Raw genomic sequence first — 54,514 nt, forward strand, 5'->3', positions numbered from 1 at the left:
GCCGGCCACGCGGGCGCGGCCCGCGGTGGGGCGGGACAGCGTGGTGAGGATCTTGGTGGTGGTGGACTTGCCGGCGCCGTTCGGGCCGAGCAGCCCGAAGACACGACCGGCCGGGACGGCGAAGCTCAGGCCGTCCAGGGCGCGGACAGCGGGGCGGCGGCCGCGGCCGCGGTACTCCTTGACGAGGTCTTCGGCGATGATGGCATCGCCGTCGTTGCGCTGGTGTGCGGGCATGACGAACATCCCTTCCGTTCTGAGGGCTTTTCTGCGTGGAGATGGAGGGCGGATCCGGTCTGCCGAGGGGTGCCGGATCCGCCGGTCGGTCAGCGGCGGTCGCCGCTGCGCGGTGCGAAGAGCATGCGTGCGAGGAGGAGCATCATGGCGGCGAGGCCGCCGACGAACGCCACGGGCGCCCACCACCAGCCGACCGTGAAGACCAGCACGACGATCGCCGCCAGGGTGAGGAACCAGATCACCGCCGTATAGATGCCGAAGCGGGCGGCGGACTCCGGATCCGTCTCGAAGCGGTTCGGAGGCATCTGCGTGATCGCGCCGCGGGTCCAGGCCTTGTGGCGATTGGTCTGCGTCGCGCCGAGGTAGGAGAACAGCGCGAGGGATCCGGCCAGGAGCACGGCCGCGAGGATCACGAGCCAGAGCTGGTCCAGGGCGAGTGCGAAGCCTCCTCCGAGGCCGAGCGCGAGCAGGGTCCCGCCCGTGGCAAGGCCGAAGCCGATGGCGCGGGCGGCCGGCAGCGGGTGGTTCGTCGTGGTCTCCTGCAGCAGTGCGTCCGCCGTGACGATGCCGAGCGCGATCGCGACGACCGCACCGAGACCGGCGACGGCGAGCGGGGCGGCCGGGTGCACGAGCAGGACGACGAGGAGGATCCCGACGAGGGCGGCGGTGGCGAGGAGGCTCAGCAGCACGGTCCGCACCACGAATCCGGGCTTCGGTCGCACCCTGTTCCGGGCGGTGAGCGCCTCCCAGCCGAGGGAGCGCACGGCTTCGGCCGGCTCGTCGTCGAGGAGGGTGCGGACATCGCCGAGCTCGACGATCGCCCGCTGCGCGGCTTCGGCGGGGGAAGCGCCCGCGGCGACCAGCTCGTCGACCTGCGCCGCGATGTTCGCGCGGATCTCCTCCTTCAGGTCCTGTGCGGCCGGTGTCATCTCGACCCCGGCGAAGGCGTCGTCCAGCAGGCGGTGGATGTCGGTGTTCATGTGCTCAGTCCTTCGCGTCCAGAAGCGTGTCGATCACGCGGCGGGTGGCGACCCAGGCCGCGACGTTGCGCCGGTACACCGCGCGGCCGGCGTCGGTGATCCGGTAGTACTTGCGGCGTCCGCCCTGCGTCTCGTCGCCCCAGTAGGACTCGACCAGTCCGTCCTTCTCCAGACGGCGGTAGGTCGCGTAGAGGGTGGCCTCCTTGATCTCGTGGTCTCCTCCGGTGGCGTCCCGGATGGTCTTGTAGATCTCGAAGCCGTAGCGGTCGCCGCCGCGGAGCATCCCGAGCACGATCGTGTCGGTGTGCCCGCGCAGGAGGTCCGCGGAGAAGGCGTCATCGTTCATGTCAAGTACTGTATCAGATCAAGTACTGGTTCAGGCAAGAGTTTGCGCCGTTCTGCAGGGAGGCTCGGCCGTTGTGCAGGGCGAAGAGGGTCGGCGCGCGGTGCGTCCGGCACCGTTCCGCGATGTGATGCGCCCGGCGAGGAGGGTGGATCCTGCAGAATGGCGGCGGCTCCCTGCAGAACGTCGCGAGTCGGCGCGCGCTAACGTGAGAGCGTGACCGACCTCCCCGCGCCGCTCGTGCGCACCGCCGTCATCGTCGTGGCCGCCGGCTCCGGCACCCGGCTCGCCGCGGGGGCGCCCAAGGCGTTCGTGCCGCTCGACGGCCGCACGATCCTGGAGCACGCGCTCGACGGCGTCTTCGCGGCCACGCCGGCCCAGGTGATCCTCGTCGTCCCCGCCGGGCTCGAGGCCGAGGCGACGGACCTGGCGGCGGATCGTCCCGTCCGGGTCGTCGCCGGCGGCGACACCCGGCAGCGCTCCGTGGCGGCCGGACTCGCGGCGCTCGCCGAGGGCGTCGACACGGTGCTCGTGCACGACGCGGCGCGGGCGCTGACCCCGCCGGCGCAGTTCGCGGCGGTGGCCACCGCCGTCGGCCCCGGGGTCGGTGTCATCCCGGCGCTGCCCGTCGTCGACACGCTCAAGCGCGTGAACGGCGAGGACGTCATCGCTCCGGTCGACCGCGCCGAGCTCGCCGCCGCGCAGACCCCGCAGGGCTTCCCGCGCGCCGAGCTCCTCGCCGCCTACGCGCAGGCCGCGGAGCAGGGCGTGGAGTACACCGACGACGCGGCGCTCTTCGCCGCGGCCGGGGGAGCGGTGCGTCACGTCCTCGGATCCGAGGAGGCCTTCAAGATCACCATCCCGCACGACCTGGAGCGCGCCCGCATGATCCTCTCGTCCTCGTCCCAGCACGCGGCCGAGGGGCCGGTCGTCCCTCGCGTCGGCATCGGCACGGACGTGCACGCCTTCGCCGCGGGCGGCACGCTGCGTCTGGGCGGCCTGGACTGGCCGGGGGAGCCCGCCCTCGAGGGCCACTCGGACGGCGACGCCGTCGCGCACGCGATCGTGGACGCGCTGCTGGGCGCCGCGGGGCTCGGCGACATCGGGCTGCACTTCGGCACCGCGCACCCCGAGTACGCGGGCGCGCACGGGGAGGTCTTCCTCGCCCGCACCGCCGAGATCCTCGCGGAGGCCGGATTCGCGATCGGCAACGTCTCCGTGCAGTTCCAGGGCAATCGCCCCCGGTTCAGCGCCCGTCGCACCGAGGCCGAGCGGAGCCTGTCGGCGGCGCTCGGCGGAGCACCCGTCGCCGTCTCCGCGACGACGACCGACGGGCTCGGCTTCCCCGGACGCGGCGAGGGCATCGCGGTCACGGCTGTGGCTCTCGTGCATCCGATCGCCCTGAGCTGAATCCCTAACCGTAGGGATCCTCCGGATTCGGATCCGACACCGGGCGCGCGTGCTTACGCTGGGGGGCGCGGCCACCTGCCGCGTTCAGCAGACGTCGTAGAGAGGTCATCGTCATGCGCGCACTCGTCCACTCCTCCTTCGGGGATCCCGCCGAAGTCCTGACCGTCCAGGATGTGCCGACGCCCGAGCCCGGACCGGGGCAGGTGCGGCTGCGCGTGCTGCTGGCCACCGTGCACAACCACGACCTGCTGACCGTGCGCGGCCTCTACGGATACAAGCCCGAGCTGCCGGCGCGCTCCGGCACCGAGGCCGTCGGCGTCGTCGACGCGGTCGGAGAGGGCGTCGACGCGGGTCTCGTCGGGCGCCGGTTCACCGTCGGCGGTGCGTTCGGGGCCTGGGCCGAGTTCGTGCTCGCCCCCGCGGCGGGGCTCATCCCCGTGCCCGACGACATCCCGGACGAGCAGGCCGCGCAGCTCGGATCCATGCCGTTCAGCGCGATCAGCGTGCTGGACTCGCTGGGGCTCGCGGCCGGAGACTGGATGATCCAGAACGCCGCGAACGGCGCCGTCGGGCGCATGGTCGCCCAGCTCGGCGCCGCGCGCGGTGTGCACGTGGTCAGTCTCGTCCGGCGTGCCGAGGGGATCGCCGAGCTCGAGGCGCAGGGCGTGCGCAACGTGGTCGCGACGGATGCCGAGGACTGGCAGGATCAGGTGCGCGCTCTCACCGGGGGATCCCCGATCCGTGCCGGCATCGACTCGGTCGGCGGCGACGCCAGCGGCCAGGTCGCGGCGATGCTCGGTGAGGGCGGGCTGCTGGTCGTCTTCGGCGCGATGGCCTCTCCGACCATGCGGATCTCCTCGGGCGATGTGATCTTCAAGCAGCTGACCGTGCGCGGATTCTGGGGCTCCAAGGTCGCCGCGGCCATGCCCGCCGAGCAGCGCGGAGCCCTGTTCGGCGAGCTGCTGCAGCGGATCCGCGAGGGCGTGCTCACGCTGCCCGTCTCCGCGGTCCTGCCGTTCGAGGGGATCGCGGAGGCGTCCGAGGGCAACCTCCGCGCCGGACGCGAGGGCAAGATCCTGCTGCAGCCCTGACCGCACCCGTTCCGGGGAGCGATGTCGGCGCATTCCGACCCGGAATCGCGGCGCGCACCGCTCCCCGGAACTGTCAGGGGCGCCCCGGTAGGCTTGAGCGGTGACGATCCGCCTCCATGACACGCGCGCGCAGGAACTGCGCGACTTCGTTCCGCTCGATTCCTCGAACGTGACGATGTACGTGTGCGGACCCACCGTGCAGTCCGGCCCGCACATCGGGCACGTGCGCGCGGCACTGAGCTTCGACCTGCTGCGGCGCTGGCTGCAGCGGCGCTACGGACGCGTCACGTTCGTCCGCAACGTCACGGACATCGACGACAAGGTGCTCGCGAACGCGACGGATGCCGAGTCGTGGTGGGGCCTGGCCTACCGGATGGAGCAGGAGTTCTCGGCCGCCTACGCCGCGGTCGGGATCCAGCCGCCCACCTACGAGCCCCGGGCGACGGCGTCGATCCCGCAGATGCAGGAGCTCATCGCGCGCCTCATCGAACGCGGTCATGCGTACCCCGCGGCCGACGGCTCGGGCGACGTGTACTTCGATGTGCGCAGCTGGGCCGGCTACGGCGAGCTCACACGTCAGTCCGTCGACGCGATGGAGGCCGCAGAGGACGCGGATCCCCGCGGCAAGCGCGCCCCGCAGGACTTCGCGCTGTGGAAGGGGGCGAAGCCGGGGGAGCCGGCCGACGCGACCTGGGCGTCTCCGTGGGGCGCCGGGCGTCCGGGCTGGCACATCGAGTGCTCGGCCATGGCGCGGCGCTACCTCGGCGCCGAGTTCGACATCCACGGCGGCGGTCTCGACCTGCGCTTCCCGCACCACGAGAACGAGCTGGCGCAGTCCACCGCGGCCGGCGACGCGTTCGCCCGCTACTGGGTGCACAACGGCCTCGTGACGGTCGACGGGCAGAAGATGTCGAAGTCGCTCGGCAACTTCACCCTCGCCGCCGACGTGCTCGCGCAGCACGACCCGCTCGTCGTCCGTTACGCGCTCGCCGCGGCGCACTACCGCTCGAGCCTCGACCTGTCCGATTCGTCCTGGACCGAGGCCGAGGCGGCGCTGGGCCGGATCCGCACCTTCCTGGAGCGCGCGCAGCGCACGGCCGGTGGGGACGAAGGGCCGGCAGCGGAGTCCCTCCCCGCCGCGTTCGCCTCTGCGATGGACGACGACCTCGGCGTGCCGCAGGCCCTCGCGGTCGTGCACGAGACCGTGCGCGCGGGCAACGCCGCCCTGGACCGCGGCGACGTCGACGAGGTCCGCATCGCGCTGGGCGCGGTGCGGGCGATGACCGGCGTGCTCGGGATCGACCCGTTCTCGCCGGAGTGGCGCGGGACCGGATCCGACACGAAGACCACCACGGCGCTGGATGCGCTCGTGCAGGCGATGATCGCCCAGCGCGCGCAGGCCCGCGCCGACAAGGACTGGCCCGCCGCCGACCGCATCCGCGATGCGATCGGTGCGGCGGGCATCACCCTGGAGGACACTCCAGACGGAACTCATTGGAGCATCGATGGCTAAGCCGAGCCGCCCCGGAGCGGGCAACAGCAAGAAGAAGGGCGCCACCAAGGGCACCGGCGGCAACGGTCGCAAGGCGCTCGAGGGCCGCGGCAACACCCCGAAGGCCGAGGACCGCGCCTGGCACGTCGCGGGCAAGCGCAAGGCGGCGCAGGAGCGCTACGCCGCGGCCGGGGGCAAGGGCCGTCCCGGATCGCGGGCGGGACAGAAGCCGCAGTCGGGATCCAACCCGAACCGCCGCGTGTCGTCGTCGGCGGCCTCGAACGACACCGAGACCGTCACCGGGCGCAACTCGGTGCTCGAGGCTCTGCGCACCAAGATCCCCGCGACCACGATGTACATCGCGCAGCGCGTGGAGATGGACGACCGCGTCAAGGAGATGCTCGCCATCGCCCGGCACCGCGAGATCCCCGTGCTCGAGGTCACCCGTCAGGAGCTGGACCGCATGGCCGGCTTCGACGGCGTCCACCAGGGCGTCGCGCTCAAGGTGCCGCCCTACGAGTACGCGCACCCGCAGGACCTCCTCGAAGAGGTCATCGACCGCGGCCAGACCCCGCTGTTCGTGGCGCTGGACGGGATCACCGACCCGCGCAACCTCGGCGCGATCATCCGCTCGACGGCCGCGTTCGGCGGCCACGGCGTGATCCTGCCGCAGCGCCGCTCGGCGAGCGTGAACTCGGCGGCCTGGAAGACCAGCGCGGGAGCGGCGGCCCGCATCCCCGTCGCGCTCGCGGCGAACCTCACCAGCATGCTCAAGGAGTTCAAGAAGCAGGGCGTGTTCGTGCTCGGCCTGGACGGCGGCGGCGACGTCTCGCTGCCCGCGATCGAGCTCGCGGACCGTCCGGTCGTGATCGTGGTCGGCTCGGAGGGCAAGGGGCTGTCGCGCCTGGTCACCGAGACCTGCGATCAGATCGTCTCGATCCCGATCTCCGCGGCGACCGAGTCGCTCAACGCGGGCATCGCGGCCTCAGTCGCGCTGTACCAGGTCTCGACCGTCCGGGGCGCGAAGGGCTGACCGCGGGGCCCGAGGCGCGATGCCGCCGGAGCCGGTGCGCCGTCCCGGCGTACCGCGCCCGGGCATGACCGCCCGCGCACGGCGTTGATCCGGAGTGCACATCCGTGCAGGGATCGCGCCGGCGCGGAATAGCGGGCGGGCGCGGATCCTTCCACTCTCCGTACCCAGTGCAGCAACGGAAGGAAACGCGCATGGCCCGCATCATCGTCATCGGAGGCACCGGCTTCGCCGGACGTCACATCGTCCAGGAGGCCGCGGCTCGCGGGCATGAGGTCGTCTCGATCTCGCGCTCTGTGCCGTCCGCCCCGGTCGCGGGCGTGACGGACGTGCAGGGCAACGTGCGCGACCTCGCCTCGCTCGGCGACGTCTTCGACGGCGTCGACGCGGTCGTCTCGGCCCTGAGCCCGCGCGGCGACATGGAGGACGCGGTCCTCGGCGTGCTGGCCGAGCTCGTCGCGAAGCTCAGCGGCACGGACACGCGCCTGGGCGTCGTGGGCGGCGCCGGCGGCAGCCTCACCGCGCCCGGCGGCCCGCGCCTGATCGACGTCGACTTCCCCGAGGAGTACAAGCACGAGGCCCAGGTCGGGGTAGACTCGCTCGCCCTGCTCGAGGCCACGGACGGATCCCTGGACTGGTTCCTCGTCCACCCCGCCGAGGTCTTCGGCCCCTGGGCCGAGGGCGAGCGCACCGGCGTCTACCGCGACGGCGGGGACGTCGTGGTGCGCGATGCCGACGGCAACTCGACGATCTCCGGTGCCGACTTCGCGCTCGCCGTCGTCGACGAGATCGAGCAGGGCAACCACCACCGGGAGCGCTTCACCGTCGGCTACTGATGGATCCCGCTCCGGGTCGTCGAGCGAGAGCGTCCTTGGCGTCCTCGCTCGACGACCCGGAAACCGCCGCCCGGTCTCCGGCAGTGCCGCGGGCTAGACCAGATCCCGCCAGTCGACGTCCGGATCCTCGTCGTCCAGAGGCACGGATCCGGTGATCACCGGCAGGGACATGGTCTCGGTGGGCGGGCCCATGATGGTGGCCTCGTCGCGGCGATGCCGCAGCACGTCGTTGATGTACGAGGTGAGCACCTCCGCGAGCGGCACTGAGCGGCCCTCGCGCTGCGACATGTACCAGCGGTGCTCCAGCACCTGGTGGAAGACCTCGGCGGGCTCGAGCTTGGCGCGCAGGTCGTACGGGATCGCGCGCACCACGGGCTCGAACACCCGGGTGAGCCACTCGTGCGCGTACATCTCCTCGTCGGCCCACTGCTTGGTCGAGCGGGCGCGGAACTCGTCCAGGTCGTTCAGCAGCCGCCGTGCCTGGTTCTCCTCGACATCGAGGCCGGTGAGGCGGATGAGCCGGCGCTGATGATGCCCGGCGTCGACGACCTTGGGTTCGATCTCCACGCGCGTGCCGTCGGAGGTGGTCTGGATCGACATCTCGCCGATGTCGAAACCGAGCGCGTTCAGCCGCTCCACCCGCTCCGTGATCCGCCACGCCTCGCCCGCCGCGAACGACTCGTGCGCCGTGAGCGCGGCCCACAGCGACCGGTAGGACGAAACGATCCCATCGGCGATGGCGACCGCGTCCACGCCGCGCTCCAGGCGTCCTCCGGCGGCGAGGTCGAGGATCTCCCCGGCGATGTTGGTGCGAGCGAGGTCCAGATCATAGGCGCGCTGGCCGTCGGTGAGGCCCTCCTCGTGCAGTTCGCCGGTCTCGGCGTCGACGAGGTAGGCGGCGAACGCCCCGGCATCCCGGCGGAACAGGGCGTTCGACAGCGACACGTCGCCCCAGTAGAAGCCCACGTTGTGCAGGCGCACCAGCAGCAGCGCGAGGGCGTCCACGAGGCGGGTCGCGGTGTCGGGTCGCAGCACGCGCGTGAACAGTGCGCGGTACGGCATGGAGAACCGCAGGTGCGAGGTGACCAGCACGGCGGGCAGGGGAGCGCCCTTGGCGTCGGTGCGGCCGGCGATCACGGCGACGCGCGACACGCACGGCACGTCGAGACGGGCGAGGTTGCCGAGCATCTCGTACTCGCGCCGGGCCATCTCCTCGGTCGTCTCCTTCACGGCGACGACGGATCCGGAGAGATCGGCGAAGCGCACGAGGTGACGAGACAGCCCCTTCGGCAGGGACACGATCACCTCGGAGGGCCATTTCGCCAGCGGCAGGGACCAGGGCAGCGACAGCAGCCCGGGATCCACGGCGCTCGCGGTGATGCTCAGTGCATCCTTCATGTCTGCTCCTCGGCCCTCGTGGTCCCGGGCTCGGCGTGGACGGGCCCGGGAACGACGACGCGGCGCGGGGGAGGACCCCCGCGCCGCGTCGCGCGATCAGTGGATCAGGAAGCCGCGATCGGCTTCTTGTTGAGGCGCTCGCCCGACTCGAGGTCGAACGCGTGCACGTGACCCGGGTTCGCCGCCAGGGTGACGGTGTCGCCCGCGTTCGGGTGGTTGCGGCCGTCGACGCGCGCGACCAGGTCGGTGCGCTTGCCGTTGATCTCGGTGTGGCCGTAGAGGTAGCCGTCGGCGCCGAGCTCCTCGACGAGGTCGACCGTGACCGAGAGGCCCTTGCCGTCGGCGGGGCCCACGGTGATGTCCTCGGGGCGCACGCCGACGGTGATCTGGGAGCCGCTCGTGCCGGCGACGGTCTCGCGCTCGAGCGGGACGACCTCGGTGCCGAACTGCACGCCGCCGTCAGCGAGGTCGGCGCTGAACAGGTTCATCGCGGGCGAGCCGATGAAGCCGGCCACGAAGACGTTCTGCGGGTTCTCGTACAGGTCGCGCGGCGAGCCGACCTGCTGCAGCAGGCCGTCCTTCAGCACGGCGATGCGGTCGCCCATGGTGAGCGCCTCGGTCTGGTCGTGGGTGACGTAGACGGTCGTGACGCCGAGACGGCGCTGCAGCGACGCGATCTGGGTGCGGGTCTGCACGCGCAGCTTGGCGTCGAGGTTCGACAGCGGCTCGTCCATGAGGAACACCTGGGGCTGGCGGACGATCGCGCGGCCCATCGCGACGCGCTGACGCTGACCACCGGAGAGCGCCTTCGGCTTGCGGGTCAGGTACTGCTCGAGGTCGAGGAGCTTGGCGGCCTCGAGGACGCGCTGCGCACGCTCCTCCTTGCCGACGCCGGCGATCTTGAGCGCGAAGCCCATGTTCTCGGCGACCGTCATGTGCGGGTACAGCGCGTAGTTCTGGAAGACCATCGCGATGTCGCGGTCCTTCGGCGGGACGTCGGTCACGTCGCGGTCGCCGATGAGGATGCGGCCCGCGTTGACCTCTTCGAGGCCGGCGAGCATGCGCAGGGAGGTGGACTTTCCACAGCCGGAGGGGCCGACCAGAACCAGGAACTCGCCGTCGGCGATGTCGATGTTCAGCTTGTCGACCGCGGGGCGGGTGCCGCCGGGGTAGAGCCGGGTGGCCTCGTCGAAGGTCACAGTTGCCATTGTCTTCTCCTTCACCGGCAGGTACGTGCCGGACGATCCGTAGTGAAAAAGCGACGAGGGTGAACCCGCCGTGGCCCGCCATCGGGCCGGGTTCAGTATGACACGAGAGCTTCGGCACGGTCCAGTGCCGCTGAAGCGCTTACCGGCGGGACCTCGCAGGGATCGGCCAGTGCTCGTCTGGGCATTTCTCAGCCTGCCTGGCTAGCATCGAACCCGTGCCGCGCCGCGCCCGTTGGCGGCCGGACATCGGGATGGCCCATCCCCAACGAACCAAGAGGAACGATGTCGAGCGACGAAACGCCGAACGTCCCCACGCCTTCGCACTCGCGTGCGGCCGTGCGGGAGAAGGCCCAGCAGGTGAACGCCCAGCAGTCCCGCGCCCGGATCATGCGACGCGTGATCCTCGGGCTCGTCGCCGTCGTGATCGTCGGCGCCGCCGGCGGTGCCGTGGCCTGGGCGGTGGGATCGGCCGTGTCGAAGCCCTCGCTCAGCCCGTCGAACCTGAAGGACGACGGCGTCCTCGTGACGAAGGGCGACCTCGCCGCCGCGCGCGCCGCGTCGGCCCCCACCCCGACGCCGACCGTCGCGGGTTCGGCTGACCCGTCCGCCTCGTCGACGCCGACCCCCGACCCGACCTCCTCCTCCGGCCCGGTCGACATCCACGTGTACGTGGACTACCTCTCCCCGGGCGCCGGCGACTTCGAGCGCGCCAACGCCAAGCAGCTCGCCACCTGGGTCGACCAGGACGCGGCGACCGTGACCTATCACCCGGTCGCGCTGCTCACCGCCAACTCGAACGGCACCAAGTACTCGCTGCGCGCCGCGTCGGCGGCGGCCTGCGTCGCGGCACGGCAGCCCGACGTGTTCTACGCCTTCAACCACGCGCTGCTCATCGACCAGCCCAAGCAGGACACCGACGGCAAGAGCGACAAGGACCTGATCCAGCTCGCGGTCGACAGCGGCGTCAAGGACACCTCGGGCATGCAGGGCTGCATCGAGGACAGCACCTACGACTCCTGGGTGAAGGATGTCACGCAGCGTGCCGTCGACGGCCCGCTGCCCGGCTCGAAGAAGGCCGCCCTGACCGGCGCGCCGACGATCGTCGTGAACGGCCAGGTCTACGCCGGCTCGCTCACCGACGCCGCCGAGTTCAGCCAGTTCGTGCTCTCCGTGGCGAGCGACTCGTACTACGGGACGCCCGGGCCCACCGTCACGCCGACGCCGAGCCCGACCGCGACGCCCTGACGCCACCGGGGCCGGCCGCGGAGCTTGCTACGCTGTGGAGCGGTCGCGCCGCACGGCGACGACCGTGACGCCTCCTTAGCTCATCTGGTAGAGCAGCGGCCTTGTAAACCGCAGGTGGCCGGTTCGAGTCCGGCAGGAGGCTCCGATCCTCAGGACGGTGCGCTCAGGGCGCCGTCGTCATCGTCGCGGACTGCACCCACCGGGTCGCATCGGCGGACGCGAGCAGTGCGTCGTCCATGAGGGCGCGGGTGGGCTCGCCCTCCAGCCAGTCGTCCGCGAAGGCGGCGGGGATCAGCACCGGCATCCGATCGTGGATCCCGGCCAGCCGATCGGGTGCGGGCTGCATCACGATCGAGTAGCAGGTGAACCAGGATCCGTCCTCGGTACGACCCCGCTGGGTGACCGCGGCCATGCCGAACAGGGCGCCGTCCAAGCCGAACTCGTGCCAGGTCTTCGCCGGCTTCTGCATCTCGAACCACCGGGTCGCGGGAACGATCGCGCGGCCGCGCAGACCACCGGGGCGCTCCTGCAGACGCTCGGAGCGGGTGTTGATCGACGGGAACCGCGACGGCTTGCCGTCGATCAGGAATCCCCACCACGCCTCCTCGAGCGCTGCTCCGGATGCGGCCGGCACGAGGATCGGATTGAGGTTGCGCAGCAGCCGCCCGGTCGGACGGACCGCTTCGTCGGCATTGCGCCGCGCCCAGGCGCGGATGCCCTCCATGAGTTCCTCATCGGCCTCCTCGATCAGCTGCTGATCGCTGAAGCGGGGATCCAGACCGTAGCTCGCGCACATGTCTGGAGCGTAACGCGGGGCGCCGACACGGGGCGGTCTTTGGCGGATCCGGCCGCGGGTAGGCTCGGAACGGTGACCGCTCCTCCGCCGCTCCCGACCCGCGGTCGCACCGCCCTGGCGCTCGGCGGCGCGGTCGCGATCGGCGCGATGACCGCGATCCAGGCGCGGGTCAACGGCCAGCTCGGGGTGCGGCTCGACAACGGCATCCTCGCGGGCTGGGTCTCGTTCGCCGTCGGCCTGGTGCTGCTGAGCGTCCCCGTGCTGCTCGGCCGGGCGGGGCGTGCGGCGCTCGCCCGGGTCTGGCGCGGGGTGCGCACCGGGCACGTTCCGTGGTGGATGCTGCTCGGCGGCGCCTGCGGTGCGCTGACGGTCTCGACCCAGGGGCTCGTCGCGGGGATCCTCGGCGTCGCACTGTTCACGGTGGGCGTGGTGGCCGGTCAGGCCCTGCACGGCCTGCTGCTCGACCGGGTCGGATTCGGGCCGGCGGGTGTGGTCGCGATCACCCCGGAACGCCTGATCGGAGGGCTGTTCGCCCTCGTCGCCGTCGGGTTCTCCCTCGGAGGGGACGTGCTCTCCCGTGCGCCGCTGTGGATGCTGGTGCTGCCCTTCCTCACCGGCGCGGGCATCGCCTTCCAGTCCGCGGTGAACGGACGGCTGGGGCAGCGGATCGCCTCCCCGCTCGGCGCCACCTACATCAGCTTCCTCGGCGGCGTGCTCGTGCTCTCCGTCTCCGTCGGCGTGAGCCTGCTCGTCACCGGCGTGCCCGAGCCGCTGCCCGCGGCGTTCCCGGGCGACCTGTGGCTGTATCTGGGCGGGCTGCTCGGCGCCGCCTACATCCTGCTCGGGGTCGTCATCGTGGCGCGCACCGGCGTGCTCCTGATGGGCCTCGGAGCCGTGCTCGGACAGCTCGTGGTCTCGGTGCTGATCGATGCGATCTGGCCGCCCGCCGCGGGGCCGGCGCTGTGGCAGATCGTCGCCATGGTGCTCGCCGCAGGGCTCTCGGTGCTGATCGCGCTGCCGTGGCGGCGCCGCCCGGTCAGCTCCGCTTCGCGGCCTTCCTGAGCCGTCGTTCGGCCTTCTTCGCCTTCTTGGCGGCCTTCTGCGCCTTCTCGGCCGCTTTCTTCCGCTTCTTCCCGGCGTTCTTCTTCGGCTTCGTGCCGTGGGGATCGACCCTGCCGGGATCCGGCGAGGCGTCGTCCGCGTCCGTGCGCTCGGCGGGCATGCGGGAGAGCAGGGACTCGGCGTCGACGGGCTTGCGCCGGCCGGGCTCCTTGCCGGGCTTCCCGCCGACGTACAGCCATCCGAGCAGTTCCTCCTCCGGACCGAGTCCGTGCGCGCGTGCCACGGCGGCGCTGCGGGTGTATCCGCCGGTGCGCCAGATGACGCCCCAGCCCGCCTCGTCGAGCAGCAGGCTGAGCACATGCGCGACGCCGGAGGCGACGGCCTCCTGCTCCCAGCGGGGCACCTTGTGGCTGCCGCGGTAGCTCGCGACGACGGCGATGAGCAGCGATGCGCGCAGCGGCTTGGACGACGGGGACGAGTCGCCCTCGGCCTCGGCGATCGCGGCCGCCAGCCGGTCCCGGTCCCGGCCGCGCAGCTCGATCAGGCGCCAGGGGCGCAGCGAGGAGTGGTCGGCGACGCGCCCGGCGGCGGCGACGAGCGGGAGCAGCTGCTCACGGGTCGGCGCGTCGGGCGTCACCTTCGACCACGACTGCCTGCGGGTGACGGCTTCGAGTGCGCTCATGCGTCCGCGGCGCCCTCGTCCGGCTGGAAGGACAGCGCGATCGAGTTCATGCAGTAGCGGTCGCCGGTGGGGGTGCCGAAGCCGTCAGGGAAGACATGGCCCAGGTGCGAACCGCAGGCGGCGCAGCGCACCTCCGTGCGGACCATCCCGAGGCTGCTGTCCTCGATCAGCTCGACGGCCTCCGGACGCACCGACTCGTAGAAGCTCGGCCAGCCGCAGCCGGAGTCGAACTTGGTGCCGCTGCGGAACAGCTCCGCGCCGCAGGCGCCGCAGGTGTAGAGGCCGGCGCGCTGCTCGTCGAGCAGCTCACCCGTCCACGGGCGCTCCGTCGCCGCCTCGCGCAGCACGGCGTACTGCTGCGGTGCGAGCTCGGCGCGCCATTCGGCGTCGGTCTTGGTCACGCGGTGCGACATGGATCCTCCCGGGGTCGGATCCATTCTCCCGCTTTCTCGGGCGTCGAGGGGCGCAGACCGGGGCGCGCCTCCCGGTGCCAGGAGGGTGCGGACGTAGCCTGAGGGGGTGACCGAGCTGCTCAGCGACCGCGAGCGCGCGATCCTCGAGTTCGAGGCGCGCCGCCCCGGGCACTCCAGCGCGAAGGAGGAGGCGATCCGCGGCGAGCTGGAGCTGGCCCCGGCGCGCTACTACCAGCTCCTGGACCGCGTGATCGATTCGGAGCAGGCCCTCGTCGCCGACCCGATGCTCGTTCGCCGGCTGCGCCGGATCCGCGACGACGCCGCGGCGCGCCGGGCCGACCGCACCGCCCTGTCCGCGGGCTGACGGCGCGCCGGGCGGATCCGCCTGTCGTTCATGGAATCCACCGGAACGGGCCGGATAACATCGGGGAATGCCTGAATCCGCCCGCGACCGATTCGACGAGATCCCGCACGCGCAGGGCCGCGTCGGCGCCCATCGCGCCGAGAACCCCGGGATGCGCGGCTGGTTCGTGCTGCTGTGGGCGGCCGTCGCCACGGTCGTGCTCATCGCCGTGGGCATCTTCGCCGCGATGCTGGCCATGGGCAAGATCAGCTTCGACCAGGGCACGCCGATGCCCAGCGTGTCGCGGACGGCGACCGCGAGCGCCCCGCCGCTCGACAAGACCTACGCGGTGTTCGTCCTCAACGCGACCGGCGCGAACGGCCTGGCCGCGGCCACGCGCGACACGATCGTGAACGCGGGCTTCGCCGCGGATGCCGTGGTCGCAGGGGACGCCGACTCGCAGGACTTCCCGACCTCCACCGTCTACTACAAGACGGCCGCGGACGAGAACGCCGCACGGGCGCTCGCCGACCTCGTCGGGGCGAAGGAGATCGCGCAGAGCGACCGCTACGGCGACGATGTGGTGCCCGGCCAGGAGCAGCTGACCGTCGTGCTCGGGATGGACCTCGCGAAGAACGCGCCGACCACCGAGCCGACGCCCGCCGACACCTCGGGCGACGGCTCCGCGGGCTGAACGCCGCCGCGTGCGCCGCGGCTTGCACTCTCAGGGGGCGAGTGCCAGACTGGGTTTAGCACTCTACTGATCTGAGTGCTAAACCCAATGTCTACGTCCAGGAGGGACGACAGAACTCATGGCAAAGATCATCGCTTTCGATGAGGAGGCCCGTCGCGGCCTCGAGCGCGGCCTGAACATCCTGGCCGACGCGGTCAAGGTGACCCTCGGCCCGCGTGGCCGCAACGTCGTGCTCGAGAAGAAGTGGGGCGCCCCCACCATCACGAACGACGGCGTGTCCATCGCCAAGGAGATCGAGCTCGACGACCCGTACGAGAAGATCGGCGCGGAGCTCGTCAAGGAGGTCGCGAAGAAGACCGACGACGTCGCCGGAGACGGCACCACGACCGCCACCGTGCTCGCCCAGGCGCTCGTCCGCGAGGGCCTGCGCAACGTGGCCGCCGGAGCCGACCCGATCAGCCTGAAGAAGGGCATCGAGAAGGCCGTCGCCGCCATCACCGCCGAGCTGCTCGCCTCCGCCAAGGAGATCGAGTCCAAGGAGGAGATCGCCGCCACCGCGTCGATCTCGGCCGCTGACCCGGAGATCGGCGAGCTCATCGCCGAGGCCATCGACAAGGTCGGCAAGGAGGGCGTGGTCACCGTCGAGGAGTCCCAGACCTTCGGCACCGAGCTCGAGCTCACCGAGGGCATGCGCTTCGACAAGGGCTACCTGAACCCGTACTTCGTCACGGACCCGGAGCGCCAGGAGGCCGTCTTCGAGGACCCGTACATCCTCATCGCGAACCAGAAGATCTCGAACATCAAGGACCTTCTCCCCGTCGTCGACAAGGTGATCCAGGACGGCAAGGAGCTCGTCATCATCGCCGAGGACGTCGAGGGCGAGGCTCTCGCGACGCTCGTGCTGAACAAGCTCAAGGGCATCTTCAAGTCCGTGGCCGTCAAGGCCCCGGGCTTCGGCGACCGCCGCAAGGCGCAGCTGCAGGACATCGCGATCCTCACCGGCGGCACCGTGATCACCGAAGAGGTGGGTCTCAAGCTCGAGAACACCACGCTCGCCGAGCTCGGCCGTGCGCGCAAGGTCATCGTCACCAAGGACGAGACCACCATCGTCGAGGGTGCGGGCGAGCAGTCCCAGATCGAGGGTCGCGTCACGCAGATCCGTCGCGAGATCGAGAACACCGACAGCGACTACGACCGCGAGAAGCTGCAGGAGCGCCTCGCCAAGCTCGCCGGCGGCGTGGCCGTCATCAAGGCGGGCGCGGCCACCGAGGTCGAGCTCAAGGAGCGCAAGCACCGCATCGAGGACGCCGTGCGCAACGCGAAGGCGGCTGTCGAGGAGGGCATCGTCCCCGGCGGCGGCGTCGCGCTCATCCAGTCCGGCAACAAGGCGCTCGACGCGCTGGCGCTGCAGGGCGACGAGGCGACCGGCGCGAACATCGTGCGCGTCGCGATCGAGGCTCCGCTGAAGCAGATCGCGCTCAACGCCGGTCTGGAGCCGGGCGTCGTGGCGCACAAGGTCTCCGAGCTCCCCGCCGGTCAGGGCCTGAACGCGGCCTCGGGCGAGTACGTGGACATGTTCTCGGCGGGCATCATCGACCCGGCCAAGGTCACCCGCTCGGCGCTGCAGAACGCCGCGTCGATCGCCGGCCTGTTCCTCACCACCGAGGCGGTCGTGGCCGACAAGCCGGAGAAGGCGTCGGCTCTGCCGGCCGACCCGTCCGGCGGCATGGACTTCTGAGTCCAGACCTCCATCCAGAAGGCCCCCGGGATCCGTCCCGGGGGCCTTCTGCGTCCACGGACGGCTCAGCGGAAGAGGCCCATGGAGTCGGTCTCGGCCTGGGCGTAGAACTGTGCCGCAGCGCCGAGCGCCTGCCCGATCGCCGCGAGCGCCTGCTCCACGTGCGCCTGGGCGCCGCGCCACTGCTCGGCCGCGTCCTGGCAGGCGACCGAGGCCGCGCCGGTCCACGAGGACTGCAGCTGCGTGAGCTGCGCCATCATGGCCGCGGCGTCGCTCTGCAGCCGTTCGGCGGTGGCGCTCACCGAGAGCCTCGTGGTGGCGACGGCGTCGGTGTCGACGGTGAAGACGGACATGGGAACCCTTTCGTCGGGGGCATCGGACGCCTCCGACGCTAGGCATCCGCGTGGGCGCCGGGAGCGGGGCTCCCGGAACCGGTGGGGAGCCCGAGACCCGGGCCGGCTGTGCGGACCGGTCGGGTCCGCATCCGATCAGTGCGACAGGTCGAGCGGCTCGATGGGCTGAGTGTCCTGCAGCAGATGCTCGGGGGTCGCGCGCGACGGTGCGAGCGGCAGCGAGACCGTGAACGTCGCGCCTCCGCCCTCGGTCTCCGTGACCTGCACCGAGCCGTTCAGGGCGCGCACGATCGAGGCCACGATGGCGAGCCCGAGCCCGGCTCCGCCGGTGTCGCGCGTGCGGGACGAGTCGGCCCGCCAGAACCGCTGGAAGATCTGGTCCCGGATCTGCTCCGGTACGCCCTCGCCGTGGTCGACGATCGAGAACCAGCCCACACCGCGACGACGGTCCGCCCCGACCACGACCTCGATCGGGGAGTCGCCGGGGGAGAAGCGGCGGGCGTTGCCCAGCAGGTTGGCGATCACCTGGCGCACCTTGTTCTCCTCGCCGAGCACGATCGGCGGAGTGGAGACGGGCGCGACGATCGCCTCGGAGAAGTCGATCTCCGGCACCGTGCCGCCCTCGCGCGGTCGGCGGCGCAGGATGGCGGGGATGCGGCCGCGGGTGCTCACGGTGCGCGTCGGGGGAGCGGGGCGGGTGATCGCGGTGGCCGACGGCTCCGGTTCCGGCTTCTCCGCGGTCATGTCCACCACGGTCACGGTGCGGTCGGGCGCCGCCGCCCGCAGGTCGAGGGCGGCGTCCTGCGCGAGCGGGCGCAGATCGAGCGGCTCGATCGTGAGCTCCCGCTGCTCGTCCAGACGCGCGAGGGCGAGCAGATCCTCGACGAGCACGCCCATCCGCAGCGCCTCCTTCTCGATCCGGTCCATCGCCCGCGCGGTGTCCTCGTCGCCCTTGATCGCCCCCATCCGGTACAGCTCCGCATAGCCCCGCACGCTGACCAGCGGGGTGCGCAGCTCATGGCTGGCATCGCCGACGAAGCGGCGCATCTGCTGCACGGAGCGGTCCCGCTGCGCGATCGACGCGTCCAGGCGGTCGAGCATCGTGTTGATGGCGCCGTTGAGACGGCCGACCTCCGTGGTCGGCTCGAGGTCGGTGAGGCGCTGGCTGAAGTCACCGGCGGCGATCGCCATCGCCGTGGACTCGACGCGACCGAGCCGGCGGAAGGTCAGCGTGACCAGGCCGCGCGTGGCGAGGGCGGCGATGATGATCGTGACCAGCGCGACCGTCGTGAACACCCCGAAGAACGTCGCGATGATGCGATCGGGCTCGTCCAGCGACAGCGCGACGACCTGGATGAAGGTGATGTTGGAGGTGGGATCCTCGCGCACGGCGACCGCGGCGCGGAACTCGGATCCGTCTGTGCCGCGCAGCACGATCGGGTCGGTGCGGCCGGCGTCGAGCGTGGCCTGGGCGAGCGTGTAGGTCGGGGGGAACTCGGGCTTCGAGGCCTTCGGCGCCCCGCCGCCGGAGAACACGAGGGCGCCCTGGGCGTCGTAGACGGCCACGAAGTACTCGGACAGTCCGAGGCGTTCGTCCTTCAGTGCGGCGCTGAAGCCCGTGCCGTCCGTGCTCGGCGTGATCGTCGCCAGGTCGCTCGTCACGAGCGCGGGGAGCTGGGATTCGACGTTGTCGATGAGGAGGTTGCGCAGGATCGGCATGGTCCCGATCCCGGTCACCACCAGCCCGAGGGCGAGCACGCCGACGGTGACGCCGGTCACCTTCGCGCGAAGGCTGATCCGGCGCCACCATCGCGTGATCGCGTCGGTCTCGCCCATCCGCTACGCGGTCTTCCCCACCTTGAGCATGTAGCCGAACCCGCGCTTGGTCTGGATCACGGGCTCTTCGGTGTGCGGGTCGATCTTGCGGCGCAGGTAGGAGATGTAGCTCTCCACGATGCCCGCGTCGCCGTTGAAGTCGTACTCCCAGACGTGGTCGAGGATCTGCGCTTTCGACAACACGCGGTTGGGGTTGAGCATGAGGTAGCGCAGCAGCTTGAACTCCGTCGGGCTGAGCTCGATCGGGCTGGATCCGACGAACACGTCGTGCGTGTCCTGGTCCATCGACAGCTCGCCGGCGCGGATGATCGACTCCTCGTCGGCCTGCATGGTGCGGCGGAGGATCGCCTGTGCGCGGGCGACGATCTCGTCGAGGGCGAAGGGCTTGGTGACGTAGTCGTCGCCGCCCGCGTTGAGTCCCTCGATCTTGTCCTCGGTGTCGTCCTTCGCCGTGAGGAAGAGGATCGGCGCCGTGAAGCCGGCGCCGCGCAGGCGCTTGGTCACGCTGAACCCGTTCATGTCGGGCAGCATCACGTCGAGGATGATGAGGTCTGGCTCCTCCTCGAGCACGGCCGAGATGGTGGCCGCGCCGTTGGCCACCGTCTTCACCGAGAAACCGGCGAAGCTCAGGCCCGTGGAGAGGACATCGCGGATGTTGGGTTCGTCGTCGACGACCAGGATGCGCGCTTCAGTCATGCCCCCATTATGGTGACCGGATCCGTGTTCGCGCTGATTGCGACCTTTTCCCTGGCGAAGCACCGGCTCCGGGTGCAGAGTGAAGCCATGAAGATCGACATCATCGAGCACGAGGGCCCCTACCGGGTGGGCGTCATCGTCGGCAGCCTCTCCAAGGAGTCCATCAACCGCCGTCTCGCGCACGCGCTGACCCTTCTCGCGCCCGAGGGGTTCGAGTTCTTCGACATCTCCTATGCCGACCTTCCGTTGTACAACCGCGACTTCGACGTCGACTATCCGCAGGTCGCACTCGACTTCAAGGCCCAGGTCGCGAGCGCGGATGCGCTGCTGTTCGTCACGCCCGAGTACAACCGGTCGCTGCCCGGACCGCTGAAGAACGCGATCGACTGGGGCAGCCGGCCCTGGGGGCAGAACGTGTGGGCGCACAAGCCGACGGGCGTCGTCGGCGCCTCGATGGGGGCGATCGGCACCGCGGTGGGGCAGCAGTCGCTGCGCGGAACCCTGGGCTTCCTCAACGCCCGTCAGATGACCGCACCCGAGGCCTACATCCACTACTCGCCCGGCCTCATCGACGACGACGGACGGGTCACGACGCCGGGGACCGCGGAGTTCCTGCGTCAGTTCATGACGGCGTTCGCCGAGTTCACGGCGCGGGTGCTGACGGTCATCCCGCAGACCTGAGCGTCGGTCTCGCGGTCATCGCGACGGAGCATCCGGATATGACTGACGATGAGCGGGGAGGCGAAGCCGCCTGCTGGCTGTCCCGGGTGTGCCCGGAATGCGGGGCGCTGATCGACGACCTCTCCGCGCCGTGCTGGCGGTGCGGCCTGAGACCGGGGGAGGAGCCCCGCGACTGAGGCCGCACGTCGCCTCGGGGTCAGGCGGCCTCGAGCTCGTGCGCGTCCATGATCGTGTAGCTGTAGCCCTGCTCGGCGAGGAAGCGCTGGCGGTTCTGCGCGTAGTCCTGGTCGACCGTGTCGCGGGCGATGAGCGTGTAGAAGCTCGCCGTGTGGCCGGACTGCTTCGGGCGCAGCAGGCGCCCGAGCCGCTGCGCCTCCTCCTGCCGGGAGCCGAAGGATCCGGACACCTGGATCGCGACCGACGCCTCGGGCAGGTCGATCGAGAAGTTCGCGACCTTCGACACCACGAGCAGTTCGATCTCGCCCTCGCGGAACTGACGGTACAGCTGCTCGCGCTCGTCGACCGGCGTCGCCCCCGTGATCGACGGGGCGTTCAGCGCCTCGGACAGCTCCTCGAGCTGATCGAGGTACTGCCCGATCACGAGGATGCGCTCGCCGGGGTGCTTCGCGATGAGCTCCCGCACGGCGGTGATCTTCGCGGGCGCCGAGGCGGCGAGGCGGTAGCGCTCGTCGTCGGTCGCGGCGGCGTACTCGAGCCGGTCGTCCGGCGGCAGGTCGACCCGCACCTCGTAGCAGGCGGCGGGGGAGATGAAGCCCTGTGCCTCGATCTGCTTCCACGGCGCGTCGAAGCGCTTGGGACCGATGAGGCTGAACACGTCGCCCTCGCGGCCGTCCTCGCGCACGAGCGTGGCGGTCAGGCCGATCCGGCGGCGCGCCTGGAGGTCGGCGGTCAGCTTGAACACGGGGGCGGGCAGCAGGTGCACCTCGTCGTAGACCACGAGGCCCCAGTCCATCTCGTCCAGCAGCGACAGGTGCGCGTACTGGCCCTTCCGCTTCGCGGTGAGGATCTGGTAGGTCGCGATCGTGACGGGCTTGACCTCCTTCACCTGCCCCGAGTACTCGCCGATCTCCTCGGGGGTGAGGCTGGTGCGCTTGATGAGCTCGTCGCGCCACTGCCGCGCGGAGACGGCGTTCGTGACGAGGATCAGCGTGGTCGTCTTGGTCGCGGCCATCGCGCCGGCGCCGACGATCGTCTTGCCGGCGCCGCAGGGGAGAACGACGACGCCGGATCCGTCCTTCGCGAACGCGTCGACGGCGTCCTGCTGGTACGGACGCATCGTCCAGCCGTCCTCGGCCAGGGTGATCTCGTGCGGCGTTCCCGGCGTGTAGCCGGCGAGGTCTTCGGCGGGCCAGCCGATCTTCAGCAGCTCCTGCTTGATCTGCCCGCGCGCCCACGCGTCCACGACGTAGGTGTCGGCCGAGGGATGGCCGATGAGCAGCGGCTGGATCCGCTTGTTCCCGGCGACCTGGGTGAGCACCGCCGGATCCGTGGAGCGGAGGATCAGCACGCCCTCGTCGTCGCGCTCGATGACGAGACGGCCGTAGCGGTTCACGGTCTCGCGGATGTCGACCGACACCGACGGCGGCACCGGGAACCGGGACCAGCGGTCGAGGGTGTCCAGCATGTCGTCGGCGGTGTGGCCGGCCGCACGGGCGTTCCACAGGCCCAGCCGGGTGATCCGGTAGGTGTGGATGTGCTCGGGCGCGCGCTCCAGCTCGGCGAAGATCGCGAGCTCATGGCGGGCGCTCTCGGCGTCGGCGTGCGCGACTTCGAGCAGCACGGTGCGGTCGCTCTGGACGATCAGCGGGCCATCAGACATAGCGGCCCAGTCTACCGGTCCGGGGAGCCATCGGTCCTCCCCGGGGTGCGGCTCGCTCGGCGCCCCCGGGGTGCGGTTCAGGAAGCCGGATCCTCGATCGCGCGGGTGGAGAGGATCGAGCGGATCGGCAGGGTGCGCTCGACATCGCTCGCCCGGTCGCGTCCGCGCAGACGGCCGCCGCCGAAGCCGGTGACCTCGAGCACGAGCTCGCGCGCGGTGCCGTCGGGCATCGCGACCTCCACGGCGAGGACGGCGCGCTGCTTCGCCGCGTGCTCCAGCTCGCGCTCGAGCCAGGCCGCGTCGGCGTCCTCCTCGCGGGCCGCCCGCAGGCGGGCGATGAGCGCCGCGTACACCTCCGTGTCATCGCGGGCCGCCGGCGCGCTCGCCGCCGTGGTGCGCACGGGCCGCTCGACGGCGCCGTCGGCGTCGACGAGCGCGGCGGGGTAGTGCTCATCCGTGAGCGCCCAGAACACCGTGTCGCGGTTCACGCGCGTCGCCAGCACGGCGTCGCCCCGCACGGTCGTCTCCGGCACGAGCCCGAGCGGCCGCAGCGCCTGGTCCACGCCGATCGCCTGCAGCAGATGCTCATCGGCGCTGCGCACCTGCGTGCGGCCGGTCTCCGGATCCGTTCCGACCCGCACCTGTCCGTGCCTGCTGGCGCTCTGCGCGAGCAGGTAGCGCAGCGGCTGTGGCACGCCCGTCAGCGAGATGCCCTCGAGGAAGGCCAGCACGCCCTCCTCGGTCTCCCCGGAGGAGAGCGCCGCGCTCAGGGTGTCCGCCGTGAACCGGTAGGAGGACGCCTGGCTCGCGGACTCCCGCGCCGCCATCGTGCGCAGGCGCAGGTCGAGCGCGGGGAGGAGCGGCCCCGGGGCGATCGCGGTCAGGTCGTTCTGCAGGAAGATCCGGTCCACCTCGGCCGGCACAAAGGCGCTCAGCGGGTGCGGATCCGGATCCGCGCCGAGCCGGGGAGCCCGAGCCCAGGGGGTCTCGGCGCCCGACGCGCTCGTGGCGCCGTCCGGGCCGTCGGCGAGGAGCCCGAGCAGGCGCGCCTGGCGGATCAGCGCGTCGGCGCGGTCCGGCCAGGCCGGATCCCACGGGTGCTCGTCCGCCCAGGAGAGCATCGGCGTCCAGCCGCCCTCGTGCGTCCGCAGCGCGGAGGGCAGCGCCGCGCGGAAGCCGGCGACCAGCCGCGCCCAGCGCTCCGGACCCGCCAGCCGAAGCCAGGCGGCGCCCTCATCCGACAGTCGCAGCGTGCGCTCGACGGCGAGCAGCAAACCCGCCTCGGCGCCGAGCGCCAGCACATCGTCGAAGAGCGCCGGGTCGTCGGGCATCCCGCGTTCGATGAGACGGCGCTTCTCGGACAGCCCGACCGTCCCGCCGGCGAGCAGCGCGAGGGGGCTCTCCTCGGCCAGCAGCAGCGCATCGGCGAGCGTCGCGACCGTGGTGAAGGCCCGCTCGGCCGCACGGGCGACGGCGGCCTCGTCCGGTTCCGGGGCGGGGCCCGTCGGGTGGGGCTCTGCGAGTCCGCGCCCCGCCACGGCGGCGGCGATCGACGGCGGCAGACCGCCGTCCGAGGGCGGGAGCAGGGCGAGGGCGCGCAGCGCGTCCGCTGTGCCTCCGGGGTCGGCTCCCGCCGCAGCGGCCGAGAGGCCGACCGCCTCGGCCTGGGTCAGCCGGGGAAGGGCCTTCGCGACGGAGGACGGATCCAGCAGCGCCTCTGCCGCGTCGAAGAAGTCGTTCCAGGACGCATCGGGACGCACGTCCCGATGACGGAACAGTGCCGCGAGCTGTGCGTCCGTGCGCGCGGACAGCGCCTCGGCGAGAAGGCGCGCGTGGGTGCTCATGGGAGAACAGCTCGCAGGGCGTCAGGAACGCCGGGCTGCGCGGCCTCTCCGCACGGAGCTCATGATGAGCAGCGCGATGATCATGACAAAGGCGATCGGCAGACCCCAGAACGGGAAGACGCCGACGACCGGCCAGGCGCCGTGCGCGAAGTCGGCCTGCTTCATGCCGACCGCGGTGCCGATGATGATCGCGAAGAAGCAGACGACCGAGAGGGCCGCGAGCGTCAGCGCGCCGAAGGTGAGGTACCGGTCGATCGGGCGGATCTCCGGTTCGGGGGCTGGCGGCCGTGTGCTCATCCGTCCCAGCCTACCCGCCCCGCGACCGGTAGGCTGGTGGGTGCGGGCTTCCGCACTCCACCCGATCGGATCCCCGGATCCTTTCGTCCCGAACGATGCAGCGAGGTTTCTCCCATGCCCACCGGCAAGGTCAGGTTCTACGACGACGAGAAGGGGTTCGGCTTCATCACCACGGATGACGGCCAGGACGTCTTCCTGCACGCCACGTCCCTCCCCGCCGGGTCCGCGGTCAAGGCCGGCACCCGCGTCGAGTTCGGCGTCGCCGACGGCAAGCGCGGCCTGCAGGCGCTGTCGGTCCGCGTGCTCGAAGCCCCGGTCAGCCTCGCCAAGACGAAGCGCAAGCCGGCGGACGACATGGCCGTGATCGTCGAGGATCTCGTGAAGCTGCTCGACGGCATCGGCGGCGATCTTCGCCGTGGCCGCTACCCCTCTTCCAGCCACGGGCGCAAGATCGCGGCGGTGCTGCGCAACGTGGCCGAGGACTTCGATGCCTGAGAGCGACGCCGAGCAGGCGGTGTCCGCGACGGACGCGCCCGTCGTGGACGCCGTCGCCCCCGCGGTCGAGAAGCAGTTCTCGGCCGATGAGCCCGTCGCCGTGCTGCCCGTGAACGAGCGCCTGCTCGGGGCACGGGATCTGGCGCTCGCCGCCCTGCATGAGATCACTCCGGCCGCATCCGTCGGCCCGGCCGCGGGGTATCTGCCCGAGGTCGACGGCGTGATCTCGCTGCGCTTCGAGAACCGCCTGGGGGGCTACCCGGGCTGGTACTGGACCGTTTCGGTCGCGCAGGTCGGCGACGAGGAGCCGACCGTGCTCGAGGCCGAGCTGCTGCCGGGCGACGGCGCGCTCCTCGCACCGGAGTGGGTGCCGTGGGCCGAGCGTCTCGCCGACTACCGCGCGCACCAGGCCGAGCTCGCCGCCTCGGCGCAGCACGATGCCGCCGAAGGATCCGGGGAGCTTGCCGACGAGGATCTCGAGGGGGAGTCCGACGTCGACGACCTCGATCAGGACGACCTGGACGACGACCTCGATGAAGACGACGACGCGCCCCGCCTGCACGCGGGCGATCTCGACGGCGTGGACATCGACCAGCTCGACGAGTCCGCGGCGGATGCCGACGACTCCGAGGACGACGACGTCGACGAAGAGGACGACTCCGAAGAGGACGACGACTCTGAAGACGACGAAGAGGACGACGCCGAGGAGGAGTGAGTCTCCTCCCTCGTGGCCGCGTTTCGTCTCGGTCGCCTGCGGCGTCCTCGCTCAACGACCCCGGTCGGCAGTGCTGCAGGTCGGGGTCGTTGAGCGAGCACCGGCGAAGCCGGAGTGAGACGAAACGCGGTGCTCCGTCCGGGGCTCAGGCGTCCCGGTGCTCCAGCACGTAGTCGATCGAGCGGATGAGCTGACGCACGTCGTCCGGCTCGATCGAGACGAAGGTCGCGATGCGCAGCTGGTTGCGGCCGAGCTTGCGGTACGGCTCGGTGTCGACGACGCCGTTCGCGCGCAGGGTCTTGGCGATCGCGGAGGCGTCGACGGAATCGTCGAAGTCGATCGTGGCGACGACCGGGGAGCGGTCGGCCGGGTCAGCCACGAAGGGGGTCGCGACCGAGGACGCCTCGGCCCAGCGGTAGAGCTCCTGGGACGACTCGTTCGTGCGGCAGGCGGCCCAGGAGAGTCCGCCGTTGCCGTTGATCCACTGCAGCTGGGAGTCGAGGAGGTGCAGCGTGGTCAGTGCCGGAGTGTTCAGCGTCTGATCGAGGCGCGAGTTGTCGAGGGCGTTCTTCAGGCTGAGGAACTCCGGGATGTACCGGTCGGAGGCCGCGATCCGCTCGATCCGCTCGATCGCCGCGGGGGACACCGCGGCGAACCAGAGGCCGCCGTCGGAGCCGAGGTTCTTCTGCGGGGCGAAGTAGTAGACGTCGGTCTCCGTGACGTCGAAGTCGATGCCGCCCGCGGCGCTCGTCGCGTCGATCACGGTGAGCGCCCCCTCTGCGGCGACGCGGCGGATCGGGGAGGCGACGCCCGTGGACGTCTCGTTGTGCGGCCAGGCGTAGACGTCCACGCCCTCGACGACCTCCGCCTCGGCGCGGGATCCGGGCTCGGCGTTGCGGACGTCGGGCGCCTGCAGCCACGGGGTCTTCGCGGCCTTGGCGAACTTGCCGCCGAACTCGCCCGAGACGAGGTTCTGGCTGCGGTTCTCGATGAGGCCGAACGCGGCGGCGTCCCAGAAGGCGGTGGATCCGCCGTTGCCGACGATGATCTCGTAGCCCTCGGGCAGGCGGAACAGCGACGCCAGGCCCTCGCGCACGCTGCGCACGAGACCCTTGACGGGCGCCTGCCGGTGCGACGTGCCCAGCAGGCTCGATCCCACGGCCGCGAGGGCGCTCACCTGCTCCGGGCGGATCTTGGACGGACCGCAGCCGAAGCGGCCGTCGACGGGCAGAAGTTCGCGGGGAATCTCGATCGCCATGCACAGATTCTAGGTGTCGGCGCGGGGGCGCCCCCGACCGTGTGACGCCGCGCGACGGTCCGTGCGCGGGGGAACGAGGATCCTGCGCGGCCGGGCACACGACCCCCGTCGTGCGCGCCGGGCCCGTGCAGAGCCGGTGCACATCCGCAGAAGGTAGGCTTGCCTAACAGCCAGCGCCTGCAGAGGCGGCACGACCACCAGGGGGATCCATGGCCGATCTGATCGACACCACGGAGATGTACCTCCGCACCATCCTCGAACTCGAGGAGGAGAACATCGTGCCGCTGCGCGCCCGGATCTCCGAGCGCCTCGGGCACTCCGGCCCCACGGTGTCGCAGACGGTCGGCCGCATGGAGCGCGACGGCCTGGTCGTCGTCTCGGAGGATCGCCGCCTCGAGCTGACCGACGCCGGCCGCCGGAAGGCCGTCGACGTGATGCGCAAGCACCGTCTCGCCGAGCGCCTGCTCTCCGACGTGATCGGGCTGGACTGGGCCTACGTCCATGAGGAGGCCTGCCGCTGGGAGCACGTGATGAGCGAGCAGGTGGAGCGGCGCCTGGTCGAGCTCCTCGGGCACCCCACGGAGTCGCCGTACGGCAACCCGATCCCGGGGCTGGACCAGCTCGGAGGCACCCCGGCGCGCACCTTCGACGAGGGCGTGATCGGTCTCGTCGAGCACATGAACACCGCGGGCACCCCGACCGAGGGCACCGTGCGCCGACTCGCGGAGCCGGCGCAGGTGGATCCGGAGTTGCTGGAGCAGCTGCGCGACGCGGGAGTCGTCCCGGGGGCGCGCGGCCGGTTCCGCTTCAACGAGGGCTACGTGCTCATCGAGGTCGACGGCAAGGACGAGGGGCTCGAGCTGCCCGTCGAGCTGGCGTCGCACATCTTCCTCGTCGCCTGAGCGTCGTCGTCGCCGGAGTGCTCCGCGCGGGGGCCGGCGTCCGTCGCAGCCTGGGCATCACCTGAGTGCCGGGCCCGGAATCCGCGGGAAATCAACGTTCAGCGGATCCCTAGGTCGGTGTGACGCGTTCGTGACTTTCCGGTAGCGTCGAAAGGGCCGTCGTCCTACCCGCCGACGGAGTCCACGGCGCTCGCCTCCTCGGTCCGTCGCCGCCGCGGACAGACGTGTGTCCGCGCCCTGTGCGGACCGAACGCACGACGACGGACCGACGCGGCAGCGCGTCGAGGCCGGAGGACAGACTTTGCCTGAGACCACGATCGAGACGAAGACCGCCGCGACGCCCGACCGCTCGCCGGCAGGCTCCCGAGCCGCCGGGCTGGTGCGTCCCGTTCGCACCGTCGCCATCCTGGGTGCCGTCGGCGCGCTCGTCGCCGCCATCGCGCTCCCCGCCTTCGCCTCCGCCAGCGGGCCGGCCACGGCCGCCCCCGTGACCACGGAGCAGCTGGCGGCCGACAACGCGCAGTCCATCGTGGTCGCCTCCGAGGCGACGCAGGCGCCGAGCGCACGCGAGCAGTTCACCGCGACGACTCCCGACGAGATCGAGAAGCGCAAGGCGGAGGAGGCCGCGGCCGCCCGCGCCGCGGCCGCCGCGGCGACCGTGGCGTCGGCCTCGCGCCCCTCCATCGCCGGTCTCGCCCTGGTGGCGCCGGGCTCGGGGGCCGTCCGCTACCCGGTGACGAGCTTCACGCCCGGCGAGGGGCCCGGATCCGGTCGCGGCCATGAGGGCTGGGACATGATCGCGCCCGAGGGCACCCCGATCTACGCCGCGGCCGACGGCACCGTGACCGCCTCGGCCGAGAGCATCGGCGGGTACGGCGTCTCGATCATGATCATGAGCAACATCAACGGCACCATGGTGGAGACCCGTTACGGGCACATGGTCTACGGGAGCCGGATGGTGCAGGCCGGAGAGCAGGTCTCGGCGGGACAGCTCATCGGCCTGGTCGGGAACACCGGCAACTCCTACGGATCCCACCTGCACTTCGAGGTGCGCATCGGCGGCTCCGTGATCGACCCCGAGCCCTGGCTGGCCGCCAACGCCGGCTGATCCCGTCGCCCGCCGACTGCGGATCCCGTCGCCTGCCGACCGCTGATCCCGTGTGCTCGGGGGCATGCCCGGAGATGTTCCTGGGAATCGAGGGGTGACAGCATCATCACGATCGGGTAACGTCAGGGAGGTCGTCGGCGAGAAGCCCGCCGTCGATCACCGTGGCGGTAGCCTCCCGGTTCGTCACCGTCACGGTCACCCGAGCACGGCGCAGGTCGTCGTGCATGCGAATTCGGACGGACCGGCGCTCGCGCCGAGGCCTGGAGGAAGCCCTGTGGCTGGAGAACTCGAGCAGACCTCGACGTCCGAGACGGCACGCGTGAGGACGCGGGAGAGGTCGGTCGGGCGATCCGTGGTGCGACCGCTGCGCACGGTGGCGATCCTCGCCGCCGTGGGGGCGCTCGTGACGGCGATCGCGCTTCCCGCCCTGGTCACCGGGGCGCCCGCGTCGGCCGGAGCATCCCCGGCCACCGCGCAGCAGCTTGCCGCGCACAACGCGCAGTCCATCGTCGTCGCCTCCGAGGCGACGCAGGCGCCGAGCACGCGCGAGCAGTTCACCGCCACCACGCCCGACGAGATCGCGAAGAAGAAGGCCGACGAAGAGGCCGCACGCGCCCTCGAGGCCGCCAAGGCCGCCGCCCTCGCGTCCCTCTCGTCGCCGACCACTGCTTCGGTCCGCACGAGCATGCCGTCCATCGCCCTGCCCGGACAGGTGATCTACCCGATGGCGGCCGGCAGCTACACGCTGAGCGACGGCTTCGGTGCCGCCCGGACCGGCCGCAGCCACATGGGACAGGACTTCGCCGCGCCGATCGGCACCCCCATCTACGCGATCTCGGACGGCTGCGTGCAGATCTCGCAGAGCGACTACGGCGGGTACGGCGACACGGTCCAGATCTCCCACCCGGCCCTCAGCGGCTCGGGTGCGCTCTCCACGCTGTACGGCCACATGAGCTACCGTGCGGTCTCCGTCGGGCAGTGCGTCACCGCGGGGCAGTACCTCGGCGAGGTCGGCAACACCGGCTGGGTCTCCGGATCCTGTCTGCATTTCGAGGTGCTGATCAACAACACCGAGATCGACCCGCTCGCCTGGCTCCAGGCCAACGTGCTCTGAGCCCGGCGAACGACCGGCACGGGTTCTCCTCGCGTCCTCTCGGCGTGCCCGGAGCCGCGCGGTCGGCGAGCCGACACGGGCGGCGTTCACCGGATGTTCCCCGCCTCGTCGTCGGCCCATGGGTTAGCCTGAGTCCGTCGTCGCAAGGGCGGAGGAACACGATGGGACGAATACCGGGACACCGAACCACGGATGCACTCGGTCGACTCGTCCTTCGGCATTGCCCGCTGGATCTGCACGGATCACCCGTGCGCTCACGGCGCTGTCTCTCGTAGACAGCGCCGTTTTCGTATCCAGCGGACCCTCCGCCTGCGCACGGTCGAGAGCCCGGGAAGCCGTCCCGGGCGAATCGAAGGGATGCAGGATGCGCACACTGGTGCTCAACGCAGGGTACGAACCGCTCGCGATCGTGTCGTTCCGACGCGCTCTCGTCCTGGTGATGAACAAGAAGGCGTCGGTCGTCGCATGCGTCGACGACGATCCGGTCTGGGCGGCGAGCGCGCGTTTCGACCGGCCCGCCGTGATCGTGCTCAGTCGCTACGTGCGGATGCCGAGAACCCGGTACGCGCCGGTGACGAGACGAGGGGTGCTGCGCCGCGACGGCAACCGCTGCGGCTACTGCGGGAAGTCCGCCTCCACGATCGACCACGTGCTGCCGCGCTCCCGCGGCGGCAAGAACTCCTGGGAGAACCTCGTCGCGTGCTGCCTGCGCTGCAACAACGTCAAGAGCGACCGCACGCCCCAGGAGATGGGGTGGGCGCTCAGGCTCACCCCTGCGCCGCCGCGCGGGACGGGATGGACGGTGCGCGGCTCCGAGCGCACCGACCCCCGCTGGGAGCCCTATCTGGCGATGGCCGCATAGGGCGCACGCCGGATCGTTAGACTGGTGCTGCGCCTTCGTAGCTCAGTCGGATAGAGCGGCCCTCTCCTAAAGGGCAGGTCGCAGGTTCGAATCCTGTCGGGGGCACGAGCAGGAAGGGACCGCCCGGAGGGTGGTCCCTTCCTGCTCTGTCGTCTCCGACGGGCGAGGCTCCGTTCGCCAGGAGGCCCTGCTCTGTCGTCTCCGGCGGTGGGCGCACTTCAAGGTGCCTTTTGTACGGCTCGACAATCACACTCACAATGGGGTTACGAACAAAGAGTGAGGTGTTGAAGTGGAGCAGAGCAGCGCAGCCGGACAGCGCCCCGTCGTCGTGGAGGTCTGGGCGGACCTCGGGTGCCCCTGGTGCTATGTCGGCAAGCACCGGCTTCAGCGCGCAATCGAAGACCGGCCCGACGCGGGCCGCTTTCAGCTGAGGATCCGATCGTTCGAGCTCAACCCGGATTCCCCGAAAGAGCCGGAGCCGATCGCCGCCGTCTTCATGCGCAAGCACGGAGGTGATCCTGCGGTCGTCCTCGAGGCGGAGAAGCGCATCCAGGGCATCGCGAAGAGCGAAGGGCTGGCGTTCGACCTCGACCGCATGAACGCCAACACGTTCGACCTGCACCGCGTGATGCACTTCGCCGAGGAGACGGGCAAGGGGCTCGAGTTCTTCTCGCAGGTCCAGGATCGGTTCTTCTCCGGCGAGATCGACCCTTACGATGCGGACGTCGTCGTCGACGTGGCGGAGTCTCTCGGCCTCGACGGCGACCGCGTGCACTCGATCCTCGACGGCGACGAGTTCGCCGATGCCGTCCGCGCCGACGCCTCCGAAGGCGCCGCGCTAGGCGCGCAGGGGGTGCCGTTCATGGTGTTCGGCCGCCGGCTCGCGGTGTCCGGCGCCCAGTCGGTGGCCATCTACGGCCAGGCCCTCGACCAGGTGGTCGGAATGCTCTCGTCCGAGAATCCGGGGGCGTGACCGAGCAGGCCCCGGTCTCTGCGTCCCCTTGCCTCACCTCCTACCCGATCCCACGAAAGGAGCCACGCCCATGCGCGCTCTGCAGATCACCGAGTACGGCGACAACAGCGTCCTGACCATCGCCGAGGTGGCGCTACCAGCCCCCGTCGCCCGACAGGTCCTCATCGATGTCGAGGCCGCGGCGCTGAACCCGCTCGATGCGACGCTCCGCGCCGGATACGCCCAGGCGCTCATGCCTCTGCGGTTCCCCGCGACCCTCGGCGGCGATGTGGCGGGCGTGGTCGCCGGCGTCGGGCCGGACGTGACCGAGTTCGCCGTCGGCGACCGCGTCTACGGCAACGCGTACACGCTGCTGGGAGGCAGCGGTGCGATCGCCGAGCAAGCCCTTGTCCAGGCCGATAATCTCGCACCGATCCCCGTGGGCCTGGACTTCGTCGATGCCGCGTCGATGCCGGTTGCCGGAACGACCGCCGTCGAGGCGATCGATCACAGCCTGAAAGTGCAGCCCGGGCAGCGGGTCTTCATCAGCGGTGGCTCGGGCGCCGTCGGTTCGGCAGCCGTCCAGCTGGCCAAGCACCTCGGTGCCTACGTCGCCACCACCGCCAGCGGAGACGGTGTCGACCTCGCCCGCGCGCTGGGCGGAGACGAGGTGTTCGATCACGCGAGCAGTGACTTCTCCGAGCATCTCAGCGACTTCGACGCCGTCCTCGACGGTGTGGGCGGCGCCTCTCTGGACAAGGCCTACGGCATCCTCAGGCGCGGCGGCACGCTCGTCAGCGTCAGTGGTGAGATCGACCAGGCCCAGGCGGACCAGCGGGGGCTGACGGTCATCAGACAGGGCGCGCAGTCCGACGGCGTCCTGCGCGAGCTCACCGCGTACCTCGCCGATGGCGTGATCACTCCACGAGTGGGGCGCATCTACCCCTTGGAGGAGGCAGCGGCCGCCTTCGCGGCCCTGGAGAACCGCAGCGTGCGGGGCAAGATCGTCATCGTGCCCTGACCACCCGCCGTCAGGCGAGCCCCGGATGGCGTGTTCGGAGGACGCCCTCCAGGTCCGCAGGCCCAGGTCCGCAGGCGCGCGCGCACGCTCACCCGAGCGCCGCCGACGGGTCGGAGGAGTGGGGGCTGCGGTCCGCGGCGGTCTTCTCGCGTCCTACGCCGGTCAGCTCGTGCGCACGTCGGCTGGCGGCGACGTCCTCGTGATGGCTGGCCGCCCAGCCGGCGAGCGTCATCACGGCCTCCAGCAGCGAGCGGCCGAGCGTGGTCAGAGCGTACTCGACCCGTGGCGGCACCTCGGCGTATGCCGTGCGCGTGACCAGACCGTCGCGTTCCAGGGCCTTCAGCGTCACCGTGAGCATTCGCTGGGAGATGCCGGGAATGCTCGCCTGCAGGTCGGAGTAACGCAGCGGTCCGGATCCCAGGGTGCTGATGATCAGGACCGTCCACTTCTCCCCGATCCGATCGAGCACCTCGCGGATGAACGTGCTCTCCTCCGGCCATGCCTGGCACGGCCCGCTGATCGTCTTGGCCCTGGCCATCTCGCACACCCTTCATCCCGGAATGGCTGCAGACCGTCCGGTCCGCTACCGCACTACAAGTATGTGACCAGGACGGAACAGGAACGCGCTCCCTCACCAGATCTCCGAAGGCCGCGGCCTCGTGTCGCATTCCCCGGCGGGAGGCAACGGAAAGGGGTCATCCCGCGGGATGACCCCTTTCCGCTGCGTATCGCGGACTGCTTCTTATCGCGGTCAGTGCGCGGCGCGGTACGCCGCGACCACGTCGGCCGGGATGCGGCCGCGCTCGGAGAGCTTGTGGCCGTTCTCGCTGGCCCAGGCCCGGATCGACGCGGTCTCCGGGTTGCGGTTGGGACGCTTGGACGCGGCGGAGGGACGGCCGCCGCCGGCCCGCTGCGTGCGTCGTGCGGATGAGATGTAGGACGCGAGCGCGGCGCGCAGTTCTGCCGCGTGCGCGCTGGTCAGGTCGATCTCATAGGCGGATCCGTCGAGCGAGAAATGCACGGTCTCGCCTTCTCCGACCTCGAGAACCGTGCCGTCGATATCGTCGACGAGCTGATGAACGATTTTGCGTGCCATGTCGACAAACCTACGGGCAGGAAATGCGCTTGGCAATCATTGGAATGCGGAATGTCAGGAATGACCGGGGTCGATGAGTTTCAGCCCGATAATGCATCCCACCAATCCGACGATGAGCAGGATCCGGATCCAGGACACATCCGAATCGCCGGTGATCATTGCCCAGATCACCGTGAGGGAGGCGCCGATTCCGACCCAGATCGCATAGGCGGTGGCGGTCGGGATCTCGCGCATCGCCCAGCCCAGTCCGAACATCGATGCTGCGAGGCCGACCACGAAGACGACCGTCGGCCACAGTTTGGTGAAGCCCTCGGATTTGCCGAGCGCCGTCGCCCAGACGGCTTCGCACATTCCCGAGATGATGAGCACGATCCACGCCATGGCGGGCCTCCTGAGAGCCAGTCTTTTCGCTGTCCGGGTACTGGCCCGCCTCGTCCGGGTGCGCAATGCGCTGTGTTCAGGATAGCGAGCGCACCTGTGCAGGAGCAGGGCAGGATCGCTCCGCAGTCGGCGACGTTCAGGGAATCAGGCCGTCGCGACGCGCCCGTGCCACGGCCGCATGCCGGGTCGGAGCATCGAGTTTCGCCATTGCCGTGCCGAGGTACGCCTTCACCGTGGATTCGCGCAGTCCCAATTCTTCGGCGATCCCCGCATTCGTCTGCCCGAGGGCCGCGCAGGCGAGCACATCGAGTTCCCGCGGCGAGAGACGCACTTCGGAGGTGCTCGGCGGGCGCGCGGACGAGGCGAGCGCGAGCAGTCGGCGTTCGACGTCGCCGATGCGTGCGCGCACGCTCGTGTCCTGCACCAGGGCCGCGATCGAGCGCAGCTCGGCGAAGCTCGCGCGCAGCTCTTCACGATGAGCTGGGGTCAGCGTCGGCGGGGGAGAGGGGGCGCTGGTCGTGCGCACGCGGCGCTCGACCTCTTCGCGGATGCGCAGCTCGACCGCCAGCGCGTCCGCGATCTGCATCGCCGGGGCTGTCGCGACCCCGTCGGAGGACGGCTCGTCCCAGGAGCCGGCGTACAGCACGCCGCGCGGACGACCCGAGACGACCACCGGGATCGCCAGCAGGGTGCGCAGGCCCTCGCCGAGCACGTATCCGTCGTAGTCGTGGGTGATCTGCTGCGACGAGCCGTAGTCGTGGGTCATCCGCGGGCGCAGCTCGGTCATCGCCCGTCCGCCGAGTCCCCGCTGCGGCTGGACGCGCAGACCTTCGAGGCTGCGGGTGCGGGAGCCGACGATCGACGTGACCGGCACCTCGCCGTCGGAGAGCAGCCCGCCGAACGCGACCGGGAAGCGGGTGCGGCGGACCAGCTCGCGCACGGCCTGCGCGACCAGATCCGCATCGGATCCGACTGTCTCGAAGGTGCTCACCGACTACCAGCTTCCGGAGGCGACGTCTACGTCTGCGCCCTTTGTCGCGTCGACGCTATCACCTGGCCGGGAGGAGCATCGATCCCTTGCCCTCCCGCTTGCGGACCGGGTCGCGTCCGCCCCGGCGGCCTACACGCCGGGGCGGACGCCGTCCACGGGCGGGCGGCGCGCGGCGGCGTCGGCCTCGAGGTCCAGGAGGTATCGCTTGCGTTCCGGGTGGGCGCCGTACTCGCCGGGGGAGCCGTCGGCGCGCACCACCCGGTGCACGGGCACCACGATCGAGAACGGCGTGTTCCGGCACGCCGTGCCGACGGCCCTGGCCGCCCCCGGGCTGCCCGCGAGCGCCGCCACCTCGCCGTAGCTCGCGCTCTCGCCCCAGGGGATCTCGCACACCGCCTGCAGCGCGCGGCGCGTGAAGCCGTGCGCGAGCCGCCAGTCGAGCGTCAGCTCCGCATCGAAGCGCACGGGCTCGCCGTCGAAGTAGGCGCGCAGCAGCTCGTCGACCTCGGCGCCGGCCCCCGGATCCGGCTCGGGCAGGGCGTGCAGCATCCGCGAGACGGCTTCGAGCGCCCAGGGCGAATCGCGGTGCATCCCCTCCGGGAGGTCGAACGAGACCAGGCCGTCGTCGGAGAAGACGAGAAGGGCGTCCCCGAACGGGGTGTCGGCGAAGTCGTAGCGGAAGCTCATGTCCCCATCCTCGGTCACGCCGCCGACGGGGGCAGCGGAGGAGGCGCAATCGGTGCACTGAAACCGGAAAAGGCCCGCTGTGGAGGAAGAAAGCGGCTGAATCCGGCAAAACCCAGCGGATCAGACGACTCCATCCGCCCGACACGCCTAGTCTTTGTCGTGTGTGGCGACGTGACGGGAAGAACGCGGAGGAGAAGTCCGTGACGCCCGGCGACGTCGACGTGGCGGAGCCGGGAGTGCGCGTCGCCCATGCGGCGACGACCGAGCGCGCACGTCTGCGCGCCGAGGCGGCCCAGCTCGGCGGCCCCTCGCCGCTGACCGCGTACCGCGACGTCTCGGCGAGCGGAATCGACATCTCCCGCGCCCATCCCGGCAGCCTGCCGCAGTTCATCACCGGCCGCTCCACCCTGCTGTCGAACCTGTTCCGGGACGAGGTGGGCCTGCGTAACGCGCGACTCGCGGCCGATCGGATCACCGCGAAGAACACCGAGCTGCGGACCGTGCGCGGGCTCGACGCGGTGCATCTCGCCGTCGGACTGTGCACCTGGCGCATCGGCGGCGTGGACTACGCCGCACCGATGCTGCTGCGCCCCCTGGCGATCCGCCGCCACTACGCCGACTACGAGCTGAAGCTGCACGGTCAGTTCTTCCTCAACCCGGAGCTGGTGCGCATCGCGCGCGACCATTTCGGCATCACCATCGACGACGCCCGGCTCGCCGCCCTCGCCTATCAGAACGGGGTGTTCGCGCCCCAGCCGGCGATCGACATGCTGCGCGCGGCGACGAAGTCCGTCGACACGTTCTCCGTGCAGCCCCGGATGGTGGTCTCGACGTTCGCGGACGTGGGCATCGCGATGGCCCGCGACGCGCACGATCTCGACCACCCCATGCTCAACGCCCTCGCCGGCCATGCGGCCGACCGGGAGCGCGTCACGGCGCCCGGCCCGATGCCGTCGACGGCGGGCCCCGACGACCGGGCCCCCGCCTCGGACAACCTGCTCCTCGATGCGGATCACGAGCAGGAGCAGGTGCTCGCCCGCATCGCCGCGGGCCATTCGCTCACCGTGTCGACGCTGCCCGGCACCGGCGGCACCCAGACCGTCATCAACGCGATCGGCGAGCTCGTGCGCGCCGGGCGTCGGGTGCTCGTCGTCTCTCCGCGCCGCTCCACGCTCGACGGCGTGCGGCACCGCCTCAGCGGCATCGGCCTCGACGGCTTCGCGGTGTCGCCGGCGTCGGTGCGCCGCGACCTCGTGCGGGCGATCGGGCGCAACGAGAAGGCCGCCGCGCCCAAGCTCGCCGAGATCGACGACGCCCTGCTGCGATTGCGCACCGTGCTGCGCGACTACCGGCGCGCACTCACCGAGAAGGATCCGACTCTGGGAGCCAGTGTGCTGGATGCCACCCGGATGCTGACCCGGCTCGCCCTGCTCCCCACGCCGCCGACCACGACGGCGCGCCTGGGGCGCGCGGCGCTGCAGAGCCTCGCGGAGGATCGGTCGCAGGCCGCCGAAGCCCTCGCGCAGGCCGCGCGACTCGGCGAGTTCCGCTTCGGCCCGGACGACTCGCCCTGGTACGGGGTGGTGTTCTCGTCCTCGGACGAGGCCCACCGCGTGCACGCGCTCGCGGAGAGCCTGCATGCCCGCACGGTGCCGGATCTGCTAGAGCAGGGGTATGAGCTCGTCGCGCAGACACGGATGCGTCCGTTCGCGACGATCGCCGAGTTCGGCGAGTACCTGCAGCTGCTGCGCGGCGTGCGCGACTCTCTGGACCGTTTCACGCCCGCGGTGTTCGAGCGGCCGCTGGGTGAGCTGATCAAGGCGCACGGCAGCAGGCGGGATGCCCCGACGATGACCGGCGCGAACCGCCGGCGCCTTCGTCAGCTCGCCAAGGAGTACGTGCGCCCCGGCGCGCACGTGGGGGATATGCACGAGGCGCTCAGCCGCATCCAGGCGCAGCGCACCGAATGGCAGCGCTACGTCGACGCGGGGGTCGCCCCGGAGGTGCCGCTCGGGCTCGCCGACGCGTCGGCCGCCTGGCGCGACGTCGATGCGCAGCTCGCCGAACTCGACACCGCGCTGGGGCGGCGGGAGCCGCTCTCGGCGCTGCCGGTGGCGCGCCTGCTGCGGACGCTCGCGGGACTCGCGGCGAGATCCGACGTGTTCGAGAACCTCATCGAGCGGGCCCGGATCCGTGACGAGCTCGCCGCGCTCGGCCTCGAGCCGCTGCTGCTGGACCTCTCGACGCGCCATCTGTCCGAGGACCGGGTCGGCGCCGAGCTCGAGTACGCCTGGTGGCAGTCGCTGCTCGAGCAGGCGCTGCGCCAGAACCGCTCGCTGCTGGGCGCGAACACCTCGGTCGTCGATCAGCTGGAGCGCGATTTCCGCCTCGTCGACGAGGCGCACGCCGGTGCGGCGGGCCCGCTGCTGGCCTGGCAGCTGAGCGGCCAGTGGAAGATCGGGATCGTGGACGAGGCCGTGGAGGCGCAGAATCTCCGCCACGCCCTCTCGCAGCACCGCACCACGGTCGCGGAGCTGGTGGCCGCAGCCCCGACGCTCATGCGCGTGCTCGCACCGGTGTGGATCGCGTCTCCCTACCAGGTGCCCGACCTGCCCGACTCCGCCGAGTTCGACACGGTGATCCTCGTCGACGCCGCGGCGATCAACCTGGCCGAGGCGACGCCGGCGATCCGCCGCGCCCGCCAGATCGTCGCGTTCGGCGACCCGGTGCTGCAGAAGCCGACGCCGTTCCAGGTGGCGACCGTGCCCGCCGAGGACCGAGATGACGAGGAGCCCTTCGACGAGGTCTCCGTGTTCGAACGGCTCTCCGAGCTGCTCCCGGTCGTCACCCTCACGCGCAGCTATCGTGCGGGCGGCGAGGATCTCGCCTCCCTCATCAACGACGCGTTCTACGGCGGCGAGATCGCGTCGCTGCCGTGGGCGGGGTCCTATCTCGGACGCGGATCGCTGACGGTCGACTACGTGACGGGCGGCGTGGGCATCCCGAACCCGGTGACGGGTGCGATGGAGAGCCCCGAGGCCGAGGTCGCGCGCGTGGTGACCCTCGTCGTCGAGCACGCCGTGCACCGCCCGGCGGAGTCGCTCATGGTGGTCACGGCGAGCCGCACTCACGCGGAGCGGGTGTTCGCGGCCGTGTCCGTCGCCTTCGCCGGCCGCAGCGACGTCGCGGAGTTCGTGGGCCGGGACACGCAGGAGCCGTTCGTCGTGCTGACCCTCGAAGAGGCGGCGGCCGAGAGCCGGGACCGGGTGATCTTCTCCCTCGGGTTCGGCGTCACCAAGCACGGACGCGTGCTCAGCGACTTCGGCGACCTGTCGTCGCCCGACGGCGACCGTCTGCTCACGATCGGCATGACCCGGGCTCGCCGGTCGATGGTGATCGTCTCCTCGATCTGCCCGTCGTCCTTCGACGAGGGGCGTCTCGAGCACGGCGCCGCGACGCTCATGTCGATCCTCGGCGACCTCGCCGGCCATGCGCGCGAAGAACGGGCGGAGGACCAGGCGGATCCGCTCACCCTCGCCCTCGCGCGGGAGCTGCGGCGTCTCGGAATCGCCGTCGACGTCGACTACCGCGGACTGCTGCCGCTGGTCGCCCAGCACGCCGGCAAGGCGGTGGTCATCGAGCCCGACCCCGAGTCCCGCCCCGAGTCGCTCCGCGAGACGCTGCGGTTGCGCCCGCAGGTGCTGCGCCGCCTGGGGTGGCATTACATCCGCGTGCACGCCTTCGATCTGTACAGCGACCCGGCCGGCGTCGCGCGGCGCATCGGCGAGGTGCTCGGGGTGCCGCTGGACGCGCCGCGGGTGGACGGCGACACGCAGCCGCTCGACGTCGGCGATGCCTGAGGGCCCCGAGGCCTCCGACGGACCGGGTCCGGAAGGATCCGGATCCCGCCAGCGGATCGTCCGCGTGCGCGGATCCCGGCGGGCGAAGCTGACACCGGCGCCCGGGACGCACGCGGAACCGGATGAGCGCGACCGCCCCGCGCCGGCGGCGGGTCCGGCGTCCGGCGGCCCGAACGACGACCGGATGCGACGCGAGGTGCCGCCGCACTACTGAGGGCGCCGCCCGCAGACGACGACGCCCCGGTCACCGCGAGGGCGCCGGGGCGTCGAGGAGACGGTCAGGCCGACTTCTGCTTCTCGAGCAGGTCGCGGATCTGGATGAGCAGCTCCTGCTCGCTCGGAAGGGCCTCGGGCTCCTCCGAGACACCGGCCTTGGCGGCCCGGCGCTGGTTGAAGTGGTTCATCGGCATCACGAACGCGAAGTAGACCACGATGGCGACGGCGAGGAAGTTGATGATCGCGCCGATGATCGCACCGAAGGCGAAGGTCGCGGAGCCCCCGAAGAAGCCGGGAACCGTGAGCTTCAGCGCGTTGTCCAGGCTGTCCGCCTTGAAGAACAGGCTGATGAGCGGGTTGACGAGCGATTCGACCACGACGTTGACGATGGCGGAGAACGCGGCGCCGATGACGACCGCGACCGCCAGATCGATCACGTTCCCGCGGAGGATGAACTCCCTGAACCCCTTGATCATGCTTTTTCTCTCCCCTGAACGTCGGCCTCAGGATCCCGAGGCCGGTGCGGAGGCGGGCGCCGGTTTGGCGCTCGCCGTCGACTCCGCCTTCGATGATGCCCCCGCAGACGACGAGGAGCCGGATCCCGCCCGCGAGTCGGTGCGATAGAAGCCCGAGCCGTTGAAGGTCACGCCGATGGATCCGTACTCCTTGCGCAGCCGTCCCTGGCACTCGGGGCACTCGGTGAGGGCGGAGTCGGAGAACGACTGCACGGCGTCGAAGCGGTGCCCGCACGCGGTGCAGGCGTAGGAGTAGGTGGGCATGGGGCCTCGCAGGTCTCGGTTCGGAAGGATCAGGTCAGGGGGAAGACGACGGTGCGCAGGGGCGTCACCGCGCCGGTGACGGGCTGATCGTGCACGTCGCTCGGCACCTCGTCGAGGATCTCGGAGTCGAACACGATCGCGTAGACGGGCGGGCATCTCTGCATCGAGCCGAGCGTGCGGTCGAAGTAGCCGCGCCCCCAGCCCATGCGCATGCCGGTGCGGTCCACGGCCGCGGCGGGGATCAGGAGCAGGTCGACCTCGTCGAGGGCCATCGGGTTGAGGATCTCGCCGGTCGGCTCCGGGAGCCCGTGCAGACCGGTCGTTATCTCGTCGTCGGAACCGGCCACCGCCCAGTCGAGCAGGCCGTCCTCACGGGTGATCGGCAGCAGCACGCGGATCCCTTCGGCGACCGCCTCGCGGATGAAGGTGCGCGTCCCCGGTTCGGTCGTGGTGGACAGGAAGCAGGAGATCGAGCGGGCCCCGGTCGCGGCCACGAGCGCGTGCAGCCGGGCGGTCAGCGCCGCCTCCGCCGCCGCGCGCTGCGCGTCGGACAGCAGGCCGCGGCGCTCGCGCAGGTCGGCGCGCAGCGCGCGTTTCGCGTGGTCGATGGCGCCCGGCATGATCCCGATTCTACCGGGGCTCGCGCGTGGCGTCCGCGGGTCCCTGCCGGGCCATGCGCCCTAAGCTGAGCAGATGACGAAGGCACGCATCAAGGCCGTGATCCCCGCGGCCGGTCTGGGTACGCGCTTCCTGCCCGCCACGAAGGCGATGCCGAAGGAGATGCTGCCCGTCGTCGACAAGCCGGCGATCCAGTACGTGGTCGAGGAGGCCGTGGCCGCGGGCATCGACGACATCCTCGTCATCATCGGACGCAACAAGAACTCCATCTCCGATCACTTCGATCAGATGCCGGAGCTCGAGGGCAAGCTGACCCAGAAGGGCGACCACCGCCGGCTCGCCCGCGTGGTCGCCTCCAGCGACATGGCCGACATCCACTACCTGCGCCAGGGCGAGCCCAAGGGCCTCGGCCACGCCGTGCTGCGGGCGCGGACGCACGTGGGGGACAGCTCGTTCGCCGTGCTGCTGGGCGACGACCTGATGGATGAGCGCGATCCGCTGCTGACCGAGATGATCGCCGAGCACGAGCGCACGGGCGCTGCCGTGATCGCGCTCATGGAGGTCGACCCCGAACAGATCCACCTCTACGGCACGGCCGCGGTCGACGGCACACTGGAGGGCTCCCCGGGAGACGTCCGGCGCGTGACGGGCCTCGTCGAGAAGCCGGCGCGCGAGGAGGCGCCGTCGAACTTCGCCGTCATCGGCCGCTACGTGCTGCCGGCGGCGATCTTCGACATCCTCGAGCGCACGCCTCCGGGCAAGGGCGGCGAGATCCAGCTCACCGACGCGCTGCAGGAGCTCGCGGCCGACCCGGACGGGCCCGGCGTGCACGGCGTCGTCTTCGGCGGGCGCCGCTACGACACGGGCGACCGCCTGGAGTACATCAAGGCGATCGTGCAGCTCGCCGCCGATCGCGACGATCTCGGGCCTGACCTGCGGGTCTGGCTCAAGGAGTTCGCCGAGGGGATCTGAGCGGCGCATGGACTTCTCGACCCCGATGCGGCATGGGCCGGTGGAGCTGCGGCTCATCCGGCCCAAGGACGCGCGCCCGCTGCAGCACGAACTCGTCACGAACCGCCGCTGGCTGGAGCCGTGGGAGGCGACGCTGCCCGGGCTGCAGACCGGCATCGACATGCGCGTGAGCATCCGGCGGCTGCTGCAGCAGTATCGCGACGGCTCGGGGTACCCGTTCGTCATGGAGTACGGCGGGGCCATCGCCGGGCAGCTCAACATCTGGGGGGTGATGCGGGGCTCACTGTGCTCGGCGACGATCGGCTACTGGGTGAGCGAGCGCTTCGCCGGGCACGGGATCACCCCCGCGGCCGTCGCGATGGCGACCGATCTCGCCTTCGCCGAACTCGGCCTGCACCGCATCGAGATCTGCCTGCGACCGGAGAACCGCCCCAGCCTGCGCGTCGTCCAGAAGCTCGGCTTCCGCTACGAGGGCCTGCGGCGCCGGTTCATCCACATCGACGGCGACTGGCGCGATCACCTGGCGTTCTCGCTCGTGCGCGAGGACGTCCCCGAGGGCGTGCTGCGCCGCTGGGCCGAGGGGCGCGTGCCGGCGGACTGGGCCGCAGTGCCGGAGTCGGATCTGCCGCGCTGAGGCAGAGCGGACGCCGAGCCCGCGGACATCGACGCCCCCTCGCAGCATCCTCGCCCCCTCGTATGACCGTCGGTGCGAGGGGGCACCGATGCTGCGAGGGGGCATCGGCGAGAGGCGGAGCAGGCTCAGTTCGCGGCGGGCTCCGGTTCGGGCGCCGTCGGATCCGCGGCGGGCCGGCGGATCCCGATCCAGGACACGGCACCGCCGATGGCGAACAGGGCGGCGGTGACCATCGTCGCCGTGTGGAAGCCGGCCAGATTCAGGGTGCCTCCGACGATCGTCGACAGCATCGCCACGACGAGCAGCCCGGCGACGCGCGAGACGGCGTTGTTCACGGCCGAGGCGATGCCGGATCTGCTCTCGTCGATGGATCCGAGGATCGCGGAGGTGAGAGGCGCCACCGTCAGCGACAGCCCCACGCCCAGCACGATCATGGCCGGCAGCACCTGCCACCAGTAGTTGAAGCGCTCGGCCACGAGCAGGAGCAGGAGGGTCCCCGCGGCCATGATCAGCGGGCCGGCGGTCATGAACAGCCGGGGACCGAGTCGCCCGGCGAGGCGTCCCGCCCGCGAGCTGAGCAGGATCATCAGGATCGTGATGGGCAGGCTCGCGAGGCCCGCCTCCGTGGCCTTCAGGCCCGCGCCCTGCTGCAGGTAGACGCCGATGACGAAGCCGTTCAGCGAGAGCGCCGCATAGACGAACAGCGTGGACAGGTTCCCCCAGGCGAAATTGCGCACGCGGAACAGCGACAGCGGCATCAGCGGGTGCGGGTGGCGCTGGCGCAGCAGGAAGAGTGCGAGCAGCACGGCGCCGCCGATCCCGGTGAGGAGGATCACGGGGGAGCCCCAGCCCTGGTGCGGCTGCTCGATGAGCGCGTACACGACGCCGCCGAGGCCGATCGCGCAGAGCGCGCCGCTGAGCCAGTCGACCCGGGCGGTGCGTCCCGCCTCGGGCAGGTGCAGGCGCGACAGCAGCACGAGGGTGACGGCGATCGGCAGCACGTTGATGAGGAACACGAAGCGCCAGGACAGCAGGTCGACGAACAGGCCGCCGAGGAGGGGGCCGACCAGCTGCGCGGCCGTCGTGAAGGCCGTCCACACGCCGATCGCCCGCGACTGCACCTCGCCCCGCATGACCGCGGTGATGAGCGCCAGCGAGCTCGGCACCAGCAGCGCGCCCGCGGCGCCCTGCGCCGCCCGCGCGACGATGAGCACGAGCGGGGTGGGCGCTGCGGCGACCGCGATCGACGCGATGCCGAAGGCGACGAGCCCGATCCGCATCACCAGCACCCGCCCGTAGGCGTCCGAGACGGATCCGGCCAGCAGGATGAGCGCGCTGAGGGTGATGAGGTAGGCGTCGACCGCCCACTGCTGCGTGGTGATGCCGCCGCCGAGCTCGCGGCTGATCGCCGGCAGGGCGACGGTCACCACCGTGCCGTCGAGGAAGGTGACGAAGGATGCGAGGACCGCGACCGCGATGACCAGCCGGTGCAGAGGGGTGAACGAGGCCACGGAGCCGACCCTACTCGCCGGAGCGGACGCCGGGGTCGCCGCGCCGGATCCGCGCCGTGCTGACGTCGCGCTCCGCCGTGACGTCTGCAGGACTCCGCGACGCGGGCAGGACCGGATCCGGGATCCGGTCCTGCAGACGTCGCGCGATCCTGCAGACGTCGCGTGTGCCGGCGTTCGCGCACGTCCGCATGCGCGTGTCTGCGGGATCCGGGGCGGGCCCTCGCATACCGTGGAGGGCATGAACGGGCCGGTGCTGAGCGGGGGCGTGATCGTCCTGGTCGCGGCGCTGCTGTGGCTGCTCTACTTTCTGCCGTCCTGGCGGGGGCAGCACCAGTACGACGCCGCCGAGCGCAATGCGCTGCGACTCAATCGCGCACTGCGGGTGCTGGCCGAGACCAGCGAGGCGCCGCGCGAGGTGCAGCTGGAGCTGAACGCGCGCACAGCGCTGGCGCAGCAGCGGCTCGCACGGCGACTGCAGTCCGACCGCGAGCAGGCGGATCTGCAGCGACTGCGCGAGGAGCTCGCCGCGACGCGCGCGGATCCCGCGTTCCGCCGTGCCCGCGCGCGCCGCCGCACGCGCCTGGTCGCGACCGTGCTCCTCGTCGTGGCGCTCGCCGCGGCGGGTCTCGGCGTGTGGCAGTTCCTCGCGGGCGGATCCTCGCTGTTGCTGTGGATCGCAGGAGCCGTCGTCGTGCTGGCGCTCGGCCTGCTGCAGCGGATGGCGGCGGTCGCGCGCCGTGCCGCTCGACGCGCCGCGCGCGTCGCCGGCGCTCCGGCCGTCTCGGTGCCCGTGCGCGAGGCCGAGCTGCACGATCAGGGACCGCGCACCTGGACGCCGCGCACGCTGCCCGAGCCGCTCGTCTCCGTCACGGGGTCGCGCGCTCATGCCGCCCGCGCCACGATCGACGCGCAGACGCTCGCGCGTGAGGCGGCCCGTGCCGCGGAGCTGCAGCGCAGGGCGGACGAGCTGGCGCCGCCGGCTCCCGTCGAGCTGCCGTCGCCCGCTGCCGCGTCGGCCGATGCCGGGGAGCGGACGGCGGAGGCGTCGCCGTACGCCCGGATGGGCTACGTCGACGACGCCGAGATCGAGGCGCACGTGCGTCGGCTCCTCGCCCAGCGCGCAGCCGGCTGAGTCTCTCCGACACGCCCGGCGGGCGCCGCAGACGCGCTGAGGGCACGCGCGCCGGTGAGCCCGTGTTAGGCTTGTCTGGTTCACGGGCCCATGGCGCAGTTGGTAGCGCGCCTCGTTCGCATCGAGGAGGTCAGGGGTTCAAATCCCCTTGGGTCCACCGGAACAGAAGGCCCCGAGCATCACGCTCGGGGCCTTCGTCGTATGCGGATCGTGATCGGCGAGCCGGCGCCGGCTCACGCCCCGACGAGCACGCCGTCCTCTCGACGCGGAATGCCGAGCGGGTTCCCGTCGCGCAGTTCGGCCGGCAGGACCGACGCGGGGGCGTCCTGGTAGGTCAGCGGCGTGAGGAAACGGCGGATCGCCGTGGCGCCCACCGAGGTGTGCACCGATGCCGTCGACGCGGGCCAGGGGCCGCCGTGGTGCTGCGCCCATGCGATCGCGACTCCGGTGGGCCAGCCGTTGTAGAGCACCCGTCCGGCGACGCGGGCGAGGGCGGCGGTCATCCCGTCCAGCAGTGCGGGATCCTCCTCCGCTCCGTGCCACAGGGTGCCGGTGAGGCTTCCCTCGAGCAGGCTGAGGGCGCGCTCGAGCTCCGCGACGTCGCGGTAGCGGACCAGCAGGGTCAGGGGGCCGAAGTGCTCCTCCTGGAACGCCCCGGGATCCGCTGCGAAGGCCGACGCCGTCGTCGCCGCGACGATCGGCGTGGTTCCGTCCTCGGCGCCCTGGGCGACGGCCAGCACGGCGACGTCGTCCCGAGCGGCGAGCACCGAGCCGCTCGCGGCGAAGGCCTCGGCGATGCCCGCGGTGAGCAGGCGCTGTCCGGGGGTGGAGGCGACCGCGGTGGTGAGCGCCTGCTCGAAGGCCTCGGCGCCGTCGCCCGGCACGAACACCAGCCCGGGCTTCGTGCAGTACTGCCCGCCGTCGCGCGTGAAGGAGGCGGCGAGGCCGGCGGCGAGTTCGGCGCCGTGCTCGGCGAGCGCCGCGGGTGTCACGACGACCGGGTTGACGGATCCGAGCTCGCCGTAGAACGGGATCGGATCGGTCCGCTCGCATGCCAGATCGAACAGCGCGCGTCCGCCCCGGGTGGATCCGGTGAACCCGACGGCCCGCACGAGCGGGTGGCGCACGAGCGAGCGCCCGGCGTCCAGGCCCTCCACCAGCACGACGGCGTCGGCGGGGCCGTCCGCCTCGGCGAGGGCGGCACGGGCGATGTCCGCGACCCGGCGCGACAGTGCGGGGTGCCCGGGGTGCGCCTTCACCACGACCGGGCAGCCCGCGGCCAGAGCCGAGGCCGTGTCGTTGCCGAGCACGGAGAACGCGAACGGGAAGTTCGACGCGGCGAACACCGCGACCACCCCGAGCGGACGCAGGATCCGGCGCAGGTCGGGCCGGGGCGGGAGGAGTGCCGGATCCGGTCCGTCCACCGTGGCCTCGAGGTAGGAGCCCTCCTCGATGACGTCGGCGAAGAACCGCAGCTGGGTCGCCGTGCGGACGACCTCGCCGCTCAGCCGCGCGGCGCTCAGGTGGGTCTCGCGGTGCGCGATCCCGACGAGCTCCTCGGTGTGCGCGCTCAGGGCGTCGGCGAGGGCGCGCAGCCAGCGCGCCCGTGCTTCGCGGGAGGAGCGTTCGAGGCCGGAGCCGGCGGCCGCGCGCACGGCTCGATCCACCGGATCGGTCGCGATCGCGGCGGCCGGATCCGGCTCATGCATCAGAAGCCCGTCCATCTCAGAACGCGTTCAGTCCGGTCAGCGCCCGCCCGAGCACCAGCTGATGGATCTCATCGGTGCCCTCGTAGGTGCGCACCGACTCGAGGTTCGCGGCGTGGCGCATGACCGGGAACGCGCCGGTGATGCCGTCGCCGCCGAGGATCGTGCGCGCCTGGTGCGCGATCTCCAGCGCCTCGCGGACGCTGTTGAGCTTGCCGACCGAGATCTGCGCGGGCGTGAGCGCGCCGCGCTCCTTGAGGCGCCCGAGGTGCAGGGCCAGCAGGATCCCCTTCTCGACCTCGAGCAGCATGTCGGCGAGCTTGGCCTGGGTGAGCTGGTTGGCGCCGATCGGCTTGCCGAACACCTGACGGGTCGTCGAGCGCTCGAGCGCCGCCTCGAGGCAGCTGCGCGCTGCGCCCATCGCGCCCCAGACGATGCCGTAGCGGGCCTCGTTGAGACACCCGAACGGGCCGGACAGCCCGCGGGCGCCGGGCAGGAGCGCGTCGGCCGGGAGGCGCACGCCGTCGAGTGCGATGTCGCACTGCACCGAGGCGCGCATGGAGAGCTTGCCGGCGATCGGCGTCGCGGTGAAGCCGGGGGTGGCGGTCGGCACCAGGAAGCCGCGCACGGCCTGGCCGCCCTCGCCGAACGACGGATCGTCGACACGCGCCCAGACCACGGCGACGTCGGCGAGGGAGGCGAGGCCGATCCAGCGCTTGGCGCCGTCGATGACCCATGCGTCGCCGTCGCGGCGAGCGGTCGTCGTCATCGCCGCGGGATCGCTGCCGCCCTGCGGCTCGGTCAGCGCGAAGCACCCGACGAGCTCGCCCGCGGCCATGCCGGGCAGCCACCGCTGCTTCTGCTCCTCGGATCCGTACTTCGCGATGGCGCTCATGGCGAGGGATCCCTGCACGGACACGAACGTGCGCCACCCGCTGTCGGCCGCTTCCAGCTCGAGGCAGACCAGCCCGTACGAGACGGCGCCGGCGCCCGCGCAGCCGTAGCCGCTGAGGTGCATGCCGAGGAAGCCTGCCGCACCGAGCTCGGGGATCAGCTCGCGCCGGAAGTGCGCCTTCTCGAAGTCGTCCTCGATGATCGGAAGGATCCGTTCCTGCGCGAAGGCGCGCGCCTTCTGCTGCCAGTCGCGCTCCTCCTCGCTGAGCAGGGCGTCGAAATCGAAGACCGCGTCGATCCTCGGTGCGCGGGGGAGGGGTGGGGTGGTCATGAGGGGTCCTTCCGGGGGTGCCAGTCGGCGCCGGCGGCGGCGTCGAGGGCCGGCGGTGCGGTGCGGTAGCGGGCGGGGGTGGCGCTCAGCCCGATGGGGCTGGCGATCGTGCGGGAGGCGCCGAGTCCGACCACGGTATCTAGGCCCAGCGCCTCGGCGAAAGCGATCGCCTCGGCGACGTCGTTCACGAGGCCCGCAGGGATCCGGGCCGTGCGGAACCGCTCGATCCAGGCCCCGGCGGGAGCGGCGGCCAGCGCGGCCTCGATCTCGGCGGTCAGGGGCTCGCGGTGGGCGACGCGGTCGGTGTTGGTCGCGAAGCGCGGATCCTCGGCGAGCCCGGGCCGTCCGAGCGTCGTCGCGAGCGCGGCGAACTGGCGGTCGTTCCCGACCGCGATCACGAGGTCGCGGTCGGCCGCACGGAACAGCGCGTAGGGCGCGATCGAGGGGTGCGCGTTGCCGAGCCGCTGCGGGGACCGGCCGGTCGCGAGCGTCGATGCGGCCTGATTGGTCAGCGCCGAGAGCAGGCTGTGCAGCAGGTTCACCTCGACCCGCTGCCCCTCGCCGGTGCGGTCGCGCTCGCGCAGGGCGAGCAGGATCCCGTTCACCGCGTTCTGCCCGCAGAGGACGTCGACGAGCGCGACGCCCGCCTTCGTCGCCGGGCCGTCCGGATCCCCGGTGATCGACATGAGGCCGCCGACCGCCTGCACGAGCAGGTCGTAGCCGGCGAGCTCGGCCCCGGCGCCCGCGCCGAAGCCGGTGATCGAGCAGTACACGACCGCGGGGTTGCGCGCCCGCACGGCGGCGTGGTCCAGCCCGAAGCGCGCCATGACGCCCGGGCGGAAGTTCTCCACGACGACGTCGGCGGACGCGGCGAGGCGGAGCGCCTCCGTGCGTCCCGCCTCGGTGGCGAGGTCGAGTGCGACCGAGCGCTTGTTGCGGTTCACGCTGCCGAAGTAGGTCGCGGTGCCCTCGGCGTCGACCGGAGGGCGCCAGTGCCGGGTGTCGTCGCCCGCCGGCGGCTCGACCTTGATCACGTCGGCGCCGAAGTCGGCGAGCGTCATGGTCGCGTAGGGCCCGGCGAGCACACGGGAGAAGTCCGCGACGCGCACGCCGTCGAGCGGCCCGCGCGGTTCGTTCCTCTGCTCGCTCACGCGTGCCGCCTCACTCGGCCGCGACGCCGACGAGCGCGGCTTCGGGCGACATCGCGCCGGACGAGGCGAAGCCCGCGTCGATGCGGCGCGCGGTGTCGGATCCGATCCGCACCCCTCCGTCGACGTGCATGTAGCCGGCGCCCTGGATGTCGGAGCTCGCGAAGTACAGCGGGCCGACCGGCCGGTTCTGCAGGTGCCCCCAGCGGCTGAGCCCGCCGAGGTCGTAGCTCGAGGCGTAGGCGCCGCGCGTGTAGCGCTCGCTGCCCCAGTCCGAGAGGAAGAAGGCGAGGGGATGCCGCGCCTCGTCGCCGAAGTACGCCGCGAACGAGTCGAGAACGGCCCGGCGGCGCTCGGCCTCGGGCAGCGCCCAGGCCTCCTCCGCGCGCGCTCCCGCGATGAATCCGACGAGCGTGCCCCGCTCCTCGTGCGGCGAGGTGTTGTCGTAGACCTCGCAGACCAGCTCCCGGGATCCGAAGCCCGTGCCGCTCAGGCCCTCTTCGCGCCAGAACGGGCGCTCGTACGCGGCCTGCGCCTTGATCACGAGCCCCATCGACTGGTGCTGGTGCGCGACCTGCTGCAGCCGGGGCAGCGCGGGGACGTAGTCGATCGTGGAGTAGAGGTTCGGCGGTAGTGCGATCACCGCGGAGCGCGCGTGCACCCGGAGCCCGTCGCCGATCGCCACGACCTCCCCCGGAGCCCCGTCGGCTGTCGCACTCCACTGGATGCGACGCACCGGCGTCGACAGGTGCACGACCTCGTCGCCCAGTTCCGCCGCGATCTGCTCCGAGACCGACTGCATCCCGCCGACCACCCGCTCGTCGAGCAGCAGCCCCTCGTCGATGAGGTTCTCGAACGACTCCGCGGAGGCGACCATGAGCATGGCCTGCAGCACCGAGAACGCGTGCGACGGCTTGGTGAGCATGCCCGCCGCGATGTAATGGTCCACGATCCGGATCGCCTCCTCGTCGTCGGAGAGCGACGCGAGCCAGCTGCCGAACGGCATGCGGTCGAGCTCGCCGGCGCGCGGGTGGTCCCAGGGTGCGTCGACGTCGAGCTCGGCGGCGAGGGCGTCGAGCGCCGCGACGAGCCGGTCGATCTCGGCGAGGGTCTCGTCGCCGACGGGGAAGGATCCGGTGAAGGCGCGGCGCTCACCGTCCGGGCCGAGGTACACCGAGTTCCCGTCGCGGTAGCGCGAGAAGGTCTCCTTGCCGAGTTCGGCCAGGAGCGCCTTGAGCGCCGTCTGCTCCACGGAGATCCACTGCCCGCCGAGTTCGAGGAAGGAGCCGTCGATCGTCTGCGACCAGGTGCGGCCGCCCACCCGGTCGCGGGCCTCGAGCACTGCGACCGTACGGCCGGCCTCGACCAGCCGGCGCGCGGCCACGAGCCCGGTGATCCCGGCTCCGATCACGACGACGTCGCGGTCGATCCGGGTCGTGGCGTGCTCGGCGGGCCTCTCGCCGGGGGCGGTGGCCTCGTCGGCGAGGTCGATCGCGGGCGTGCTCATGGCGGTCCTTTCCCGTCGATCCGCTCGGGCTTCCGCGCGTCGCTGCGCGGTGCGGCGGATGACGTCACGATGCTAGGGTCCCCGGCGCGCACCGGACGAGCAGGGGAGGCGTATCGTTTATTTCTGATCTGTTGGCACTTGTAATATGAGACAAGCGATCCGGATCCATGTTCATTTACGAGGCCGGGAGAAGCCATGCCCGATGACCCCGCACGGCTCGCGCGGACGACGGGGCGCGCCGCCGCGGCGCGCGGGCGCGGAAGGCCGCGGGAGCGGATCCTGGACCGGGACCGGATCGCGGACGCCGCCTTCGCCGAGATCCGCTCCGCGGGCCTCGGCGGGATGACGATGCGCGCGCTCGCGCGGCGGCTGCGGGTGTCCCCGGGGGCGCTCTACAACCACGTCCCCTCGCGCGCCGCGGTCCTCGCCCTGCTGCAGGAGCGCTTCGCCGCGGGGATCGATACGTCCGGCTTCGGGGTCGAGCCGCTCCGCGAGGCCCTCTCACGATGGGCGTGGAGCTATCTGAACCGGCTGCGCGAGCGTCCCGAGCTCGTGCCGCTCATCGTCGCCGTGCCGCTCGCGCACACCCCGTACACGTCACTCGTGTACCAGCGGGTGGCCGCGGGATTCTCCGATGCGCACTGGCCCGAGGAGAGCATCGTCGCGTCCCTGAGCGTGCTCGAGACCTTCATCTTCGGCGCCGCGCTGGACACCCCGACGCCGGCGGGCGTGTACGAGCCCCGGGATCCGGAGCGCTCGCCGCTGCTCGCGCGCGCCTCCGTCGCCTTCGCGAGGGTCGCCGAGGAGCGCGCGCTGAGCCCGGGCGACCTGCTGTTCGAGATCGGCCTCGATTCCCTGCTCACCGGGATGCACCAGCTCTGGGGCGCCGCGCGGCGGGCTCGCGCCTGAGGAGTGCGGCTCTGTTCCGCGGTCGCGATGATCGGATCCGCGGTCATGCGGAGATCCGCGGTCATGCGGAGGTGTGCGCGGTCGTGCTCAGGTGTGCGCGGTCGTGCGGGCTGGGCATGCGTCTCGCTCGGAACTGTACGGGTGCTTCGGACGGAATGCGTGAATTCGTCCGAGCGAAGCGCACATCTCCGAGTGAGGCGCACATCTCCGAGCGAGGCGCACATCTCCGAGTGAGGCGCACATCTCCGAGCGAGGCGCACATCTCCTAGTGAGGCGCACATCTCCGAGTGAGGCGTGGAGGCGTGCAGCAGTCCTGCGTCATCGGCCCCGGGCTGCGGCGGCGGGAGACGCCATCCGGCGGAGCACGACGAGCAGCCCGGCGAAGCCGAGGACGTTGGCGGCGACCATGGCGATGACCAGCCAGACCGCGCCGCGGTCGTAGGCGAAGCCGAGCGCGGCGCCGGCGAGCAGCAGTCCGAAGCCACGGGCGGAGGCGAGCCAGCCGAACGCGATCGCGCGTGAGCCCGAGGAGACGAGTTCGGTGACGACGGCCTTGACGGTGGAGTCGAGGACCCCGCTCACGAGGCCCCAGACCGCGACGCCGATCCAGAGCAGCGCGACGTCATCGGTGAAGGCGATCGCGGAGGCGAGGGCCGCGGCCGGGATGAGCAGCAGCACGCGGGCGCCGAAGCGGTCGTAGGCGCGGCCCACGACCAGGCCGCTCGCGCCGTCGACGAGCATCGCGACCGCGAAGAGGATCGGTACCAGTGCGTCCGGGAGCAGTCCGTGCGACTGAGCGTGGAAGGCGAGGAGCGGGAAGGAGGCCGTCCCGATCGACAGCACGGCGATCACGGCGACGTAGAACCAGAACCGGCCCGGCAGGGGAGGGCGTCCGGAGGGAGTGCGCGTGACCACGTCGCCGGGGGCTCCGGCGGCGTCGGCGCGCTCCGCGGGTGCGGTGCTCGCGCGCTCGGGCTGCTCGTAGACGAGCGGGTCGGGCACGCGGTGGCGCAGCCAGAGCAGCAGGGCCAGCACGAGCGCACCGGGCACGATGAGCACGCCGAACGCGAGCGCGTAGTCGCCGTCGCGCCAGCCCAGGACGGCGGCGAGCAGCAGCGGCCCGAGCACGGCCCCGGTCTGGTCCAGCGCCTGGTGGACGCCGAAGGCGCTCCCGCGACCGGTGCTCGCCGAGGCGTAGGACAGGAGCGTGTCCTTCGCGGGCGACCGCACGGCCTTGCCGAGGCGCTCGGTGCCGTAGAGGAGCAGCGCGGGAGCGAGCATTCCTGTCACGCCGATCAGGGGGACGCTGAGCACCGTCAGGGCATAGCCGACGATGGTCCAGGTCCAGTAATGGCGAGTGCGGACCGTCGCATAGCCGGTGACCACGCGCAGCCCGTAGCCGATGAACTCGCCGGCGCCGGCGACGACCCCGACGAGGGTCGCCGACGCACCGAGAGTGGCGAGGTAAGGGCCGATGATGCTCCGCGCCCCTTCGTACACCATGTCCGCGAGGAGGCTCACGATCCCGAACGCGAGGATGAAGTGCCACGGGCGCAGGCGGACGGCAACGGTCCCGGTCGGCGGAGGCGGGGCGGTCATGACGCGTCCTCCGGGGATTCCGGCACGGCCGGGTGCACGAGGAAGGGGATCATCTCGCGACGACCGTGAAGTCGTCGAGGTTGCGGAGTTCCTCGCGGACGTGCGCGGCAGCGTGCTCGGAGATCCGGGCGGCGCCGGCGAGGGTGGTCTCCTCGACGTGGATCGTCGCGGATCCCGTGAGCCGGTGTCCCATCCAGCGCAGCTGCACGCGGTCCACGTCGACGATGTCCGGCGTCTGCCGGAGGGCGCGTTCGGCCCGGTCGACGAGGGCGGGGTCGATCGCGTCCATGAGCCGGGCGCCGATCGATCGGAGGGTGCTCCAGAGCAGGACGAGGATCGAGATCGCGATGATGAGCCCGATGATCGGGTCGGCGAGCGGGAAGCCGAGGAGGACGCCGATCGCGCCGAGTACGACGGACAACGAGGTGAAGCCGTCGAGACGGGCGTGGACTCCGTCGGCGACCAGCGCGGCGGATCCGATCCTCCGGCCGACGCGGATCCGGTAGATCGCGACGGCCTCGTTCCCCGCGAAGCCGATCAGTCCAGCGGCGACGAGCAGCCAAGGCGCCTCGAC

Annotated in this window: 54 protein-coding genes, 3 tRNA genes, 1 pseudogene and 1 riboswitch (2 of these 59 cut by a window edge); of the genes and pseudogenes, 28 read left to right on the forward strand and 30 right to left on the reverse strand. The window is 71.6% G+C overall.

Translation table 11 applies throughout. The features are described 5' to 3' along the window. The 3 genes from WFJ17_RS14005 to WFJ17_RS14015 all read right to left on the reverse strand — a co-directional run. Positions 1-234, reverse strand: partial view of an ABC transporter ATP-binding protein gene (locus WFJ17_RS14005; RefSeq protein WP_251446177.1) — the 5' end (the start) only. Its footprint begins 795 nt before the window's first position; the window shows 234 of its 1,029 coding nt (coding positions 1-234); its start codon is at positions 232-234; its stop codon lies off the left edge, out of view. Between the two features lie 89 nt (positions 235-323). After that, positions 324-1,214, reverse strand: a complete 891-nt coding sequence (locus WFJ17_RS14010) for a permease prefix domain 1-containing protein (RefSeq protein ID WP_251446180.1) — start codon at positions 1,212-1,214, stop codon at positions 324-326. Positions 1,215-1,218: 4 nt separating this feature from the next. After that, positions 1,219-1,560 carry a PadR family transcriptional regulator gene (locus WFJ17_RS14015; protein WP_045273464.1) on the reverse strand — a complete coding sequence of 114 codons (342 nt, stop codon included), beginning with the start codon at positions 1,558-1,560 and terminating at the stop codon, positions 1,219-1,221. 213 nt (positions 1,561-1,773) lie between these two features. On the opposite strand from WFJ17_RS14015, the gene ispD reads away from it, so the two are divergent. From ispD to WFJ17_RS14040, 5 genes are all read left to right on the forward strand, one after another. Continuing rightward, on the forward strand, positions 1,774-2,967 hold the full coding sequence (gene ispD / locus WFJ17_RS14020; protein WP_251446183.1) for a 2-C-methyl-D-erythritol 4-phosphate cytidylyltransferase: 1,194 nt from the start codon (positions 1,774-1,776) through the stop codon (positions 2,965-2,967). A 113-nt stretch (positions 2,968-3,080) separates the two neighbouring features. Next, positions 3,081-4,058, forward strand: coding sequence for a zinc-binding dehydrogenase (locus tag WFJ17_RS14025; RefSeq protein ID WP_251446186.1), 978 nt, complete (start codon positions 3,081-3,083; stop codon positions 4,056-4,058). Positions 4,059-4,158: 100 nt separating this feature from the next. Further along, positions 4,159-5,571 carry a cysteine--tRNA ligase gene (cysS, locus tag WFJ17_RS14030; RefSeq protein ID WP_251446189.1) on the forward strand — a complete coding sequence of 471 codons (1,413 nt, stop codon included), beginning with the start codon at positions 4,159-4,161 and terminating at the stop codon, positions 5,569-5,571. Then, positions 5,564-6,583: a 23S rRNA (guanosine(2251)-2'-O)-methyltransferase RlmB gene (gene rlmB, locus WFJ17_RS14035; protein WP_251446192.1), complete on the forward strand. Its 1,020-nt coding sequence runs from the start codon at positions 5,564-5,566 to the stop codon at positions 6,581-6,583. Before cysS ends, rlmB begins: the two co-directional genes overlap by 8 nt. Positions 6,584-6,774: 191 nt before the next feature. Beyond that, positions 6,775-7,416: an NAD(P)-dependent oxidoreductase gene (locus WFJ17_RS14040; protein ID WP_251446195.1), complete on the forward strand. Its 642-nt coding sequence runs from the start codon at positions 6,775-6,777 to the stop codon at positions 7,414-7,416. A 93-nt stretch (positions 7,417-7,509) separates the two neighbouring features. Here WFJ17_RS14040 and WFJ17_RS14045 read toward each other — a convergent pair whose 3' ends face one another. Both WFJ17_RS14045 and WFJ17_RS14050 read right to left on the reverse strand, forming a co-directional pair. After that, on the reverse strand, positions 7,510-8,814 hold the full coding sequence (locus WFJ17_RS14045; RefSeq protein WP_251446198.1) for a DUF4032 domain-containing protein: 1,305 nt from the start codon (positions 8,812-8,814) through the stop codon (positions 7,510-7,512). 104 nt (positions 8,815-8,918) lie between these two features. Beyond that, positions 8,919-10,022: an ABC transporter ATP-binding protein gene (locus WFJ17_RS14050; RefSeq protein WP_336648744.1), complete on the reverse strand. Its 1,104-nt coding sequence runs from the start codon at positions 10,020-10,022 to the stop codon at positions 8,919-8,921. Between the two features lie 282 nt (positions 10,023-10,304). On the opposite strand from WFJ17_RS14050, the gene WFJ17_RS14055 reads away from it, so the two are divergent. Then, positions 10,305-11,267, forward strand: coding sequence for a DsbA family protein (locus tag WFJ17_RS14055; protein WP_251446204.1), 963 nt, complete (start codon positions 10,305-10,307; stop codon positions 11,265-11,267). A 69-nt stretch (positions 11,268-11,336) separates the two neighbouring features. Continuing rightward, positions 11,337-11,409: transfer RNA gene (locus tag WFJ17_RS14060), tRNA-Thr, on the forward strand. 21 nt (positions 11,410-11,430) lie between these two features. On the opposite strand, the gene WFJ17_RS14065 is transcribed toward WFJ17_RS14060, so the two are convergent. Continuing rightward, the gene (locus WFJ17_RS14065; RefSeq protein WP_336648745.1) at positions 11,431-12,063 is read right to left on the reverse strand and encodes an SOS response-associated peptidase family protein; all 633 of its coding nucleotides are present in this window, start codon (positions 12,061-12,063) and stop codon (positions 11,431-11,433) included. 114 nt (positions 12,064-12,177) lie between these two features. Between WFJ17_RS14065 and WFJ17_RS14070 the strand changes: the two genes are divergently transcribed. Continuing rightward, positions 12,178-13,125 (forward strand): DMT family transporter, encoded by a 948-nt coding sequence (locus tag WFJ17_RS14070; RefSeq protein ID WP_442927992.1) that lies wholly within the window; start codon positions 12,178-12,180, stop codon positions 13,123-13,125. Between the two features lie 154 nt (positions 13,126-13,279). Here WFJ17_RS14070 and WFJ17_RS14075 read toward each other — a convergent pair. Both WFJ17_RS14075 and msrB read right to left on the reverse strand, forming a co-directional pair. Continuing rightward, positions 13,280-13,807, reverse strand: a pseudogene (locus WFJ17_RS14075) (nitroreductase family protein); the annotation flags it as partial. Then, positions 13,804-14,220, reverse strand: a complete 417-nt coding sequence (gene msrB, locus WFJ17_RS14080; RefSeq protein ID WP_251446210.1) for a peptide-methionine (R)-S-oxide reductase MsrB — start codon at positions 14,218-14,220, stop codon at positions 13,804-13,806. The pseudogene WFJ17_RS14075 and the gene msrB, both read right to left, overlap by 4 nt. Before the next feature lie 106 nt (positions 14,221-14,326). Here msrB and WFJ17_RS14085 point away from each other — a divergent pair, with 106 nt between their 5' ends. The 3 genes from WFJ17_RS14085 to groL all read left to right on the forward strand — a co-directional run bounded on the left by WFJ17_RS14085 (position 14,327) and on the right by groL (position 16,995). Then, positions 14,327-14,584 carry a DUF3263 domain-containing protein gene (locus WFJ17_RS14085; protein ID WP_251446213.1) on the forward strand — a complete coding sequence of 86 codons (258 nt, stop codon included), beginning with the start codon at positions 14,327-14,329 and terminating at the stop codon, positions 14,582-14,584. A 67-nt stretch (positions 14,585-14,651) separates the two neighbouring features. Further along, positions 14,652-15,257, forward strand: coding sequence for a LytR C-terminal domain-containing protein (locus WFJ17_RS14090; protein ID WP_336648747.1), 606 nt, complete (start codon positions 14,652-14,654; stop codon positions 15,255-15,257). Between the two features lie 118 nt (positions 15,258-15,375). Beyond that, positions 15,376-16,995 carry a chaperonin GroEL gene (groL, locus tag WFJ17_RS14095; protein WP_251446220.1) on the forward strand — a complete coding sequence of 540 codons (1,620 nt, stop codon included), beginning with the start codon at positions 15,376-15,378 and terminating at the stop codon, positions 16,993-16,995. A gap of 65 nt (positions 16,996-17,060) precedes the next feature. On the opposite strand, the gene WFJ17_RS14100 is transcribed toward groL, so the two are convergent. The 3 genes from WFJ17_RS14100 to WFJ17_RS14110 all read right to left on the reverse strand — a co-directional run bounded on the left by WFJ17_RS14100 (position 17,061) and on the right by WFJ17_RS14110 (position 19,880). After that, positions 17,061-17,348 (reverse strand): WXG100 family type VII secretion target, encoded by a 288-nt coding sequence (locus WFJ17_RS14100; RefSeq protein WP_336648748.1) that lies wholly within the window; start codon positions 17,346-17,348, stop codon positions 17,061-17,063. 135 nt (positions 17,349-17,483) lie between these two features. Further along, the gene (locus WFJ17_RS14105; RefSeq protein ID WP_251446226.1) at positions 17,484-19,184 is read right to left on the reverse strand and encodes a sensor histidine kinase; all 1,701 of its coding nucleotides are present in this window, start codon (positions 19,182-19,184) and stop codon (positions 17,484-17,486) included. A gap of 3 nt (positions 19,185-19,187) precedes the next feature. Next, positions 19,188-19,880, reverse strand: coding sequence for a response regulator transcription factor (locus tag WFJ17_RS14110; protein ID WP_251446229.1), 693 nt, complete (start codon positions 19,878-19,880; stop codon positions 19,188-19,190). An 87-nt stretch (positions 19,881-19,967) separates the two neighbouring features. Here WFJ17_RS14110 and WFJ17_RS14115 point away from each other — a divergent pair, with 87 nt between their 5' ends. Next, positions 19,968-20,561 (forward strand): NADPH-dependent FMN reductase, encoded by a 594-nt coding sequence (locus WFJ17_RS14115; RefSeq protein WP_251446232.1) that lies wholly within the window; start codon positions 19,968-19,970, stop codon positions 20,559-20,561. A 196-nt stretch (positions 20,562-20,757) separates the two neighbouring features. On the opposite strand, the gene WFJ17_RS14120 is transcribed toward WFJ17_RS14115, so the two are convergent. From WFJ17_RS14120 to WFJ17_RS14130, 3 genes are all read right to left on the reverse strand, one after another. After that, positions 20,758-22,401 (reverse strand): DNA repair helicase XPB, encoded by a 1,644-nt coding sequence (locus WFJ17_RS14120; RefSeq protein ID WP_251446235.1) that lies wholly within the window; start codon positions 22,399-22,401, stop codon positions 20,758-20,760. A 77-nt stretch (positions 22,402-22,478) separates the two neighbouring features. Then, the gene (locus WFJ17_RS14125) at positions 22,479-24,245 is read right to left on the reverse strand and encodes a helicase-associated domain-containing protein (protein ID WP_336648749.1); all 1,767 of its coding nucleotides are present in this window, start codon (positions 24,243-24,245) and stop codon (positions 22,479-22,481) included. 21 nt (positions 24,246-24,266) lie between these two features. Next, a complete protein-coding gene (locus WFJ17_RS14130; protein WP_251446241.1) occupies positions 24,267-24,542 on the reverse strand; it encodes a multidrug ABC transporter ATPase in 276 nt (91 codons plus the stop codon). A 114-nt stretch (positions 24,543-24,656) separates the two neighbouring features. Here WFJ17_RS14130 and WFJ17_RS14135 point away from each other — a divergent pair, with 114 nt between their 5' ends. Both WFJ17_RS14135 and WFJ17_RS14140 read left to right on the forward strand, forming a co-directional pair. Next, complete coding sequence (locus WFJ17_RS14135) at positions 24,657-25,037, forward strand: cold-shock protein (protein ID WP_251446244.1); 381 nt, start codon at positions 24,657-24,659, stop codon at positions 25,035-25,037. Beyond that, positions 25,030-25,752: a DUF3027 domain-containing protein gene (locus WFJ17_RS14140; protein WP_336648750.1), complete on the forward strand. Its 723-nt coding sequence runs from the start codon at positions 25,030-25,032 to the stop codon at positions 25,750-25,752. Before WFJ17_RS14135 ends, WFJ17_RS14140 begins: the two co-directional genes overlap by 8 nt. Positions 25,753-25,897: 145 nt before the next feature. Here WFJ17_RS14140 and serC read toward each other — a convergent pair whose 3' ends face one another. Continuing rightward, positions 25,898-27,010, reverse strand: a complete 1,113-nt coding sequence (gene serC / locus WFJ17_RS14145) for a phosphoserine transaminase (protein ID WP_336648751.1) — start codon at positions 27,008-27,010, stop codon at positions 25,898-25,900. 209 nt (positions 27,011-27,219) lie between these two features. On the opposite strand from serC, the gene WFJ17_RS14150 reads away from it, so the two are divergent. From WFJ17_RS14150 to WFJ17_RS14180, 7 genes are all read left to right on the forward strand, one after another. After that, entirely contained in the window at positions 27,220-27,912 is a 693-nt protein-coding gene (locus tag WFJ17_RS14150) for a metal-dependent transcriptional regulator (protein ID WP_251446253.1), read from the forward strand. 301 nt (positions 27,913-28,213) lie between these two features. After that, a complete protein-coding gene (locus WFJ17_RS14155; protein ID WP_336648752.1) occupies positions 28,214-29,020 on the forward strand; it encodes a M23 family metallopeptidase in 807 nt (268 codons plus the stop codon). A gap of 274 nt (positions 29,021-29,294) precedes the next feature. Further along, positions 29,295-30,134: a M23 family metallopeptidase gene (locus WFJ17_RS14160; RefSeq protein ID WP_292884243.1), complete on the forward strand. Its 840-nt coding sequence runs from the start codon at positions 29,295-29,297 to the stop codon at positions 30,132-30,134. Between the two features lie 364 nt (positions 30,135-30,498). Beyond that, positions 30,499-30,996: an HNH endonuclease gene (locus tag WFJ17_RS14165; RefSeq protein ID WP_336648753.1), complete on the forward strand. Its 498-nt coding sequence runs from the start codon at positions 30,499-30,501 to the stop codon at positions 30,994-30,996. Positions 30,997-31,027: 31 nt separating this feature from the next. Beyond that, positions 31,028-31,101 (forward strand) — tRNA-Arg (locus tag WFJ17_RS14170). Positions 31,102-31,285: 184 nt separating this feature from the next. Further along, entirely contained in the window at positions 31,286-31,969 is a 684-nt protein-coding gene (locus WFJ17_RS14175; protein ID WP_336648754.1) for a DsbA family oxidoreductase, read from the forward strand. A 70-nt stretch (positions 31,970-32,039) separates the two neighbouring features. Further along, complete coding sequence (locus tag WFJ17_RS14180; protein WP_251446268.1) at positions 32,040-32,969, forward strand: NADP-dependent oxidoreductase; 930 nt, start codon at positions 32,040-32,042, stop codon at positions 32,967-32,969. An 88-nt stretch (positions 32,970-33,057) separates the two neighbouring features. On the opposite strand, the gene WFJ17_RS14185 is transcribed toward WFJ17_RS14180, so the two are convergent. The 5 genes from WFJ17_RS14185 to WFJ17_RS14205 all read right to left on the reverse strand — a co-directional run bounded on the left by WFJ17_RS14185 (position 33,058) and on the right by WFJ17_RS14205 (position 36,124). After that, positions 33,058-33,507 (reverse strand): winged helix-turn-helix transcriptional regulator, encoded by a 450-nt coding sequence (locus tag WFJ17_RS14185; RefSeq protein WP_251446271.1) that lies wholly within the window; start codon positions 33,505-33,507, stop codon positions 33,058-33,060. A gap of 213 nt (positions 33,508-33,720) precedes the next feature. Continuing rightward, positions 33,721-34,065 carry a histone-like nucleoid-structuring protein Lsr2 gene (locus WFJ17_RS14190; protein WP_292884247.1) on the reverse strand — a complete coding sequence of 115 codons (345 nt, stop codon included), beginning with the start codon at positions 34,063-34,065 and terminating at the stop codon, positions 33,721-33,723. Positions 34,066-34,119: 54 nt separating this feature from the next. Further along, positions 34,120-34,446 carry a DMT family transporter gene (locus WFJ17_RS14195; protein WP_292884249.1) on the reverse strand — a complete coding sequence of 109 codons (327 nt, stop codon included), beginning with the start codon at positions 34,444-34,446 and terminating at the stop codon, positions 34,120-34,122. 11 nt (positions 34,447-34,457) lie between these two features. Continuing rightward, positions 34,458-34,522, reverse strand: a riboswitch (guanidine-III (ykkC-III) riboswitch). A gap of 60 nt (positions 34,523-34,582) precedes the next feature. Continuing rightward, positions 34,583-35,437: a LuxR C-terminal-related transcriptional regulator gene (locus WFJ17_RS14200; RefSeq protein ID WP_336648755.1), complete on the reverse strand. Its 855-nt coding sequence runs from the start codon at positions 35,435-35,437 to the stop codon at positions 34,583-34,585. A gap of 129 nt (positions 35,438-35,566) precedes the next feature. Beyond that, on the reverse strand, positions 35,567-36,124 hold the full coding sequence (locus tag WFJ17_RS14205; protein ID WP_336628762.1) for a methylated-DNA--[protein]-cysteine S-methyltransferase: 558 nt from the start codon (positions 36,122-36,124) through the stop codon (positions 35,567-35,569). Positions 36,125-36,324: 200 nt separating this feature from the next. Between WFJ17_RS14205 and WFJ17_RS14210 the strand changes: the two genes are divergently transcribed. Both WFJ17_RS14210 and WFJ17_RS14215 read left to right on the forward strand, forming a co-directional pair. Next, complete coding sequence (locus WFJ17_RS14210) at positions 36,325-39,984, forward strand: AAA family ATPase (RefSeq protein WP_336648756.1); 3,660 nt, start codon at positions 36,325-36,327, stop codon at positions 39,982-39,984. Beyond that, entirely contained in the window at positions 39,977-40,198 is a 222-nt protein-coding gene (locus tag WFJ17_RS14215; RefSeq protein WP_251446289.1) for a hypothetical protein, read from the forward strand. The genes WFJ17_RS14210 and WFJ17_RS14215 overlap by 8 nt, the downstream gene beginning before the upstream one ends. Positions 40,199-40,262: 64 nt before the next feature. Here the strand turns inward: WFJ17_RS14215 and mscL are convergent, their stop codons facing one another. Genes mscL through WFJ17_RS14230 form a run of 3 tightly spaced genes read right to left on the reverse strand, consistent with a single transcriptional unit; the run spans position 40,263 to position 41,599 of the window. Next, on the reverse strand, positions 40,263-40,676 hold the full coding sequence (gene mscL, locus WFJ17_RS14220) for a large conductance mechanosensitive channel protein MscL (RefSeq protein ID WP_251446291.1): 414 nt from the start codon (positions 40,674-40,676) through the stop codon (positions 40,263-40,265). Positions 40,677-40,703: 27 nt separating this feature from the next. After that, a complete protein-coding gene (locus WFJ17_RS14225) occupies positions 40,704-40,979 on the reverse strand; it encodes an FmdB family zinc ribbon protein (RefSeq protein WP_251446294.1) in 276 nt (91 codons plus the stop codon). 29 nt (positions 40,980-41,008) lie between these two features. Beyond that, on the reverse strand, positions 41,009-41,599 hold the full coding sequence (locus WFJ17_RS14230) for a 5-formyltetrahydrofolate cyclo-ligase (RefSeq protein WP_251446297.1): 591 nt from the start codon (positions 41,597-41,599) through the stop codon (positions 41,009-41,011). A 73-nt stretch (positions 41,600-41,672) separates the two neighbouring features. On the opposite strand from WFJ17_RS14230, the gene galU reads away from it, so the two are divergent. Beyond that, positions 41,673-42,569 (forward strand): UTP--glucose-1-phosphate uridylyltransferase GalU, encoded by an 897-nt coding sequence (galU, locus tag WFJ17_RS14235; protein WP_336648757.1) that lies wholly within the window; start codon positions 41,673-41,675, stop codon positions 42,567-42,569. A 7-nt stretch (positions 42,570-42,576) separates the two neighbouring features. Further along, a complete protein-coding gene (locus WFJ17_RS14240; protein WP_251446303.1) occupies positions 42,577-43,203 on the forward strand; it encodes a GNAT family N-acetyltransferase in 627 nt (208 codons plus the stop codon). Between the two features lie 125 nt (positions 43,204-43,328). Here the strand turns inward: WFJ17_RS14240 and WFJ17_RS14245 are convergent, their stop codons facing one another. Next, positions 43,329-44,714, reverse strand: coding sequence for an MFS transporter (locus tag WFJ17_RS14245; RefSeq protein ID WP_336648758.1), 1,386 nt, complete (start codon positions 44,712-44,714; stop codon positions 43,329-43,331). Positions 44,715-44,952: 238 nt separating this feature from the next. Between WFJ17_RS14245 and WFJ17_RS14250 the strand changes: the two genes are divergently transcribed. Together WFJ17_RS14250 and WFJ17_RS14255 are read left to right on the forward strand one after the other, a co-directional pair. Further along, positions 44,953-45,846 (forward strand): hypothetical protein, encoded by an 894-nt coding sequence (locus WFJ17_RS14250; RefSeq protein WP_251446309.1) that lies wholly within the window; start codon positions 44,953-44,955, stop codon positions 45,844-45,846. Positions 45,847-45,930: 84 nt separating this feature from the next. After that, a tRNA-Ala gene (locus WFJ17_RS14255) sits at positions 45,931-46,003 on the forward strand. A 76-nt stretch (positions 46,004-46,079) separates the two neighbouring features. On the opposite strand, the gene WFJ17_RS14260 is transcribed toward WFJ17_RS14255, so the two are convergent. Genes WFJ17_RS14260 through WFJ17_RS14275 form a run of 4 tightly spaced genes read right to left on the reverse strand, consistent with a single transcriptional unit; the run spans position 46,080 to position 51,432 of the window. Continuing rightward, positions 46,080-47,570: an aldehyde dehydrogenase (NADP(+)) gene (locus WFJ17_RS14260; protein ID WP_336648759.1), complete on the reverse strand. Its 1,491-nt coding sequence runs from the start codon at positions 47,568-47,570 to the stop codon at positions 46,080-46,082. A gap of 1 nt (position 47,571) precedes the next feature. After that, positions 47,572-48,777 (reverse strand): acyl-CoA dehydrogenase family protein, encoded by a 1,206-nt coding sequence (locus WFJ17_RS14265; RefSeq protein WP_336648760.1) that lies wholly within the window; start codon positions 48,775-48,777, stop codon positions 47,572-47,574. Next, entirely contained in the window at positions 48,774-49,928 is a 1,155-nt protein-coding gene (locus WFJ17_RS14270) for a CaiB/BaiF CoA transferase family protein (protein WP_336648761.1), read from the reverse strand. The genes WFJ17_RS14265 and WFJ17_RS14270 overlap by 4 nt, the downstream gene beginning before the upstream one ends. 10 nt (positions 49,929-49,938) lie before the next feature. Continuing rightward, entirely contained in the window at positions 49,939-51,432 is a 1,494-nt protein-coding gene (locus WFJ17_RS14275; protein ID WP_336648762.1) for a flavin monoamine oxidase family protein, read from the reverse strand. Positions 51,433-51,627: 195 nt separating this feature from the next. Here WFJ17_RS14275 and WFJ17_RS14280 point away from each other — a divergent pair, with 195 nt between their 5' ends. After that, positions 51,628-52,341 carry a TetR/AcrR family transcriptional regulator gene (locus tag WFJ17_RS14280; protein ID WP_336648763.1) on the forward strand — a complete coding sequence of 238 codons (714 nt, stop codon included), beginning with the start codon at positions 51,628-51,630 and terminating at the stop codon, positions 52,339-52,341. 318 nt (positions 52,342-52,659) lie between these two features. Here the strand turns inward: WFJ17_RS14280 and WFJ17_RS14285 are convergent, their stop codons facing one another. Next, entirely contained in the window at positions 52,660-53,940 is a 1,281-nt protein-coding gene (locus tag WFJ17_RS14285; protein ID WP_336648764.1) for an MFS transporter, read from the reverse strand. A gap of 49 nt (positions 53,941-53,989) precedes the next feature. Beyond that, positions 53,990-54,514: the end of a cation diffusion facilitator family transporter gene (locus WFJ17_RS14290; RefSeq protein ID WP_336648765.1), read on the reverse strand. The gene runs 606 nt beyond the window's last position; only the last 525 of its 1,131 coding nucleotides appear in the window; its start codon lies off the right edge, out of view — the gene reads right to left on this strand; the stop codon is at positions 53,990-53,992.

The organism is Microbacterium sp. MMO-10 (assembly GCF_037148715.1).
In the GTDB taxonomy this organism is placed as follows: Bacteria; Actinomycetota; Actinomycetes; order Actinomycetales; family Microbacteriaceae; genus Microbacterium.

Excerpts from the sequence above, each read along its gene's own strand:
- WFJ17_RS14010 (WP_251446180.1), bottom strand. The coding sequence starts at position 1,214 with ATGAACACCGACATCCACCGCCTGCTGGACGACGCCTTCGCCGGGGTC.
- WFJ17_RS14015 (WP_045273464.1), bottom strand. The coding sequence starts at position 1,560 with ATGAACGATGACGCCTTCTCCGCGGACCTCCTGCGCGGGCACACCGAC.
- WFJ17_RS14025 (WP_251446186.1), top strand. The coding sequence starts at position 3,081 with ATGCGCGCACTCGTCCACTCCTCCTTCGGGGATCCCGCCGAAGTCCTG.
- rlmB (WP_251446192.1), top strand. The coding sequence starts at position 5,564 with ATGGCTAAGCCGAGCCGCCCCGGAGCGGGCAACAGCAAGAAGAAGGGC.
- WFJ17_RS14040 (WP_251446195.1), top strand. The coding sequence starts at position 6,775 with ATGGCCCGCATCATCGTCATCGGAGGCACCGGCTTCGCCGGACGTCAC.
- WFJ17_RS14045 (WP_251446198.1), bottom strand. The coding sequence starts at position 8,814 with ATGAAGGATGCACTGAGCATCACCGCGAGCGCCGTGGATCCCGGGCTG.
- WFJ17_RS14050 (WP_336648744.1), bottom strand. The coding sequence starts at position 10,022 with ATGGCAACTGTGACCTTCGACGAGGCCACCCGGCTCTACCCCGGCGGC.
- WFJ17_RS14055 (WP_251446204.1), top strand. The coding sequence starts at position 10,305 with ATGTCGAGCGACGAAACGCCGAACGTCCCCACGCCTTCGCACTCGCGT.
- WFJ17_RS14065 (WP_336648745.1), bottom strand. The coding sequence starts at position 12,063 with ATGTGCGCGAGCTACGGTCTGGATCCCCGCTTCAGCGATCAGCAGCTG.
- msrB (WP_251446210.1), bottom strand. The coding sequence starts at position 14,220 with ATGTCGCACCGCGTGACCAAGACCGACGCCGAATGGCGCGCCGAGCTC.
- WFJ17_RS14090 (WP_336648747.1), top strand. The coding sequence starts at position 14,652 with ATGCCTGAATCCGCCCGCGACCGATTCGACGAGATCCCGCACGCGCAG.
- groL (WP_251446220.1), top strand. The coding sequence starts at position 15,376 with ATGGCAAAGATCATCGCTTTCGATGAGGAGGCCCGTCGCGGCCTCGAG.
- WFJ17_RS14100 (WP_336648748.1), bottom strand. The coding sequence starts at position 17,348 with ATGTCCGTCTTCACCGTCGACACCGACGCCGTCGCCACCACGAGGCTC.
- WFJ17_RS14105 (WP_251446226.1), bottom strand. The coding sequence starts at position 19,184 with ATGGGCGAGACCGACGCGATCACGCGATGGTGGCGCCGGATCAGCCTT.
- WFJ17_RS14110 (WP_251446229.1), bottom strand. The coding sequence starts at position 19,880 with ATGACTGAAGCGCGCATCCTGGTCGTCGACGACGAACCCAACATCCGC.
- WFJ17_RS14115 (WP_251446232.1), top strand. The coding sequence starts at position 19,968 with ATGAAGATCGACATCATCGAGCACGAGGGCCCCTACCGGGTGGGCGTC.
- WFJ17_RS14120 (WP_251446235.1), bottom strand. The coding sequence starts at position 22,401 with ATGTCTGATGGCCCGCTGATCGTCCAGAGCGACCGCACCGTGCTGCTC.
- WFJ17_RS14125 (WP_336648749.1), bottom strand. The coding sequence starts at position 24,245 with ATGAGCACCCACGCGCGCCTTCTCGCCGAGGCGCTGTCCGCGCGCACG.
- WFJ17_RS14130 (WP_251446241.1), bottom strand. The coding sequence starts at position 24,542 with ATGAGCACACGGCCGCCAGCCCCCGAACCGGAGATCCGCCCGATCGAC.
- WFJ17_RS14135 (WP_251446244.1), top strand. The coding sequence starts at position 24,657 with ATGCCCACCGGCAAGGTCAGGTTCTACGACGACGAGAAGGGGTTCGGC.
- WFJ17_RS14140 (WP_336648750.1), top strand. The coding sequence starts at position 25,030 with ATGCCTGAGAGCGACGCCGAGCAGGCGGTGTCCGCGACGGACGCGCCC.
- serC (WP_336648751.1), bottom strand. The coding sequence starts at position 27,010 with ATGGCGATCGAGATTCCCCGCGAACTTCTGCCCGTCGACGGCCGCTTC.
- WFJ17_RS14150 (WP_251446253.1), top strand. The coding sequence starts at position 27,220 with ATGGCCGATCTGATCGACACCACGGAGATGTACCTCCGCACCATCCTC.
- WFJ17_RS14165 (WP_336648753.1), top strand. The coding sequence starts at position 30,499 with ATGCGCACACTGGTGCTCAACGCAGGGTACGAACCGCTCGCGATCGTG.
- WFJ17_RS14180 (WP_251446268.1), top strand. The coding sequence starts at position 32,040 with ATGCGCGCTCTGCAGATCACCGAGTACGGCGACAACAGCGTCCTGACC.
- WFJ17_RS14185 (WP_251446271.1), bottom strand. The coding sequence starts at position 33,507 with ATGGCCAGGGCCAAGACGATCAGCGGGCCGTGCCAGGCATGGCCGGAG.
- WFJ17_RS14190 (WP_292884247.1), bottom strand. The coding sequence starts at position 34,065 with ATGGCACGCAAAATCGTTCATCAGCTCGTCGACGATATCGACGGCACG.
- WFJ17_RS14195 (WP_292884249.1), bottom strand. The coding sequence starts at position 34,446 with ATGGCGTGGATCGTGCTCATCATCTCGGGAATGTGCGAAGCCGTCTGG.
- WFJ17_RS14205 (WP_336628762.1), bottom strand. The coding sequence starts at position 36,124 with ATGAGCTTCCGCTACGACTTCGCCGACACCCCGTTCGGGGACGCCCTT.
- WFJ17_RS14215 (WP_251446289.1), top strand. The coding sequence starts at position 39,977 with ATGCCTGAGGGCCCCGAGGCCTCCGACGGACCGGGTCCGGAAGGATCC.
- mscL (WP_251446291.1), bottom strand. The coding sequence starts at position 40,676 with ATGATCAAGGGGTTCAGGGAGTTCATCCTCCGCGGGAACGTGATCGAT.
- WFJ17_RS14225 (WP_251446294.1), bottom strand. The coding sequence starts at position 40,979 with ATGCCCACCTACTCCTACGCCTGCACCGCGTGCGGGCACCGCTTCGAC.
- WFJ17_RS14230 (WP_251446297.1), bottom strand. The coding sequence starts at position 41,599 with ATGCCGGGCGCCATCGACCACGCGAAACGCGCGCTGCGCGCCGACCTG.
- galU (WP_336648757.1), top strand. The coding sequence starts at position 41,673 with ATGACGAAGGCACGCATCAAGGCCGTGATCCCCGCGGCCGGTCTGGGT.
- WFJ17_RS14240 (WP_251446303.1), top strand. The coding sequence starts at position 42,577 with ATGGACTTCTCGACCCCGATGCGGCATGGGCCGGTGGAGCTGCGGCTC.
- WFJ17_RS14250 (WP_251446309.1), top strand. The coding sequence starts at position 44,953 with ATGAACGGGCCGGTGCTGAGCGGGGGCGTGATCGTCCTGGTCGCGGCG.
- WFJ17_RS14260 (WP_336648759.1), bottom strand. The coding sequence starts at position 47,570 with ATGGACGGGCTTCTGATGCATGAGCCGGATCCGGCCGCCGCGATCGCG.
- WFJ17_RS14265 (WP_336648760.1), bottom strand. The coding sequence starts at position 48,777 with ATGACCACCCCACCCCTCCCCCGCGCACCGAGGATCGACGCGGTCTTC.
- WFJ17_RS14275 (WP_336648762.1), bottom strand. The coding sequence starts at position 51,432 with ATGAGCACGCCCGCGATCGACCTCGCCGACGAGGCCACCGCCCCCGGC.
- WFJ17_RS14280 (WP_336648763.1), top strand. The coding sequence starts at position 51,628 with ATGCCCGATGACCCCGCACGGCTCGCGCGGACGACGGGGCGCGCCGCC.
- WFJ17_RS14285 (WP_336648764.1), bottom strand. The coding sequence starts at position 53,940 with ATGACCGCCCCGCCTCCGCCGACCGGGACCGTTGCCGTCCGCCTGCGC.